We start from the raw sequence: 57,671 nt of genomic DNA on the forward strand, positions 1-57,671 counted from the left end.
GGCATGGCCCAGGCGCGGGGAGGGCGGGGTGAAGGTGTTGACGTGAGCGATGCTGAACGTGGCGAAGCTGCCGCCACCGGTCAGCGCCGGGCAGTTGAACAGCAGGCTGCAATAACCGCACTTTTCCCACAGGGCGTGGTGCGAGGATTGCGGTGGACAATGTTCGGCGCTGGGCTGCGCGTCATGACCGCCGTGATCCATGCCCGGCATGTCCATCGACATGTCCATGCGCATCGGCATGGAAGTCGAGGCGTGCTGATCCATCGGCATCGACTGAGAAATCAGTGGGCCGATGAAGATCATCAACATGGCGAACAGGGCGATCCAGCTACCGCGGGTCAGAGCCTGGCTCTGGCGATGCTTGCTGGACGCCCCGGCGCGTTGCGGGCGCACGGGCGTGGTCAGCCGGATCGATTACTGGGCGTGTTCGTGCGCCATGCTGTCTTGCGGTGGTTTCTTCTGCACCGCGACTTCGACGGTTACATCACCGGCCTTCTCGAAATGCAGGGTCAGCGGGAAGCGCTTGCCGTCGCTGAGCAGGCTGCGGTCTTTCGGGCTGAGCAGCATCACGTGATAAGCCATCGGCGCGAACGTTACCTTGCCGCCGGCCGGAATCAGCACGTTGGGCACCTGCTGCATTTTCATCAGATCGCCCTGCATCACATGCTCGTGCAGCTGCGCTTGATCAGTGATCGGCGAATCGACGCTGATCAGACGGTCGTCAGTCTTGCCGGGATTGCTGATCACGAAGTAAGCGGCGACGTTCGGTGCGTTGGGCGGCAGTTCCTGTGACCACGGGTGAGCGATTTCCAGCTCGCCGGCCTTGTATTCGTGGGCATGGGCAAAGCACGCCGGCAGCAACAGCGCAGCGATAACGATGAGTTTGTTCAACATGGCAGTTCTCCAGAACGATTTGATACGCAGGTCAATTGCGAGAACAAATCAAACCAGAGGCGAGGCGCGGGGATTGAGGCTCGGCCATTGCTGGCGCGGGGTCGGTGTTTGCAACGAGGGCGGTGCTACGCTGCGATTGCTTTCGTAGCGGGCGAAATACAGCTGCGGTGTATGACCCGGCAACGCCACCAGCGGCGCTGAACCCGAGCAGCACCAGCAATGCTGCATGTTGGAATGGCTGTCGTTGGACGGGGCTTTCTGCTCCGTGGTGCCGATGTTGATCGCCACCATCTTCGTCCCGCTGCCGGTGCAGAAACTGCTCCAGAGCAACTGTTCGGCCGGTGAACTGGCCGCCTGCGCCATCGCCCCGGTCATCGGCATGGCGAGCATGTTGAACAGCACTGCAAAGCAGGCGATCCAGGCAATGGCTAGCCGGTGTCGGTTCATGGGACAGATCCGTTGGGTGGGCGATCAGGCGCGGCTATTTAGCCTGATCAGGGCCGATAAGTAAAAAGGCGTCGTGCGGTTTGGTGTCGCAGCGCTTCATGCAAGAGTTTAAGAAGTCTGCGGCCCAGCTCGATTTCGCCGTTATAAATGAGTGTAGCGGCTTCGATTCGTATTGCCTGGGCGAAATTCGAGTCGCTTTCTATCCGCGCGCGAATGGTCTGCTTGACGTCTCGGAGGGCTACTCGGTTGAGCTGCCCATCGCCCGAGTCTTCGATCTCACAGCCCTTGATGTATTGGCCAAGATCGGCAGGTGTTTTGAGGTAATCCTTGACGTCGAAACGGGAGAATTTTTCTGACATTGGATGTGTACGCCCTCGGAATTAAAGCCGGTGAGCGTAAGTGGGGACTCTGGCTGCCGATAGTCAGTGATTCGTTAAGTTGTTGTGGGCAGTGTCCGGCGCGATTGTAGGATTCAAGTCATATGCCGGAAGACCCGACGTTTTCGCTGGCAAATTGAATCGTTGCTCCCATTTATCACTCACGTCAGATATTCAGTTGAACCCGGGACATTGTAGGAGTGAGCCTGCTCGCGATAGTGGTGTGTCAGGCAATGAGGTGCTGGCTTTGCTGACGTCATCGCGAGCAGGCTCACTCCTACAATGGTTTGTGTCGTCCAGGTGATCTGTGTACACCGGCGTGACGGTACGACTGATTTAAATACGATTGAAGGTTGCGAGGGCCATGAGGATTTCGTCGACCGAGGCAAACTCCCGATCAACCCCTGGCAACCCCGGCCGCTTCAACACAAGCACCGGTACCCCCAACTCCCGCGCCACTTCCAGCTTCGGCTCGGTTGCGGTGCTGCCGCTGTTCTTGCTGATCAGCACATCGATCTGCCGCCGTTCGAACAGCGCGCGCTCATCCTCCAGCAGAAACGGCCCGCGCGCGCCGATGACTGCGCAGCGTTCGTTGCCGGGGTAGACGTCGAGGGCGCGCAGGGTCCAGAACTGCTCGGCGGGGATTTCGTCGAGGTGCTGCAGCGGCTCACGGCCGAGGGTGAACAGCGGGCGGCGGAAGGATTTGAGGGCAGTGATCAGTTCGGCCCAGTCGCTGACTTCGCGCCAGTCGTCACCGGGTTGCGGCTGCCACGCCGGACGGCGCAAGGCCCAGCAGGGGATGCCGGTCAGGTGGGCGGCGCTGGCGGCGTTCTGGCTGATCTGTGCGGCATAGGGATGCGTGGCGTCGAGCAGCAGATCAATGCCTTCGTCGCGAATGAACTGCGCCAGACCTTCAGCGCCACCGTAACCACCGACGCGCACCTGACAGGTCAGATCCGTCGGCACCCGGCCAACACCGGCGAGGCTATAGATATGTTCTGGCCCGAGCGTACGGGCAATCGCCAGCGCTTCGGTCACGCCGCCAAGCAGCACTATCCGCTTCATGCAAAACCTCCGGCATGCCCGACGATCCCGCCCTGACGATCAATCGCAAATACCTCGACCTGCACCTGCGCCGGCACCACGCTGCGGGCGAAATTCAGCGCGTGGCGACAGACTTCATCGCCGAGGGCGATGCCCGCCGCACTGGCCATCGCCAAGGCCTGCTGACTGGTGTTCGCCTCGCGAATGCCTTGCTGCAAAACCTCATCAGCGCCAATCGCCGCGGCCCACTCGGCCAGTTGCGGCAAATCGATGCTCGAATGTCGCGAGTGCAGGTCCATGTGCCCGGCCGCCAGTTTGCTGATCTTGCCGAACCCGCCGCACAGGCTGAGTTTATCCACAGGCACTTTGCGCAAATGCTTGAGCACCGCGCCGACAAAGTCGCCCATCTCGATCAGGGCGATTTCTGGCAGGTCGTAGACCCGGCGCATGGTGTCTTCGCTGGCGTTGCCGGTGCACGCGGCGATGTGCAGGTAGCCGTTGGTCTTGGCGACGTCGATGCCCTGGTGGATCGAGGCGATGTACGCCGCACAGGAGAACGGCCGGACGATGCCGCTGGTGCCGAGAATCGACAGGCCGCCGAGAATGCCCAGACGCGGATTCATGGTTTTCAGCGCCAGCGCTTCGCCGCCCTCGACGTTGACCGTGACCTCGAAACCGCCGGCATAACCGCTCTCGGCGGCGAGCAGCGTCAGGTGATCGCTGATCATCTTGCGCGGCACCGGGTTGATCGCCGGCTCACCGACGCCGAGCACCAGCCCCGGCCGGGTCACGGTGCCAACCCCTGCGCCGGCGATGAAGCGAATTCCCGGCTCAGTCAGCAGCCGCACCTGCGAATAGAGCAGTGCACCGTGGGTCACGTCCGGGTCGTCCCCGGCGTCCTTGATAGTCCCGGCTTCCGCGCCGGCCTCGGTCAGTCGACAGAACTCCAGACGCATCTGCACCTGCTTGCCCTTGGGCAGGACGATCTGCACCGCATCCGCCGAGGTGCCGCTGAGCAGCAGGCGTGCGGCGGCGAGGCTGGTGGCCGTGGCGCAACTGCCGGTGGTCAGGCCGCTGCGCAGGGGCGCGGGTTGTTCGGCGGTTTCGTCACGCATCGAGAGGTTTGACCAGGTCGAGCAAGGTGATCGGCAGCGCCTGGCGCCAGGTGTCGAACTCGCCCAGCGGCTGTGCCTGGGCGACATGGATGCGGGTCAAGTCGCCGCCATGGCGTTCGCGCCAGTTCATCAGGGCCAGTTCACTTTGCAGGGTCACGGCGTTGGCGACCAGCCGGCCTCCGGGTTTGAGCTGTTCCCAGCAGGTTTCGAACACCCCTTCACGGGTCACGCCACCGCCGATGAAAATCGCGTCCGGACGCTCCAGCCCGGCAAGCGCCTGTGGTGCCCGGCCGCGAATCAGTTGCAGGCCGGGCACTCCCAGCGCATCGCGGTTGTGTTCGATCAACTGCTGGCGGCCTTCGTCGGCTTCGATTGCCAGCGCCCGGCAACCGGGATGCGCGCGCATCCACTCGATGCCGATCGAGCCACAACCACCGCCCACATCCCACAGCAGCTCACCGGGAATCGGCGCGAGGCGCGCCAGGGTGATGGCGCGCACATCACGCTTGGTCAGTTGGCCGTCGTGACGGAAGGCCGAGTCCGGCAGGCCGGCGAGGCGCGACAGGTGTGGGGTATCGGCGTCGGCAAGGCATTCGACGGCGATGATATTCAGGTCGGCCAGCGGCGGGTCGTTCCAGTCATTGGCGGTGCCATCGATGCGCCGTTCGGCGTCGCCGCCCAAGTGCTCCAGAACGCTGATACGGCTGCCGCCAAAACCACGCTCGCGCAATAATGCGGCGACCGCCGCCGGACTTTGTCCATCATTGCTCAGCAACAGCAGACGCACACCGCTGAACAACTGCGCATTCAGTGCCGCCAGCGGCCGGGCCACCAGCGACAGCGTCACGACCTCCTGCAACGGCCAGCCGAGGCGCGCGGCCGCCAGCGCGCAAGAGGACGGCGCGGGCAGGATCAGCATCTCGTCGCTGGGCACCTGCCGCGCCAGGCTCGCGCCGACGCCATAGAACATCGGATCACCACTGGCCAGCACGCAGACCGCCGCGCCACGCTGCTCCAGCACCGGGGCCAGGGAGAACGGGCTCGGCCACAACTGCCGTTCGCCGCGAATGCACGCCGGCAGCAGGTCCAGCTGACGTTGCCCGCCGACGATCCGCGAGGCGCCCAGCAGGGCGCGCCGGGCATTCTTGCCCAGGCCCTTGAAGCCGTCTTCACCGATACCCACAACCGTCAGCCAGGGTGACATCTATATTCCTCTAAACATGCTGATCCGACGGGCAGACTTTTCATGCCGCCGGACAAAGCAGGCATAATACCGCGCCTTCGCCCGCGAAGCGCCTTTGCCACACAGCCGGTCAGCCCCTTGAACGAACGCCTGATGTCCACCGCCTTACGCCCCTCGGCCTGTCCGGGGTTGCTGCGTATCGTCCAGGCACTGGACGGCGGGATCTGCCGGATCAAGCTCGATGGCGGTTCGATCAGCGCCGATCAGGCTGACGCGGTGGCCAACGCCGCCGAGCAGTTCGCCGGCGGCGCGATCGAGGCGACCAACCGCGCCAACCTGCAAATCCGTGGCATCGGTCAGCAATCCGCTGCACTGATCGACAATCTGCTCGCCGCGGGTCTCGGGCCACGAACGGCCGCCGGCGACGATGTGCGCAACCTGATGCTCAGCCCGGCCGCCGGGATTGACCGGCAGATGCGCGTCGACACCCGGGCGCTCGCCGAACAGATCCTCGACACCCTGCAAAGCCATCCACGCTTCCACGAGTTGAGCGCCAAGTTCGCCGTGCAACTGGATGGCGGCGAGGCGCTGGCGATGCTCGAACATCCACATGACGTGTGGCTTTCGGCATTCGAACGCGACGGCGAAACGCTGCTGGCATTCGGTCTGGCCGGTTGCCCGACGGATCGCGCAGTCGGTGCGGTGGCGCTGGAGAACGGCCATGCGCTGGTGGTCGCGGTGCTGGAGTTGTTCCTCGAACTGGCGCGGCCCGAACAGACGCGGATGCGCCATTTGCTCGATGAACTGCCGATGCTGGCTTTTCTTGAACAGCTCAGGGCGCGTCTGCCGATCAAGGCGATCAGCGCCTGGCAACGTGTCCGCGCGGCGGACGATCTGCACATCGGCGCTCACCCGCAACACACCGACAACCGGGTTTACATCGGCGCGGTGCCGCCACTCGGTCGCCTTGACCCGACGATGATGCGGGGTGCCGCGCAACTGGCCCGTCTATTCGGCGATGGCCACTTGCGTTTCACACCGTGGCAAAGCCTGCTGCTGCCCAACGTCAAAGCAACCGATGCCGTTCAGGTGATCGCAGGTCTCAAGCAATTGAACCTGCTGACAGAACTCACTGACCCGCTGTCGACCATCATCGCCTGCACCGGCTCCGCTGGCTGCGGCAAAGGCCTGGCCGACACCAAGCACGACGCTCGTATTCTGGCGACCCTGTTACACCAGGCGCAGCACGTTCATCTGTCCGGTTGCCCGCGCTCCTGCGCGGCGGCGCACCGCGCCCCAGCCACCTTGCTGGCCGTCAGCCCCGGCCGCTACGACCTCTATTTTCGCGATGCAACGCAGCCGGGTTTCGGCGCGCTGCACGCACGCAACCTTACTATTGAAGCGGCCGCGACCCTGCTCGACGCCCGCTCTCGGAGCCCCCTTGATGCTTGATTACATCCGCGACGGTCAGGAGATCTATCGCAACTCCTTCGCGATCATTCGCAGCGAGGCCAATCTGGCGCGCATCCCGGCCGACCTGGAAAAACTCGCGGTCCGGGTGATCCACGCCTGCGGCATGGTCGAGGCCGTCGATGGTCTGCAGTTCTCCGAGGGCGCGGGCAAGGCCGGGCGTGATGCGCTGGCGGCCGGAGCGCCGATCCTGTGCGATGCGCGGATGGTCTCCGAAGGCGTGACCCGTGCCCGCCTGCCGGCCAATAACGAAGTGATCTGCACCCTGCGCGACGACAGCGTGCCGGAGCTGGCCCGTGAGCTGGGCAATACCCGTTCCGCTGCCGCGCTGGAGTTGTGGCGTCCGCATCTTGAAGGCAGCGTGGTGGTGATCGGCAACGCACCGACCGCGCTGTTCTATCTGCTGGAAATGCTCGACGCCGGTGCGCCGAAACCAGCGCTGATCCTCGGCTTCCCGGTGGGCTTCGTCGGTGCCGCCGAGTCGAAAGCGGCACTGGCGGCTGACAGCCGCGGCGTACCGTTCGTGATCATGCAGGGCCGCCTCGGCGGCAGCGCCATGGCCGCCGCGGCGGTGAATGCCCTCGCCACGGAGGTCGAATGATGCAGGCTCAAGGACGTTTGATCGGTCTGGGCGTTGGCCCGGGTGATCCGGAGCTGATTACCGTCAAAGCCCTGCGCTTGCTCCGCGAATCGCCAGTGGTGGCGTACTTCGTCGCCAAGGGCAAGAAGGGCAACGCGTTCGGCATCATCGAGGCGCACCTGCAAGACGCACAGAATCTGCTGCCGCTGGTGTACCCGGTGACCACCGAAGCGTTGCCGGCTCCGCTGTCGTACGAACAAGTGATCAGCGATTTCTACGACGAAGCCGCCGAAACGGTGGCCGCGCATCTGGACGCCGGCCGCGACGTGGCGGTGATCTGCGAAGGCGATCCGTTCTTCTATGGCTCCTATATGTATCTGCATGACCGGCTGTCCACCCGCTACGAAGCCCAAGTGGTGCCGGGCGTGTGTTCGATGCTCGGTGGCGCTTCGGTGCTGGGGGCGCCACTGGTGTACCGCAACCAGAGCCTGTCGGTGTTGTCCGGCGTGTTGCCGCATGAGGATCTGAAGCGCCGTCTGGCCGATGCCGACGCGGCGGTGATCATGAAGCTGGGGCGCAACTTCCCGAAAGTCCGGCAGGTGCTTGAAGAACTCGGTCTGGCCGAGCGCGCGCTGTACGTCGAGCGCGCAACCATGGCCAACCAGAAGATCGTGCCGCTGGATCAGGTCGAGCCGATGTCCTCGCCGTACTTCTCGCTGATCATCGTCCCGGGCGAACGGTGGCAAGGCTGATGAATCCTTCCACGCCAGCCATTGTCATCCTCGGTCAGGGCAGCCTGGCCACTGCCCGGCGCATCCAGCAGGTCTATCCCGGCGCGCAAGTCCTGGGCCTGGCCGGGCGGGTCGAAGGCGCTGATCGCACCTATGCGGAATTCGGCGCAACCCTGCGTGAGTTGTATCAGCAGGACACGCCGATCATCGCCCTGTGCGCCGCCGGCATCGTCATCCGCACGCTGGCGCCGCTGTTGCTGGAAAAAGGCGCCGAACCGCCAGTGCTCGCCGTGGCCGAAGACGGCAGCGCGGTGGTGCCGCTGCTGGGCGGGCTGGGCGGCGTGAACGTCATGGCCCGGGACATTGCGGCCGGGTTGCAGGTGGCGGCAGCGATTACCACCAGCGGCGAATTGCGTTTCGGCACCTGCTTGCTGAACCCGCCGAGCGGTTATGCGCTGGGCGACCTGGAACTGGGCAAGCGTTTTGTTTCCGATCTGCTGGCCGGGCACAGCGTACGCATCGAAGGCGCGGCGCCGTGGCTGGATCAGGCGCAATTGCCGGAAGATCCGCATGCGCAGCGCTCGATTCATGTAAGCAGTGCCGAACGTGAATCGAGCGCCAACGAATTGCTGATCTACCCGCGCAGTGTCGCGGTGGCGGTGAGTGCCGACGTTGCTGACCTGGCAGACGCCGTTCGCGCGGCACTGCAGCAGACCAAAGTCGCGCTGCAAGCGTTGGCGTGTCTGGTGGCCGCCGACGATGAAATGGCCTCGGCGAGCTTGCGTGAGGCGGCGCTTGAACTCGGCGTGCCGCTGCGGTTCGTTGCCGCAAACGGTGACCTGCAAGCGTTGGCAGCAGTGGCAGTCCCGGCGGCGCAGGTCGTCAGCGCGAACAACCTTGCCATTGCGATTGCCGAGCAACCACTGGACGTGGCGACTATCGGACGTCCACGCGGGCGCCTGGCGGTGATCGGCCTTGGCCCCGGCGCTGCGGAACTGATGGTGCCCGCCGTCAAAGCCGAACTGGCCCGCGCCACCGACGTGCTCGGTTACGAAACCTACGTGCGTATGGCCGGCCCGTTCCGTGCCGATCAAGTGCAGCACTGCACCGACAACCGCGAAGAGATGCAGCGCGCCCGTCATGCTTTCAGGCTGGCGGCCCAGGGGCGCTCGGTGATCGTGGTGTCGTCCGGTGATCCCGGGGTGTTCGCCATGGCGGCAGCGGTGCTCGAAGCGTTGCACGAATCGGATGATCCGGCCTGGCACAGTGTCGATCTGGAAATCCTCCCGGGGGTTTCCGCATCACTCGCCACCGCGGCTCAAGCCGGTGCACCGTTGGGCCATGACTTCTGTGTGATGTCGCTGTCGGACAACCTCAAGCCGTGGTCGATCATCGAGAAGCGCCTCGATCTGGCGGCTGAGGCCGATCTGGCCCTGGCGTTCTACAACCCGATCTCCCGTGCCCGACCCTGGCAGTTGGGCCGCGCGCTGGAAATCGTCGCGCAGCACCGCACCGCGCAAACCCCCGTGGTACTGGGGCGCGATATCGGTCGCCCGGGCCAGACGCTGCGCACCACCACATTGGGCGCGCTGACGCCGGATCAGGTAGACATGCGCACCATGGTGCTGATCGGCTCGTCCACCACCTGCACTTTCCCGCGTGCCGCCGGTGGCGATTGGGTTTACACGCCGCGCTGGTACGGCGAAAAACCACTGTCCTGAGTGCTCGCAGCCCTTCGGGGCTGCGGTCTTTTTCGCGGGATTATTTCCGCGTTTGACGGTGTCGGAGGCTTCATCGGGCCTTGTCTGATTTGTACCCGTCCCGCGTAAGCGATTTCTTGTTACTTACTTCTTGTCTTGGTTTTTTATAACGTGCCGACGCCTTGGCGAAGTTGCCGTGCCCGGGTTATTTGCGTGGCTTGCGGGTTTTTAGATTTCAATGAAATGTTCGGTGACATGGCACTCAGTTACATACTTTATTAGTTCTTCTCTTATCCATGTTTTATGAAACTTGCTGAATTTTTTCCTGTTTGAGCAGGGCGTTGCCCGTCGGTAGTTTGTTGGCTTCGGAACCTTAAGTCATGGTTGGACAGTTCACGCTGTTGTCCTGAATTCCTGGACGTTCTGGCTGGATTATCACGAACTCTCAAAGAGGCAGTTGAATTCAATGCAATCAACCGAGCAAGGCAGCAAACACTTCGTAAAATTCGTCGATCTTTTCAAGTTAAAAGATCTTGAAAACGCTTTGAGCTCACACAAAGGCAGCGATGTTTACGAGGCGGTACTGCGTTATTACTTTGCCTGTGTGGGGAAGTTGAGTTCGCCACAGCTGATCGAGCCCGTGGCCCTGCTCGAGCAGACACTTGAATTATTGCTGGGGGATATCCGGGTACGGCGTGCGAGCGATCAGCAATCGCGAGGGGCAGAAACAAATAGCTGATTTGACGCCGCTGCTGCCCGACGGTGTCGATACGTTGATCCTGCGTCTGGGGCAGGGCGCGGTGACGTTTCATCTGTCCAGGACACTGTGGTTCAGGCTCGCTTCGGTCATCGTCGATTGCCGGCATGCGGCGAGTGAAGCCGTCACGATCCCCGGCAAGCTGAACTGGTCGCTGGACGCGCCGAACAAGCTGCAACTGGAAATGGTCGGCGAGCATCTGGTGGTGGTTGACCCGGACAGCGAACACAGTCTGATTTTCCGCGATGCCGGCAGTGCAGATCCGCTGCTGCGCGGTGAAGTGTTCCTCGGCTTTGACCGGCAGTTTTCGGTCGCGGTGTCGCGTCTGGTGCGAACGTTGCGCGAGCGGCAAGCCAAGAATCCGCTCTCAACCCTCGGGGAGTTGTTGAGCGTCACTGTCGAGTAACGGCCGCGCTGATGTAACGCCGAATTGGCCGATTTCAATCGCGGATAAAAAGCCACGGGGCAGTTGCTCGTGGCTTTTTATATGTGCGCTGTCACAGTTTTTTATTGTGCCTAATAATTTATATCGATCGTGTTTGATGGGTGTTATTGGTGTTTTGTTGGTTTCAGTCTCAAGTCTTATCGGGTTCTATTTTTTGGTAGTTGTTTGTGGGTGTTGCCGAAACTTGTTGAAAGTCTTTGCGTTTGAAGAAATTAACGGCTGTTGCTAGTTTCTCGGAATTGCTTGTTTTTATAAGTCGCGGTGAATAAGTCATTGGGGCGATTGTGCCTGTATGAAATAAACGGAGACGAGTGCTATGGCATTAAGCGATTTTGAAGTTTCGGTGTTAAGTTCCGGTTTTTCGAATGCTTTTGATCGAGACGAATTGAAGTCGATGGCTTCAACCCGTAACGGCGGGTCGTACGAGGCGCAATCGTTGAATTATTACGATGCGGCTGTCTCGGCGAAAAGTTTTAATGAACAACTGACAGCGGTCAGATTGCTGAGGGAAAGTTTCGAGTCGGACTTTGCCGATGCTTCGAATGCTCAGTGGAAAGACTATCGCCAGCAACTGGTCGATTATCACCAGCGCTTGTCGTCTACGGTGGAGGTGATGGCCCCCGGTAAACCGGTGCCGCGCATCATGCATTTCGTCTGGGTGGGCGGCAGTGAGGTCGGGCCGAACCAGCGTGATTACATGAACATCTGGCGCAAGGTGTTGGCGCCCCAGGGCTACACCTTCAATCTCTGGTATGACAGTGATGCGCTGCTGGCTTTCGAAATGAACCGGGTGATCCTCGACAGTGCCAGAGCCCACGCGATGGAGTCGGGTGGCGCGCAAGAGCAGAACTACCTGAACCTCTCGCGCATGATTGAAGATCGCGCTCGTGTGCTCAAACAACAGATGTTTGACCACCTCAGTCGGCAAGAGTGGAGCGGACGAGCGGATCTGGCCCGTATCGATCTGATGGTCCGGGCCTACGGCAAGGATCGCGCAACGCTGGAAGCCTTTCGCCAGAAATGCCTGGATTCGCATCAGGCGATGGTCGGGGCAGATTTGCATCTGCGGGACGTCCGCACGGAGTTTGCCGATCACTATCTCAATGATGTCTACCAGCGTGAAATTGCCATGCGTGGCAATTTTGCCGCAGCCAGTGATGTGGTGCGGTTGCAGGCCGTGCATCTGGAGGGTGGCCGTTACAGCGATATGGATTACTTGCCGCCACTGCTCGACAAGCTGGGCGGGGTGGATGTCAGTGGTTTGGAATCCAACGCGAAACCGGGTGTCTTGCAGCTGTTGCTCAATGAGAACGACGCTCTATTGCCGGGCCGGGATCGGCAACGTTACGCCGACCGAACCGGGGACATCCCCGTTGAGCATCTGGAAGCACTGCGCGCATTCGCGGCAGGGCATCCCGATGTGCTGGATATTTTCAGGCCACCGTACGACGGGGCGGCACCACAGGATGCCATTCGATTGGGTACGGTCTTCGGGTTGCAGACGACGGGTGAAATGAATGCCCATTTTCTGGCGCATCCAGACAGCGGCATGACGGAATCGATCATGCAGGTGATACGTTCGAATTATGACGGCCTGCATGAAGTGGAGCGCCGAATGCGTGAGACCGGTTTGGATTGGTCGAACAGGGAGCAACTGCGTGCCACGGTGTCTGGTGTTGTTGCCAATATGGTCGTCGACGGACGCTTGCCGGGAGAAAAAAAAGCTTCTCTAGAGGACGCTTTGTCCGACTATTACTCGGACGGGATTCGCCCAGGGGCTCGCGGCACGATTGCTTTGACGGGGCCCAGCGCCGCGTCACGCGCATTGGTCCATTACAGCAAAACGCATCTTCAACCCGGTCTGTCAGAAACCATCCGTGCCCGGCTGAAACTGGTGGAGGGCTACAACGTCTTCACCGAAGAGGAAATGATCAGTGGTTGGACCGTAGGAGGTACGTCTGCAGAATGGCTCGCCAAGGAAAAGGAAAAGTGGACCTCCGGCAAACTCAAGACCCGTTACACCGGTAATCTGTCCGACCTGCTCAAGGACCAGACCCTGACGTTCAAGCGTGGCTGGCCGGTCGTTGAGGGCAAGCCGGTGATGCTGACGTCGGTGCTGCAACAGTTGCTCGATGATCTGGGTGAACCGTTCAGGCGAGCCATGAATGACCGCTTGAGTGGTGAGATCACCTTCCGCAAAGCGTTTTACCTGACCTTCGATCAGCGCCAGCAAATCCTCGCGCAGCCAGTTGCCGAGCTGCCGGAATCGGTCGGCGCTGAAGCCCTGGGCAATCTGAACGAGGCGTTCACCCGGGTCGCGAGTGGCCGGCTGCCGCTTGCGCAATTGAGCCCTTTGCACCGGGTGGTTTTCGGTGGCCTGTTCGGCGCGCAGCACCTGGACGACGAGGGATTTGCCGAGGCCTGGGCGACAACACGCTCGTTTGTCAGCAATACCGAGGATCGCGGCATCGCCGCGCGTTATGACCAGATCGAGCAGACGTTGCGCGAGCGCAGTCCGTCTGCGTTCGAGGCCGGACTCAAGGCGCCACTGCCGGCTGCAGAACGGGCGCGCAATGCGTATTTGCTAAAAGCGCAGGCTCTGGTCGAGCCCCTGAGTGTCCGCCAATGGGGCGAGCACGTTGCCCGTGTCGAGTCGCTGGCGAAAAAAGAATATCGGGCGTCGATCCTGCAGCGTGGCGGCCCGGTTCGGGCCCGCCTGTTTCAGGTGGGCGCCGTCTCCGCCAAGCAGTTGCCGCAGGATTTGCTGATGCAGGGTGACGGCGATCCGGGACGGCGCTGCTACCCGCTGGCCTTGTTGATGGCCGCCGCAGTAGAAAAGGGCCGAACCGCCCAGCGCACCTTGATCGGCAGACTGGCCACGACCAACCTTGCCCCCCAGGACGCTGAATCCCATGCCCTGCTGCGGGTTCTGGACGAAATGCGCGGTGTGCCCATGGCGCAGTTCGGGGAAAAGCTGGGGGCGGCAGACCTGGCGACGGTCATCCGCACCCTGGAGGCGAACACTTCGACTTCCAGCATCATGTTCAACACACAGAATCACTCACTGCTGGCATGCAAAGTGGTCGAGGCGAACAGCGCGTCTTATCTGTTCTACGATCCGAACTTCGCCGTGTACGAGTTCACCCAGGCCGAGCACTTGCAGCGCGGCATTGAAGCGGCCCTCGCGGACGAAAAACTGGCCGGACTTTACGGCATACAGAATCCGTCCACCGAGCGGTTCGAGTTGATTGCTCTCGATGGATCGAACATTGCCAACAAGGCCTTGCCGTCTGAGGTGACGGCCGGGGATTTGTTGCGCAGCGGGCCGGTCGCCGGTGAGCGCACAGTCGCCCCGTGGCAGCATCACGCAGCCTTGCGTACCCGTGCATTATCGGAAAACGCTCGGTTGGGACGCGGGTTGGCCGAACTGGAGGGAACTCGCATGGCACAGACTATCGAGTCGGCCAACCGCCAGCTGTTTGCGAACCACACCCTCGATCCGCGCAGTGTCGTGCTGTACGAAACCGTGAAGAATGCGGGGCCCGGGAAATGGACGCTGTCGCTGATCAACAGCAAAGAGCCTTCGAAAGTAACGAACCTTACCGTCGATGATCCGCGTTTTCTGGAGATCAAACTCTGGTTGAGCGACCGCTTCGAGGCACTGAAACAAATCCCTTCGCCAGCCAGCCCCGAGGGTCCCAAAGCGGTTCATACGTTGAACGCAGGCTTCGCAATCATGGCCGCGTTGGAGAAGCTGAATAAACGTGGAGACGCCAAGACCTCAAACGCAACACTGGCGGTGCGTCTGCACAGTTTCGTGATTTACGGACAGCTCCTGCACGGGGTGGTCTCCGATGTCGTTGCATTGGTCAAGCTGGTTGAGCTGGCATTGCTCGATGAACGTCTCATCGCGCAGGCCTCGGCCAGTGCCCTGGCCCCTTCACTGGGGGCGCGAGTGCTCGGTGAGGGGTTGGGAACTCTGCTGGCCCTGGCCAACGTTGGCTTCGACATCATCGAGCTGGCGACCGCGGATAACACCACGGCCCGAACAGCGGCAGCGGTGCAGTTGAGTTTCGACGCGACGGCGCTGGCGTTGAGTGGCGGTGCGATAACCGTCGGCGGAACGTTCGCAGCGGTTGCCGGGCCCCTGGCGGTCATTGTCGGTGGACTGGGCTTTGGTATCGGGGCGCTGGCACGCAATTACAGTCTGATCCTGGAGCGAGCCCAGCAGGTCGGCCAGTACGTGTATGCCTTGAAATCGGCGTACAGCAACGGTGGTTGCCAAGTCGTTCAAGGAACACTCGAGCCATTGCCGGATGCGCTAATCACGCGCATCGATCTGCGCACCCGACACGTGAAAATGGGCAGTCAGTTGCTGTTGAGTGCAGAGCGTCAAGGATGGCCACTGCCACGCCTCCTCGGCGAGGACACGCAGCCACCGATCAACATCCGCGAGCGCTGGAATCTGCCCGAACTGAGCTCGGTGCCTTGGGACATTCACACGCTGATCTTGCCCTGCACGCCGGCCTGTACCTTTGGTATTGACTACCAACTGATGCCCGGTGTTACCCATCGCCATGACAAGGGCTTTGACGAATTTCGCGAACTGGAAAAGGACAGCCAAGGCCGTCAGACATTCTGGTTTGATGCTTCGACACCCTTGGAATACTGCGTTTACAAGCTTTTTCCGAACTACCATGGAACCCTGGTCAAGGTGGTGCTGGATGAGCAATGCCGGTCGCTTCAAGTGCCGCAAGTACCCGTCGAATGGCATGGGAAAATGTCCTATGACATCGAAGCCGTCACGGGGCAGTACTCGTTGTCGCTCGTCAAGGGCGTCGCCAACGTTCAGTTATCCACGGCTGAGGACCCGGCTGCCCTGCGCTGGGTGATTGCTGCAACCTGGGTGGATGACGTACAGGCCCATGTCGATGGCCTGCGTTTGAGACTGGGCACGACCGAGGTGCATTGCGTCGCGGGCAGTGAGGTTTGTGTCGAACTTGCCCAAGGGCAGATCTACCGGGTGGATTGGCCGGAGCAGCGGCTGACTCTGTTGGAAGACAATCTCCCGGAGCAGAATGATGCCGTTGCCATCGCCCGACATCTTACCGGTCTCAATCACACACATCGCCTTGCCAGCCCGTGGTTGCCGTTGCACAACTTCAAGGTGCCGTTAGCCGATCCGCAGTGGCCGGTTCATACCAATGCCTGGTTCGAAAGCGCGACGGATCGCATCCTGTACGGGCGAGATCTGCCGGCTCGCCTCAACGCCGAAATCCGCCTGGCGGCAGTGTTTGGCGATCAGGTGTTTCTCTATCACCCCGACCAGCCGACGCTGTGGCGGGTCGATGCGCTGACCGGCAGGGTCAACCGTCGTTATCGATTGATTGACCCGTTCCAGCCCTCGCAAGTGCTCTCGTGCCAGGATGTGGGCGATGCGATTCGCGTGATTCAGCAGGTCACCGATTTGCAAGAGGTGGTGTATCAGTTCGAATACCTCGTGGATCAAGAGAAAGTCGAACTGGTCGCTGTTTCCTCCACGCTGAAAGAATGTTTGCCGTTCGACTCGAAACATTTCCAGTGGCAGGGTTGGAATAGCTTCATCAACGGCTTCAATGCCTATGAGAAAGACGGGGATGGGTCCGTCTCGATGGTCGAAGATATCCGCTCCGCAACTGCGGCGACATTCCTGTCTTTGCAGGTCCATCACGGGGCAGGAACCTTCAATGCCTGGATTCGCCGTCGTGATGACTGGTTTGTGACCGATAACGATCTGGGTCTCGAACATCCGTTGCTGATCGCCTCGCCAATTGATGCGGACGGTCGCGGCATGGTCTTCCATGACAGCGCGCAGAAAGGCTTGTACATCTGGCAGCGCAACGCGGATGCTTCGGGCGGTTCATTGCAGTTGATGCTGAGCGATGTCGACAGCGTGGTGGCAACGGCTGATGGGCATTTGGCGCAGACCACACAGGGTCTGGTGTTTGATTTGCGCAATGGCAACCTGAAGCTGCGTGCGCTGAGTGAGCAATGGCTGCGTGCGCAGGGCGACTGGATCAAGACCCTGACAAGTGTTGCCGAGCAGCAACGGGCCGATGGCTTCGACATTCTCGGGCTGTCTGATCACGCCGGTGCGCCATTATCTGCCCGGTATCTGCAGGGGAAAATATTGCTGGTCGGTGCCGGGCAAGGACGCAATCTGCACCTCGTTACGCAGACTCCGGACAAAACGGGGGCGTGGCTGTTCGCTTCCGGTACTGGGCATGTTTTCCGTCAGATGCTGCAGACGCCGGAGCAGATACGCGCGCTGTTCGGCAACGCGACCAGGCTGTCACGGCATGATGCACTGGCGGCACCGCAGCGGGTCTGGGCAGAGTGGACGTATGCTGCAGTCAGTCCGCTGGAAAGCGGTCTGGAGGGACGCACCCGCAATGGGGTGATCCTTGAGCTGAGCGAGGGACAGCCAGCACGGATCAGTGCGGTCACCCATGAATTCGTCATGGCGCCCTCGAATGGCAGAACGCTGCAGCAAAGGCTCGAGAGCCTGATTGAAGGTCGACCTCATGTACCGTATCTGCGCGCCGGCTCACAAGAGAACCGGTTCAGCTGGTATGACGCCATCGCCCGACGTCTGCATTGCGCCGAGGCGAGATCCGACGGACAGTGGGTGACCTATCTGGGAGCGCTGCAAGACAGCCGTTTTCTGATGTACGACGGCATCGAGCCGACCCTGTTCAGCAATGACCGGGAGATCTTCACTCGCCAGATCAGCGCGCGCCGCAACGGGGCGGTGCTGGCGGTCGATAGTGCAGATCATCGCACTCGATTGCAGGATCTGCTGGTAGAAGGGGTGGAGACGTTGGTGCTCGGGTACGACCATCGCGGGATGAGTTGTACGGTCGCGAGCGCCGACTGGAGTCGGCTGGACTGCCTGATCGTCGATCTGCCGAATCTGGAGGATGCAGTGCACGTCAACGGCAGCGAGCTGTTGTTGGAAATGCCTGAGCTTGATCGTTGGCAAGTCGTGATGGCAGGCGAGCACCTGGTGCTGACGGACCCCGATTCCGGGCGTAGCCTGATTCTACGCAATGCCCGGTCGCTGGGGAACTCATCCGGACATCTGCTGGACCTGCAACTGCACCTGTGGGGCGACTACCGGTTTTTCAAAGTGTTGGAACTGATCAACGGCTGGCAAATGGCGAGCATCGACGGTGCTCCTTGTGATCTGGCCGTGGCAATGGATACCTCGAACGAAGTCTGACACCCGAGGGTTCAATCCTGAGCCATGAAAAAAGCCGCGAGTGATTCCACTCGCGGCTTTTTGCATTGTCTCTCAAGGAACCAGATAGCCCTTCACCCCGGTGAAGATGATTTGCGCTGCCAGCGCACAGACAAACAACCCCATCAAGCGGCTGACGATCTGCAAGCCCTGATCACCGAGAATGCGCTCGATGCGGTTGGACAGATACAGCACGACGCCCACCGTGAAGCTGGCCAGGGCGATGCTCATGATGGCCGTGAGCTTGTCGTCCCAATGCGGCTGGCTGACCCCCATCACCAGCAGCGCACCGATGGTGCCGGGGCCGACGGTCAGCGGAATGGTCAGCGGTACGATGGTCACGTCCTGCTGCACGTTGTCGGCCTGCACCGCCGGTTTGCCCTGCGCCATGCCCAGCGCGGAGATGAACAGCACGCTGCCGGCACCGATGCGGAACGCATCGACGGTAATCCCGAACACATCGAAGATCACCCGGCCGAACAGGTACAGCAACACGCTGGAGATCAGCGTGGCCAGCGCGACTTTCCAGGCCAGGCGCCGTTGCTCCTTGCGCGAATAACCACGGGTCAGGCTGATAAAGCAGGACAACACGAAGAACGGGCTGTAGAGCACCAGCATCTTCAGGTAAACGCTGAACAACACGTGGAGCATGGTGCTGGCTCACTGGCGAGGAAGTCGTGACGGAGTCTATCAGGCGCTACGGCGTCTGTCGGCTCAGGACGGTTGCGTGGTGGCGCGATTCTGTTGATCGCGTTGCGCAACCCAGTGTTCGATCAGCTCACGCAACTGCGACAGCTCCACCGGCTTGGCCATGTGGCCGTCCATCCCGGCCTGGCGCGCACGTTCCTTGTGTTCGGCGAGGATGTGCGCGGTCAGCGCCACGATTGGCGTGCGGATGCGCTGGTTGCTGACTTCCCACGCACGCAGTTGCTGGGTCGCCGAGAAGCCATCGAGGATCGGCATTTCGCAGTCCATCAGCACCAGGTCGTAACGCTGGGCTTTCATCGCCTGCAGGGCTTCTTCGCCATTGCTGGCGGTGTCCGGTTGCAGGTTGAGCTTGCCGAGCATGCCGCGAATCACTTTGGTGGAAATGGTGTTGTCTTCGGCGACGAGGATGCGGAAATCACTCGGCACTTTGGCCGCCGTGGCGGCGCTGATCACCTGCGGCTGGAACACCACCTGACCCTTGTTGCGCTGGTTCAGTTCGTCCGCCAGCGTGGTCTTGAGCGTATAGCCGGCCACCGGTTTGGCGAGGATGCGCTTGATCCCGGAGTTGCGCGCGATGATCTTGCTCGGCGCGTTGCTGATGCCGGTGAGCATGATCAGCAGAATGTCGTGGTTCAGGCTCGGATCTTCCTTGATCTTGGCGGCCAGTTGCATGCCGGTCATGCCGGGCATGTTCTGGTCCAGCAGCACCACATCGAAGTAGTCGCGCAGGTGCGCCTTGGTGCGCAGCAGCGCCAACGCTTCCTTGCCCGATGGCACGGCGCTGACGTTCAGGCCCCAGGCACTGCATTGCTGCACCAGCACCTTGCGGCACGTGTCGTTGTCATCCACCACCAGCACCCGCGCACCCTGCAACGGGCCATCGAGGTCGGAGGTTGGGTGTTCGAGACGGTCAGGGTCCAGCGGCAGGGTCAGCCACAACGTGCTGCCCTGGTTGGCGCCACTCTTGATCCCGAACTCGCCGTGCATCAGGCGGATCAGTTGCCGGGCGATCACCAGCCCGAGGTTGCCGCCCAGACGGTTGGCCGAGAGGAAGTGCTTGCTGTGCAATTCGGCGTGCATCAGCGCATCGCGCTCTTCCGCATCCATCGGCTGCCCGCTGTCCTGCACGGCGATGCGCAGGCGCGGTTTGACACTGCGCTCGTCGAGGGCGACGACGATCAGCACCTCGCCTTCGTCGGTTTTCTTCAGGGCGTTTTCCAGCAGGCTCAGCAATGTCTGGCGCAGGCGGGTCGGGTCACCGCTGATGACGCGTGGCACTTGCGGCTGAATGAAGCTGATCAACTCGACGTTCTGCTGTTCAGCCTTGGCCCGGTAGATGCTCAGGCAGTCGTCGATCAAGGCATTGAGGTCGAACTGCACGTCGTCCAGTTCGATCTGTCCGGACTCGAGCTTGGAGATGTCGAGAATCTCGTTGATCAACGTCAGCAGCTCGTTGCCGGCGCTGTGGATGGTCTGCACGTAGTCGCGTTGCTTGACCGACAGCGGTGTGCCCAGCAACAGCTCGGTCATGCCCAGCACGCCGTTCATCGGAGTGCGGATCTCGTGGCTGATCTTGGCGAGGAACTCGGCCTTGGCGTTGATCTCGGCGTTGCTGGCGGCGAGGTCGCGGCTGATGCTGAAACGGCTTTCGGTAATGCTGCGCTGGCGCTCACCCAGCGCGATGCTCATCAGCAGGCCGCTGACGCAGATGAAGGCCATCAGGGTCATGATCAGGCCTTGCGGTGCAACCAGGGTCAACCCCAGCAAGGCCGGCAGGATGATCAGCGTGCCGATGTTGAACACCACCATCGCGGCAACGAACAGCCGTGCCGGACGGTAACCCTTTTGCCAGTGATAGAAACCTACCAGCAACATGCTCAGGCCGGCCAGGGCCACCAGCGCATAGGTGATGATGTTCAGCGGCAGGGTGTTGACGAACAACAGCAGCAGGCTGCAGATCACGATGAACAGAATGTCGCCCAGCAACAGTTTGTTCAGCGGGTGCGGGCCGAGCGGGGCGAAGAAGCGCAGGGCGAACATCAGCCCGGCCGGGGCGGTCAGCAGCAGCGCCAGATAAGCGCCCGGGGTCTGGATCGCGTGCCAGTTCGGCAACCAGGGACCGGCGAGGTTGAGCAACAGCAGCAGGCTCAGACCCAGCAGGCCTTCGCAGATGGCCAGCCACAGGCTGCTGCGCGAGCGCGAGTAGGCGTAGCGCACGACGTTGTGCAGCAGCAACATGCCGAGGCAACCGAACAGCAGGCCGAAGATCAGCGTCTGGTTCTGGTTGGCAGCGCTCATCACTGCCGATTGCAGGGTGATGTGCGGACGCAGCTGATGGTCGGAAACCATCCGCAGGTAGATATCGAGGGGTTTGTCGCTTTGCGGCAGCGGCAGCAGGAAGTCGCTGCTGGGCAGTGGTCGTTCGACCTGCGGCTGGCGGGTGCCGGAGTTGCGTTGCTCGATCAGCTTGTCGCCGTCCAGCACGTAGAGGCTGACGCTGGACAGGTCGGGGGCGAAGATCCGCAGCACTTGTTCGTGCTTGCCCGGCGTCAGTTTGAAACGCAGCCAGAGTGCACCATCGGGCTCGGCGGCCGTGAGGCGGTCCAGTTCGATGGGGCTGAATTGATTGGTGTAGCGGGCCGAGCGGATGTCGCTCAGTTGCAGATTGCCCTGATCGTCAAGCAATACCGACCAGCCACTGCCTTGCGCGGCCTGGGCCGAAAGCATGCAGAGCAAGGTCAGCAACGTGACGGTGAAACTTATGGCAATCCTGAGCCAGCGCACGGCGAAATCCCTTCGTAGGTTGATGCCAGAATATAACGATGCGCCGCGGCGGAACAGCCCGGCGAGGGACTGCATCCCGCGCCGGACGTGAAGGACAGCTTATTCCTGGGTTTCGCCACGTTCACGGGCAATGGCGCGGTAGCCAATGTCCTTGCGGTAGAAGCAGCCTTCCCAGTCGATGGCGGCGGCCAGCTTGTAGGCTTGCTGCTGGGCTTCGCTCACGCTGGCGCCCATGGCAGTGGCGCAAAGTACGCGACCACCGGCAGTTACTACGTTGCCATCCTTGAGCGCGGTACCGGCGTGGAAGACTTTGCCTTCCAGGCTAGCGGCCGCGTCCAGACCGTTGATCGCTGCGCCTTTGGCGTAGTCGCCCGGGTAGCCGCCGGCGGCCAATACGATGCCGACGCTCGGACGTGGATCCCACTGTGCTTCAACCTTGTCCAGCGCTTGCGCGAGGGCAGCTTCGACCAGCAGCACCAGGCTCGACTGCAAACGCAGCATCACCGGTTGGGTCTCCGGGTCACCGAAGCGGCAGTTGAACTCGATGACTTTCGGGTTACCGGCCTTGTCGATCATCAGACCGGCATACAGGAAACCGGTGTAGACGTTGCCTTCGTCAGCCATGCCGCGCACGGTCGGCCAGATCACCTGGTCCATCACGCGCTGGTGCACGTCGGCGGTGACCACCGGGGCAGGGGAGTAGGCACCCATGCCGCCCGTGTTCGGGCCGCTGTCGCCGTCGCCGACGCGTTTGTGGTCCTGGCTGGTGGCCATCGGCAAGACGTTCTTGCCGTCGACCATGACGATGAACGAGGCTTCTTCGCCGTCGAGGAACTCTTCGATGACTACGCGCGAACCGGCATCGCCGAACGCATTGCCGGCGAGCATGTCACGCACGGCGTCTTCGGCTTCGGCCAGGGTCATGGCGACGATCACGCCTTTACCGGCGGCCAGGCCATCGGCCTTGATCACGATCGGTGCGCCTTTTTCACGCAGATAAGCCAGGGCCGGCTCGATCTCGGTGAAGTTCTGGTAGTCGGCGGTCGGGATCTTGTGGCGAGCCAGGAAGTCCTTGGTGAAGGCTTTCGAACCTTCCAGCTGCGCAGCACCGGCGGTCGGACCGAAGCAGTCCAGGCCACGGGAGCGGAACAGATCGACCACGCCAGCCACCAGCGGCACTTCCGGACCGACGATGGTCAGGGAAACGTTTTTCTCGGCGAAGTCGGCCAGTTGCTCAAGGGCCAGCACGTCGATGGCGACGTTTTCGCACTTGGCTTCAATCGCGGTACCGGCGTTGCCCGGCGCGACGAAAACCTTCTGTACACGCGGATCCTGAGCCACTTTCCAGGCCAGGGCGTGTTCACGGCCACCGCTGCCAATGATCAAAACATTCATTTCAAAAACCTCGGATGACGCTAATTCTGTTTTTAGAGCCTAAAGCGCTTCACGCTGTAGGAGGTCGCAATGAAGGCGGTAGATGCAAGGCGGAGTCGACCTCGATGAGCGGAGTTGCCTTTTGGCAATGAGCATCATCGAGGTCGGCTCCAACGCAGCAGCTGCCGGCTTCAGTGCGGCCGTCGACTGGTTAGTGACGGAAGTGGCGCATGCCGGTGAAAACCATGGCGATACCGGCTTCATCAGCAGCAGCAATCACTTCAGCATCACGCATCGAGCCGCCTGGCTGGATCACCGCAGTGATACCCACCTTGGCCGCGTTGTCCAGACCGTCGCGGAACGGGAAGAACGCGTCCGATGCCATCACCGAACCGGCGACTTGCAGACCGGCGTGTTCCGCCTTGATCGCGGCGATACGTGCCGAGTTGACGCGGCTCATCTGGCCAGCGCCGACACCGATGGTCTGACGGTTCTTGGCGTAGACGATGGCGTTGGACTTGACGTACTTGGCGACTTTCCAGGCGAAGATCAGGTCGTGGATTTCCTGTTCGGTCGGTGCACGCTTGGTCACCACTTTCAGGTTATCGGCGCCGATCATGCCGATATCGCGGCTCTGCACCAGCAGGCCACCGTTGACGCGCTTGTAGTCCCACGCCGGAGCGCGATCCGCCGACCACTCGCCACAGGCCAGCAGGCGCACGTTGGCTTTGGCGGCGACGATGGCGCGGGCTTCTTCGCTGACGCTTGGGGCGATGATCACTTCCACGAACTGACGCTCGACGATGGCCTTGGCAGTCTCGGCATCCAGTTCACGGTTGAAGGCGATGATGCCGCCGAAGGCTGACTCGGTGTCGGTGGCGTAGGCCAGTTCGTAGGCTTGGCGGATGCCGCCTTCGGCGTCCGGGCTCACGGCCACGCCGCACGGGTTGGCGTGCTTGACGATCACGCAGGCTGGCTTGACGAAGCTCTTCACACATTCCAGCGCGGCGTCGGTGTCGGCCACGTTGTTGTACGACAGCTCTTTGCCTTGCAGCTGGGTCGCGGTGGCGATGCCGACTTCGGCCGGCTTGGCCTCCACGTAGAACGCCGCGCTCTGGTGCGGGTTCTCTCCGTAGCGCATTTCCTGAGCTTTGATGAACTGGCTGTTGAAGGTGCGCGGGAATTCGCTGCGGCCGGAGGTCGAGAGGGTCTCGGCAGCCTGGTTCACGGTGCCCATGTAGTTGGCGATCATGCCGTCGTAGGCGGCGGTGTGTTCAAAGGCCTTGAGCATCAGGTCGAAACGCTGAGCGTAGGTCAGGCCGCCGGCCTTGAGGTTTTCCAGAACGTTGGCGTAATCGCTGGCGTTGACCACAATCGCCACGTCTTTATGGTTTTTCGCTGCCGAACGGACCATGGTCGGGCCGCCGATGTCGATGTTCTCGATCGCGGTCGGCAGGTCGCAGTCTGGCTTGTTGATGGTGGCTTCGAACGGGTAGAGGTTAACGGCAACCAGGTCGATCGGCTTGATGCCGTGCTCGTTCATGATCGCGTCGTCGATACCGCGACGACCGAGGATTCCGCCGTGGATTTTCGGGTGCAGGGTTTTCACCCGACCGTCCATCATTTCTGCGAAACCGGTGTAATCCGCGACTTCCACTGCGGCTACGCCATTGTCCTGCAGCAGCTTGAACGTTCCGCCGGTGGAGAGGATCTCGACGCCCAGAGCTTCGAGCTCCTTGGCGAATTCGAGGATCCCGGTCTTGTCGGAAACGCTGATCAAGGCGCGGCGGATCGGCAGGCGGGTAGTCTGGTCGGTCATCTCAATTTCCATCAAAAGCAAGGGAAGTCAGCAAAAAAGGCGACCGGTTTTACGCGGGCGCCTTTCTGGTTGGATTGAATGCTTACAGCAGATCGTACTGCTTGAGTTTCTTGCGCAGCGTGCCGCGGTTGAGTCCGAGCAGCTCGCTGGCCTTGGTCTGGTTGCCCTTGACGTAGTTCATCACGCTTTCGAGCAGGGGAGCCTCGACTTCGGAGAGCACCAGGTTGTACACGTCCGTGACGGACGCGCCCTCAAGGTGGGCGAAATAATTGTGCAGCGCCTTCTCGACACTCCCGCGAAGGGTCTGACCTTCTTCGCTCGGGGTATTGAGGTGCTGTTTCAAATTCACGTTGTCGCTCACGGGTGCTGTTCCACTCACTAAAGTCTCGGTCATCATCGTCATGCGGCCACCCCTTCTTCGTCCCCTGTCAGGCTCTTGTAACGCTCGGCGAAGAACTCCCGAACGTTGGCGCATTGTGTTTCCGTACCATCCAAACGATTGAAGTGGGCGCGGAACTCCCTGGCGCCCGGCAAGGTTGCGAGATACCAGCCCACATGCTTGCGGGCAATACGTACGCCCATCACGTCCCCATAGAAGGCGTGAAGTGCGGCCAGATGCTCCAGCAGGATGCGTTCCACTTCGCTCAACTCCAGCGCCGGCAATTTCTCGCCGGTACGCAGGAAGTGCTCGATCTCACGAAAAATCCATGGCCGCCCCTGGGCAGCCCGGCCTATCAGCAGGCCATCGGCACCGGTCGCGTCGAGCACGTAACGGGCCTTTTCCGGCGAATCGATATCGCCATTGGCAAACACCGGCATCGACACCGCCTGCTTGATCGCGGCAATCGTGTCGTATTCGGCTTCACCGGTGTACAGATCGGCGCGCGTGCGGCCATGCACGGCCAGCGCGGCGATCCCGGCCTGTTCGGCGATCTTCGCCACGGTCAGGCCGTTCTTGTTGTCGCGATCCCATCCGGTGCGGATCTTCAAGGTCACCGGCACATCCACTGCAGCGACGACGGCCTGCAGGATCTCGGTGACCAGTGGTTCGTCTTTCAACAATGCGGAGCCGGCGGCCTTGTTGCAGACCTTCTTTGCCGGGCAACCCATGTTGATATCAATAATCTGTGCGCCCAGTTCGACGTTGGCCCGGGCGGCATCCGCCAGCATCTGCGCGTCGCCACCGGCAATCTGTACCGAGCGTGGCTCGGGATCGCCTTCGTGGATCATGCGCATGCGCGACTTGCGGGTGTTCCACAGGCTCATGTCACTGGTGACCATTTCCGAGACTACAAGCCCTGCGCCCAAACGCTTGCAAAGCTGACGAAAGGGCTGGTCGGTGACCCCCGCCATCGGGGCGAGAATCAAACCGTTCTGTAATGTATATGGGCCGATGCGTACCGCCGACATAGGACTTCCCTGAAGTGGGGCCGGATCATGAGAGTTCGAAAAAGGGTTGGCATGATACCCGCTCTCGATGACTGGATAAAGGCTGAATTGAACAAAATCTGAACAGTTATTCTGTTATTGCCAGCGGTTTGGTTGGGCTGCGCCCAGTCAGAAAACCGCCGTCAAACCTGAAGCGCTGCAGCGATTCACTCGGGGGAGTGGAAGCTCAGGCTGTAATTCACCGCTTTGGGGCCTGGATCGAGGATATCCAGCGCGATGTGGATCGGCGTCTGCGGTGGCATTTCCGCCAGGCCTTCGAGATCACCGTTGAGGTATTCGCCGGGTTTGAAACGACGACTGGCGATCAGATGGCCGTTGAGGTCGGCGAAGCGCAGCTCCAGCAGCGGGAACGGCTGGGAGAACGTCGCGCGGTTATAGATGATCGCGTCGACAACCAGCGCACCGCTGAATTCCGGGTGGCTGCGCACCACCAGATTGCTGCTTTTGATTTTGGCGATGTCGACCTTGGACGGCACCGTACAGCCGATCTGCGGACAGAACTGTTGGAACCACGGACGATACTGATCCTGGCGTGCCAATTCGTCGAAGTGATAGGCGATGTACTGTCCGCCAAGACCGGCGGCGGCCAGCAAGACCAGTAAGGTCCAGACAAGACGCCGGCCCCACGGCGAGCGGCGTTTCTGCCAGTCCAGTTGCAGCGGGTCGTCAGTCAGATCCTGCAAGACTTCGGCGCGCACGCCGGGTTCTGCGCGGTCACGCTTTTTGCGCAGCGGTTCCACCGGCGGCAGATCGTCGTCATCAGGCTCGGCGCTGGCGGACAGGCGTTCGCGGCGGGCATTCGGATCGATCGGATCGTGCAGGCGTAGTTGCGGAATCGGCGGCTCGTCGTCCAGGTCCACCGGCTCCAGCGACAAAGACGGCTCGGTGCGCGCGGTTTTTACCGGCTCCGGTTCGAGGAGCTCGGGCTCGACTTCATCGTCGGGCTCGGGCAGACGCTCATCGTCGCGGGCGCTGAACAGGCTGTCGCGCCACACCGTTTCATCGGCTTCAGGGCTGTCACGCCGGGCGCTCAGGGACTCTTCGCGCTGCCGACCGAATTCGGTGGTCGGCTGGATTTCCCGTTGCTCAAGGCGGGCCAGTTCTTCGTCCAGGTCCAGGCTGTCCAGATCCAGGTCGCTGGCGCTCCATTGCTTTTGGCTGATGGCGCGCGGCGCGGGCGGTTCGTCGATAGCCGGGGGCTGGATGGATTCAGGCGGTTGCGCTGTCTGCTCGGCGAGCGGTGCTGCGACCGGCGTCACCGCTTCCTTGCCCGCATGTTGTTCCAGCAGCTGTTTGGCGGCGTTGAACACTTGCAGGCAGGAGCCACAGCGAACCACCCCGCGGGCCACGCTCAATTGAGCATGGCTGACGCGGAAGCTGGTTTGGCAATGCGGGCACTGGGTGACGAAGCTGTCGGTCATGCGGCGATCCGGTTTATGCAGGCGGCCATTCTAGCGCCGACGGCCGGTGATACGCACCCAGCCATCGCGATTGGCGATCGGGTCCAGATCGAAGTCCTGGGCATAGGCGGCAGCCACTTCTTCGCCTTGTTCGGCGAGGATGCCGGACAGCGCCAGACGACCGCCGGACTTGACCAGGCCGGACAGTTGCGGCGCGAGAGCGACCAACGGGCCGGCGAGAATGTTGGCTACCAATACGTCGGCCTGGACCTGCGGCAGGTCTTCCGGCAGGTACAGCGGGAACAGTTCTTCGGCAATGTTGTTGCGCCCGGCGTTGTCGCGCGAAGCTTCCAGCGCCTGCACGTCGATGTCGGTACCGACGGCTTCTTTCGCGCCGAGCAGCAGGGCGGCGATCGCCAGAATCCCCGAGCCGCAGCCGAAGTCCAGCACGTTGCAGTCTTTCAGGTCCTGACCGTCGAGCCATTCCAGGCACAGTGCGGTGGTCGGGTGCGTGCCGGTACCGAACGCCAGGCCCGGGTCGAGCAGCAGGTTGACCGCGTCAGGCTCCGGTGTGGCGTGCCAGCTCGGCACGATCCACAGGCGCTGGCCGAAACGCATTGGCTGGAAACCGTCCATCCAGCTGCGTTCCCAGTCCTGATCTTCGATGACTTCGCTGTGATGCTCGGGCAGCGGGCCGCCGGTCAGAAGTTCCAGGTGCGCCAGCACCGGCGCAGGCTCGGTGCCGCCCTCGAACAGGGCCAGCAGGTGGGTGTGCGCCCACAGTGGGGTGGTGTTGAGTTCCGGTTCGAAGATCGGTTGATCTTCGGCGTCCATGAAGGTCACCGAAACGGCGCCGACTTCAAGGAAAGCGTCTTCGTAGGTTTCGGCTTGTTCCGGGCTGATGGCGAGGCGTACTTGCAGCCAAGGCATGGCGGGCACCTTTGAAAAAATATGATTGCAGCCTAGCGGCCGGCGAGAAGCGCGCAAGTTTACGCGAGCGCGCGGCAGAACACGACCATGGCCGAAGATCAAAAGATCGCAGCCTGCGGCAGCTCCTACAGGGGAATGCATCCTGAATGTAGGAGCTGCCGCAGGCTGCGATCTTTTGACTTTGCTGCAGATACAACAAAGCCGCCCGAAGGCGGCTTTGTTGGGGGCAGGTTCGAAGCTTAGTGCTTCTCGCCAGCCAGCTTGTGCTCGAGGTAGTGAATGTTCACGCCCCCTTTGCAGAAGCCTTCGTCACGGGTCAGATCACGGTGCAGCGGGATGTTGGTCTTGATCCCGTCCACCACGATTTCGTCCAGGGCATTGCGCATGCGGGCCATGGCTTCGTCGCGGGTGGCGCCGTAAGTGATCAGCTTGCCGATCAGCGAGTCGTAGTTCGGCGGAACCGCATAACCGCTGTACAGGTGCGAATCGACGCGAACGCCGTTGCCGCCCGGGGCGTGGAAATGCTTGACCGTACCCGGGCTCGGCATGAAGGTTTTCGGGTCTTCAGCGTTGATCCGGCACTCCAGCGAGTGACCGCGGATTACCACGTCATCCTGAGTGAACGACAGCTTGTTGCCAGCGGCGATGCTGAGCATCTCCTTGACGATGTCGATACCGGTGACCATTTCCGAAACCGGGTGCTCCACCTGAACACGGGTGTTCATTTCGATGAAGTAGAAACGACCGTTCTCGTACAGGAACTCGAACGTGCCGGCGCCACGGTAGCCGATGTCGATGCACGCCTTGACGCAGCGAGCCAGAACTTCCTGGCGGGCCTGCTCGTCGATGCCCGGTGCCGGCGCTTCTTCGAGAACCTTCTGGTGACGACGTTGCAGCGAGCAGTCGCGGTCACCCAGATGGATGGCGTGGCCCTGGCCGTCGGACAGTACCTGAACTTCGACGTGACGCGGGTTGGTCAGGAATTTTTCCAGATAGACCATCGGGTTGCCGAACGCCGCGCCAGCTTCGGAGCGGGTCAGTTTCGCCGAGGCGATCAGGTCTTCTTCCTTGTGCACCACACGCATGCCGCGACCACCGCCGCCGCCAGCGGCCTTGATGATCACCGGGTAGCCGACTTCACGACCGATGCGCAGTGCCGTTTCCTCGTCTTCCGGCAGCGGGCCGTCAGAACCTGGAACGGTAGGCACGCCCGCTTCGATCATCGCGTGCTTGGCCGATACCTTGTCGCCCATCAGGCGAATGGTGTCGGCTTTCGGGCCGATGAAGGCGAAACCGGAGTTCTCGACCTGCTCGGCGAAGTCGGCGTTTTCCGCGAGGAAACCGTAGCCTGGGTGAATGGCGGTGGCGCCAGTCACTTCAGCAGCAGCGATGATGGCCGGAATGTGCAGGTAGGACTGAGCGGCAGACGCCGGGCCGATGCAGACGGATTCGTCTGCCAGACCCAGGTGCATCAGCTCTTTGTCGGCCTTGGAGTAAACGGCGACGGTCTTGATGCCCATCTCTTTGCAGGCACGCAGAATCCGCAGGGCGATCTCACCGCGGTTAGCGATCAGAACTTTTTCCAACTTCGCAGTCATCAAAGGCTCTCCGCAGTTCAAACGATGGTGAACAGCGGTTGGTCGTACTCAACCGGCTGGCCGTCTTCGACGAGGATGGATTCGATCACACCGCTGGTTTCAGCTTCGATGTGGTTCATCATCTTCATGGCTTCGACGATGCACAGGGTGTCGCCTTTCTTCACGGTCTGGCCGACTTCAACGAAGGCTGGCGAGGTTGGCGAAGACTTGCGGTAGAAGGTGCCTACCATTGGCGAGCGGGCCACGGTGCCGTTCAGCGCAGGTGCAGCAGCGGCAGCCGGGGCGGCGGCAACTGGAGCGGCAGCGGCGGCAGGAGCAGCAGCCGGTGCTTGCATCGGCGCAGGTGCGTAGTACTGCTGAGCCGGGGTCTTGCTGTGGCGGCTGATGCGAACGGACTCTTCGCCTTCCTTGATCTCGAGCTCGTCGATGCCGGACTCTTCCAGCAATTCGATCAGTTTCTTAACTTTACGGATATCCATGAATCATCAACTCCCAAGGGTCGGTCAGGGGCGTATAGCTTGTTGTTCAAGCTGCTCTAGTGCGGCCTCCAAGGCCAGTCGGTAACCGCTGGCGCCAAGGCCGCAGATCACTCCCACCGCTACGTCGGAGAAGTAAGAGTGATGGCGGAAAGGTTCGCGTTTGTGCACGTTGGACAAATGCACTTCGATGAATGGGATGCTCACTCCCAGCAGCGCGTCACGTAATGCGACACTTGTGTGCGTAAAAGCTGCTGGATTGATCAGGATGAAATCCACACCTTCGCCGCGTGCGGCGTGGATGCGGTCGATCAATTCATACTCGGCATTGCTCTGCAGATGCAGCAGATGGTGGCCGGCTTCACGGGCGCGCCGCTCCAGGTCCTGATTGATCTGCGCCAGGGTCGTAGACCCATAGGTGCCCGGTTCGCGGGTGCCGAGCAGGTTCAGGTTGGGGCCGTGCAGCACCAGTAGCGTTGCCATCTGCATGTTCCTTGTTATGAATGAGCAGTCGTCAGAACCCGGCGACTATGCCGCAAAGACTTTGTGACTGTCCAGTTCTCTGCAATAGCCAGCACGATGACCGATGTTTGCGCGAAATTTGTGACTGAGTGATTTGATCCGGTCACTCATCTCGTCCTGTTGGAGCTGCCGAAGGCTGCGATCTTTTTGTTTTTAGAAGCAAGATCAAAGGATCGCAGCCTTCGGCAGCTCCTACAGCGGTTGGTGTCAGACGCGGAAGGCCTGCACCGCTGTATGCAGTTGCCCACCCAATACCAGCAGATTCTCCCCTTGTTCGCGACCTTCGCCGATGCGCAGCAGGTTATCCCCGCCCAACTGATGGATCCGCTCACTGTGATCGCGAATCTCGCTGACCGCGCCGCTTTGCTGGGCGGTGATGTCGGCGATGCGGATCGCCGTGTCGGAAATGGTCTGGATCGCGCCGACGATTTTATCCAGCGCGCCGTCCGCCGCTTGCGCCTGGTTGGCGGTGGCTTCGGCGTGTTCGACCTGGGCGCGCATGCCTTCGACCGATTGGCGGGCGGCGCTTTGCAGGCCGGCGATCAGGGTCTGGATTTGCGCCGTGGCGCCCGCCGTGCGTTGCGCCAGTGAGCGCACTTCCTCGGCCACTACCGCAAAACCCCGACCCATTTCCCCGGCCCGCGCCGCTTCAATGGCGGCGTTGAGTGCCAGCAGGTTGGTCTGATCGGCGATCGAGCGGATTACCGTCAGCACGCCGCCAATGGTCGCCGACTCTTCGGCCAGGTGCTCGATCATCTGCGCGTTGCCTTGCACTTCGCCGACCAATGCGTGCAGTCCGGTCAGGCTCTGGCCGATCACGGTTTGTCCGTGCTCCACGGCCAGGCCGGCGTGGCGACTGGCATCCGCGGCCTGACGCGCATCGCCCGCCACTTGCTGAATCGTGGCCTCCAGTTCGCCCAGAGAATCGCGAATCAGCGCGGTATCCCCAGCCTGATGCTCGGCACCGGTGTGCAGGTCGTTGCTCAGTTCGGCCAAGGTGCGGCTGCTGCCAGCGACCTGTTCGGCGTTGCCGCGAATCGTCCCGACCAGATCCACCAGGTACGCACGCAGACGATTGAGCGACGCTTCGATGTCATGCAGTTCGCGGTTGGTCTTGCCCAGATGAATGTCGCGACTGAAATCACCTTCAGCCCAGGTCGACAGCGCCGGGGCAAGGTTGGTCAGGGTGCGCGCCAGGCGCCGCTGCAAGGTGTCCATCAGCAGCGCGATCAACAGGATCAGGCCGATCATCACGCCTTGCATCAGCCGCACTTCGCCCTGGATCTGCCCGTGCTGGGCGCGCACCACCGGCTCGAGACCGGCGATGGCCTGCTGCACGGCGGCGATCTTCAGGTGCGTGGCGGTGCTCAGGTCCGTGCGTTTCTGGATCAGCTCGCGGGTGCGTTCCAGCTCCGCCGGGTAGCGAACCAGCAGGCTGTTGAGTTCGCGTTTGAGGCCGACGCCGGCGTCTTCGGTAGCGGCTTTTTCAGTGCTTTCGATGCCCATCATCGCGGCAAAATCATCGCTGCCGGACTCATTCCTGGCGACCACGCCGAGCAGGGGCAGGGCGTCGATGGCCTGGGCCTGCGTGCGGATGCTGGCGACTTCGCGCTCAACGTCGGCGGCCAGCTCACTGCGGCCGCTGCTGACCAGTTTGTCGCGGGCCAGCGACAGTTTGCCCAAGTGCTGCGAAGCTACGAGCAGCGGCGTCAGGTAAGTCGCGTTGCCGTTGGCGTAGGTGTTCAACTGATCGAGGCTGGCGCTCAGTTCACGCTCAGCCTGCAACAGCAGCGCTTGCGGATCGCCGGCCAGTTTGCCGGCGGCGAGCAGGTCGGTCTTGCTGAATTCTTCGAGGCTCGACAGGCTCGGGCGCAGGGTTTCGGCCAGCGCCGGCGGCAGTTCGCCGAGTTCTTGCTGCAAACCGTCGATGGCCTGGCTGGCGCTGCTCAGGCGCAGGGCGTCGCCGCTGCCGAGGTAATCCTCGACGTTGCGCGCCACGTCATTCTGAAATTGCTGCGACAGACCCAGGTAGCGCTCCATCAACAGGTATGGCCGCTCCAGGGCTTTTTGCGACCACCACAGCGTCGCACCGAGGGCCACGCAGACGGCGACCAGCAACAGAGTGTTGAGATTGGTGAGCAACTTCAGGCGCATGACGGCTACCAACGGCAGAAATGGTAAGCGCCTGAATTTATTGCGGTTCTGTTACAGGGTTATGACCGAATCAGTGGAATCCGATGAAAAAGTGGCACTTTGCTTTGAGTCGCGCGCGGTCTGCACCCGATTGCGTCCGGCGCCCTTGGCGCGGTACAGCGCTTCGTCGGCCTGGCTGGCCATCATCAGGCTGTCGGAGTCCTCGCGCATTTCCACCACGCCCGCACTGAAGGTGCACCACAAATCCTGCGGCTGGGCCGGGTAGTGAATTTCGGCGAAGCGCTGGCGGATCTCGTCGAGCACTTTGTGCGCGGCTTCTATATCGGTGTCGGGCATGACGATGGCGAATTCTTCGCCGCCGTAACGGCCGATGAAATCGGTCTTGCGCAGGCGTTGCTTGAGGAACAGCGCGAGGCTTTTGATCACGCGGTCGCCCATGGGGTGACCGTGGCTGTCGTTGACCCGTTTGAAGTGGTCGATGTCGAGCATGGCAAAGCTCAGCGGCTTGTTCTCGCGGCGGGCGCGGAACGAGCAGTCTTCGAGCAATTGCAGGATGTGCGTGTGGTTGTACAGGCCGGTGAGGCTGTCGCGGACCATCCGTGCCTTCAGATTGCGCGCACGGGCGGCACGGTTGCGCACGGTGGTGATCAGGTGCCGTGGCTTGATTGGCTTGGTCAGGAAGTCATCGCCGCCTTCGCTCATGGCGTCGAGCTGCTTGTCCAGATCATCTTCGGCCGACAGGTAAATGATCGGCACGCTGACGTAACGGTCGTTGTGGCGAATGACCTTGGCCAGCTCGGTGCCGGTGCAGGCCGGCATGTACATGTCGAGGATGATCAGGTCCGGCTGGAAATCCGCCAGTTCGGCCATCGCCTGGATCGGTTCGATCAGGGTGCGGGTGACGATCCCGGCGCTGTTGAGCAGGCGCTCGGTGTGCAAGGCCTGGGCGCGGGAGTCGTCAATGATCAGCACTTTATAAGGTTCGTACTGGGCGACGCAGGTCAGGACTTCGATTTTCTCCAGCAGGCTCGACGCTTCGAGGGTGCCGGTGAGGAATTCCTGGCCCCCGGCGCGCACCGCAGCGAGGCGGGTCGGGGTGTCGGTTTCGTGCAGGCTGAAGAACAGCAGCGGCAGCGGTTCTTCCAGACCTACTTGCGCTTCGGCGGCGAGTTGCAGGCCGACGCCGGGCCCGCTGAAATCCACGTCCATGACGATCGCGGCCGGCAAACGCTCGACCATCGAGGAGCGAAACGCCGACACACTGTCCAGCGCCTGGGCGGTCAGGCCGAAGAATTCCAGTTGTTTGGCCAGCCGCTCGGCGCGGTCGTGATCCTGCAGCAACACATAGATCGGTTTGCGCAATGGCGGCAGGAATGTCTGGTCGAGCTGGTCACCATGACGCAGGCCGGTGCGCGACAGGCGTTGCATCAAGCGATTGAGATCGGTGATCAGGCCACTGCTCAGACGGCCGCGATTGGCATCGACGGCGTCCAGCGACTGGCTGATGTGGTGGGCCAGTTGCGTGTGCTCAGGCTGTTCGAAGCGCTCGGCAAAACGCAGCAGGCGCAGGTTGGCCTCGCTCAGTTCGGCGAGGTCGGCAGTGGACCACTCACTGCGTTGCAGGCGTTGCCATATCTCAAGAATCTGACGTGCCTGATGAATTACCCGCTGGGCAAAGTGGTGCTTGAGGCGCTCACGGCTGGGGTCTTCTGGCTCGGTCATATCCTGACTACTAGTTAGGCTGCATGCTGAGATCGACTGGTGGCTCTATGCTAGCACCTCTTTTCCCTTATATGAGTGTCGTGCGTCAATAATCTGCGGTGCGACACAATTCAGTTCATGACCGGGTGGTTTTATTTTTGACCTCGTCGTCGGTCAAGTCGCCGTATGCCGGGCTCTTAAGGACGTTTCCTGTCGTTTCTGACGACTTTTCTCATGCCGGGCCAGGCGCTGTCCTTCAGCCGCTTCTGATTTTTCTTCAGCCTCTTTCACAGGCGTTCCGGACAGGTAGGGTTAAGGGATTCCCCTAGAGGCTGCCCTGCCGACATGAGCCAGTGTTTCAACGAGCACATCACTGACGAACAACGCCTGAACCACAACACCAGACCCGTGGCCGACTGCGAGTGCCGCGAAGAATGGCTGTATGGCGACAGGCTGCAGGTTACTGAGGTGCCAGTGTTGACGTGCCAGTGTCTATGGCGCGCCTACCAACAAGCGGCCGAGAAAATCGTCGCCCCTGAGGGCGTTTTGGTTGCCGATCCCGCTGCCCGCAACCGGGCGATCAACGCGGCCTATGCCCGCCTGTGGCAACACGATCCGCGGTTCCAGTGGGCGGGTCTGGCGGCGTTCGCCTCCAAGCAGGTGGGCTGTGGGTTGCTGCATGCGGCAGACAGCATCGACCGAATTCGTGCCGAACATGAGGCGCGGCAGCGGGTGCGGGTTGGCCGTCGCGAGCACGGATTGCTGACTCCGGAAAAAATGCCTGAACAGGCCGTTGCGTTGCGCGAGTACGACGAAGCCCGGGCACGCAATCCCGTGCCGTCCGTGGATTTTCGCGCCCCCGGCGAAGCATTGTCTCTGGTGCAGCAACAGTTCCGGCATGTGTACGACATGATGGCGCTGGGTAATACCTCGCTGTTTCTGGATGTTTATCCGTTGCACCAGTTTTATGCGGTGCGTGGATTGGAGGAGTTGAAGAAGTGCCTTGAAGACCGGCGAAACATATATGGGCACGCCAAATTTCCGGTGCTTTGGCCAGTGGGAAAGCAAACACTAGAATTTGGAAAGAGCTTTCCAGAAATTCTGGATGCCTTTGAGGCGATCGAGGCAGGGAATATTGCCAAAAGCGTAGAGCATCTGGCGCGGCACGAGCAACGAAACATCCTTCAGCCAACCATCTACGAAAACCGTCATCTGGTGGCGTTGTTACGTAGCAATCATTTTGCCTACGTGACGGGCTTTCCTTCAGGTGTCGCTCAGGCCATCGAGTTGACCCTTACCAGCCAATGCCGGCGTGTCGAAGATGGTCGCACCATCGGATTCGGCAGTAACCCGTTGGCGGATTTGTCCGATATCGATCAGCGAATGGCGTTCGTGCTTCGGGCAGCGGCTCGGTTTGATCAGATGCTCAATGACGGAAACCGAGCGGCACTCGCGCAATCCATAGGTGAAATCGCTGCCATGGAAGGTGCTTGATGACCTTGCGTATTGCTCTGCCCGACTGGCGAGGCTGGATGTGGCTAGCGCTTTGTATGGTGTTCGCACTTGCGGCCGCCCGTCAGTTGACCCAGCCATTGTGGGACGACCCCGTGATCATTCTCGAAATCGGCGGAACCTATGAAAGCATGATGGAGCATTCCACCGCGCCATTCAGTCCGTTGATTCGTGGTCACGTCTGGGGCGGCATTCCCAAGACTGATGCGCGCTTGCGCGTTGTCGACCCGCAGTATGGATTCGAGACGCCTTTGGCGCGTTTTTTGTCGGTGGGCTTCGACGATAACGTGGTCGACACCATCCGCATGTCGCCGCAAATCGAGCCATTGCTCATCGACGATGCGATGCAGGTGGTTGTCGATCTGCAGGCACAGTGGTGTGCAAAGGGCTGGAAACCGATGGGGACGAGGCGCAATCCGACCATGGCGGATACCCCTGAGTGGCGTGCATACGTCAGGCAAGGTGTGCTCTCCGGCGTGTCTTATTGGCAGGCTGGCGACAAGTATCAGGCAATGCTGTCACTGGCACGATTCAGAGACTCCAGGCATCTCGACCAGGAGCGCTACCTCATTACTCTCGCCTTGGCCAAACCCTGGACGCCTTTCGAAAAAATCGAAAATCTGCCCGAAGAACCCCATCACTTTCCCCCGCCCCAACCTCAACAAGGAGCCAGCCCATGCCCATCCCAGCCTTCATGACTCTCCACGGCAGCCGCCAGGGCCTGATCAGCGCCGGTGCCTTTAGCGAGGATTCGGTGGGCAACAGCTATCAGACCGGACGCGAGGACAAGATCATGGTTCAGGCCCTGAACCACGGCATTTTCGTGCCCAAAGGGCAGGGCGCGGGACGGCGGATGCACAAGCCGCTGATCATCACCAAAACCCTCGACAAGGCCTCGCCGCTGATTCAAGTCGCGATGTGTTCCGGTGAACTGCTCAGCCAGTGCCGGGTGGAGTGGTATCGCACCTCGGCCCAGGGTGTGCAGGAGCACTTCTACACGATCGAACTTGAGGATGCGTTGATCGTCGGCGCCGAGGTGCTGATGCCGCATTGTCGCGACTCCGGCATGGCGCACTACACGCAACTGGAGAAAGTCCATTTCACCTACCAACGCATCTACTGGCGGCACGAAGTCAGCCGGACGATGGGGTCCGACGAATGGCAAGGCGAGGGGCGGGGATGAGGCTGGTTCATCATTGGCACCTGAGCGAAACCGAACGCCAGCATGTTTATCCGGTGGACCAGGCATTGGAACGGGTTTGTCAGGTGCTGCTAGAGCGGCAGCCCCTTGAGGGGCTGGGTGAACTGCGGGCGGGGTTGCTGATTGATCTGGACAGCGAGGTGCTGGATCAGGTCGAGCGTGGTGAATGGCTGTTATTGAAGCCGCAGGCCGATTTCGGTCATTGGCCGGTCGCGGCCGCGGTCTTCGATCAGGCGGTGCTGGCGCTGATGAACAATCCGCCTGCGCAACCGCGCAGAACACCGCGGATCTTTCGTCTGGTCGCCAGCATGACCGGGGAACCGTTGGCGCAGCAGGCCTGCATCGCCACGGTTGATGGCGTCGCCAGCCAGCGAAAAACCGACGCCGAGGGCATCGCCCATCTATTTGCACCGGACGCCGTATCGCAGATATCAATGAAAATTTTCAACGTCTGAACGGCGCGTCTATCCTTTCGATCACCGACAGCGAGCGGTTTTTTCTTCGATGACCCGATCACGGGTGCCGGCCTTGGCACGTTGTTGTATGGTTGTGGTCGAACCGTTGAACCCAAGTGATTGAAAGGATATCGCCATGCTGGACTGGAAGAACCGCGCGGGCAGCGCGCCTGAACGTGCCGCTGAGCCGAAGTCGGCCACCCGCAGCTATGTAGGCGGGCTGCTGTTCAGCCGCGCGCTGGCCACGTTGATCGGCATTTATCTGCTGGTGACGATTGGCCTCGGCTGGTACTGGAGCCAGGAGCCGGCGCTGTTCCCGGTGGCGCAAAACGCTCAGGTTGCGGCCGAGAAAGAAGGCAAGCAGATGGTCGTCGGCTACACCACCGTCGAAACCCTCAAGACCGTGGCCGGCACCTTGCTGGACAAACCGGGCGGCTATATTTCCAACGACCGTTTCCCGCCGGGCCTGTGGATGGACAACATGCCGAGCTGGGAATACGGCGTGCTGGTGCAGGTGCGCGACCTGACCCGCGCGCTGCGCAAAGACTTCGCCCGTTCGCAGTCGCAATCGGCCGAAGACGCCGATCTGGCCAAGGCCGAACCGCGTTTCAACTTCGACAACAAGAGCTGGATCCTGCCGTCGAGCGAGTCGGAATATCAGGAAGGCATCAACTCCCTGAGCCGTTATCAGGCACGTCTGTCTGACCCTAGTCAGAAAAACGCCCTGTTCTACGCGCGCGCCGACAACCTGAACAACTGGCTGGGCGATGTCGGCACCCGTCTGGGTTCGCTGTCGCAGCGTCTGTCGGCCAGTGTTGGCCGGGTCAAGCTCAACACCGCGCTGAAAACCGAAGTCCCGGCCGTAGGCGAAGTGCCGCAGGTTGACGAGGAAGTCGTCGAGACTCCGTGGATGCAGATCGACAACGTGTTCTACGAAGCCCGCGGTCAGGCCTGGGCGCTGTCGCACCTGCTGCGTGCCATCGAAGTGGACTTCGCCGATGTGCTGGCGAAGAAGAACGCCACGGTCAGCGTGCGCCAGATCATCCGTGAGCTGGAAGCGTCGCAAGAGCCGGTCTGGAGCCCGATGATCCTCAACGGCAGCGGCTTCGGTGTGTTGGCCAACCACTCGCTGGTCATGGCCAACTACATTTCCCGGGCCAATGCCGCAGTGATCGATCTGCGCCAACTGCTCAATCAGGGCTGAGTCATGGTCGATAGCGCCAAAGAGGCGGCCCACCGCGCCGCCTCCGATGCCGAACAGATCGCCTGGGTCGACGAGCAGGACAACCTGCTCGGCGCTCTGGTGCGGGCCGATTTGCGTGAGCGTGGCCTTATCGGGCGCGGCACCTACATCATGCTGTTCAACTCCGCCGGCGAACTCTGTGTACACCGGCGCACCTTGAGCAAGGCCATTTACCCCGGTTACTGGGACGTGGCGGCGGGCGGCATGGTGCAGGCGGACGAGAGTTACGCCGAGTCGGCGGCCCGTGAGCTGGAGGAAGAGTTGGGCGTGAGCGGCGTAGAACTCACCGCCCATGACCATTTCTTCTTCGAAGACACCGGCAATCGCCTGTGGTGTTCGGCGTTTTCCGCGGTGTGGGACGGCCCGTTGAAACTGCAGCCGGAAGAAGTCCTCGAAGCGCGCTTCATTCCGGTCGAACAAGTGCTGCTGGAAATCGAGCAAAAGCCTTACTGCCCGGACTCGCTGGCAGCGTTGAAGCGCTATCTCAAGGCTCAACAAAGCGACGTCGCAAAGAACTCATAAATTGGCGCCGATTGGCTCTTAGCAATTGCGCTTTTTGCCGTTACACTGCGCGACCTTTTCAAGCTGTACCGGCCTGCTTTTGCAGGAGCATCCGGTGCAGTAGCGCTGCCCCTGCCTGAGTGGGGCTTCGCGGTCGATAACCTTGCCCAAGGTTGCGATCAGTCTTTGTCCTCCCAAGAGGATTGCCGGTGGCCAAAAAAGCCGCATCCTTCGCCGCCCTTGGTGGCCTCGTATTTTCCACCGACGCAGGTCGTCATTGCCCGGAATGCAGTAAGCCGGTGGACGCCTGTATCTGCAAACAAACCGTGATCCCGGCCGGGGACGGCATTGCCCGCGTACGTCGCGAGAGCAAGGGCCGTGGCGGCAAGACGGTGACCACCATCACCGGCGTGCCACTGGCCGAAGAGGCCCTCAAGGAGCTGGCGACAACGTTGAAGAAACGTTGCGGCACCGGTGGGGCGTTGAAGGACGGGGTCATCGAAATCCAGGGCGATCATGTCGAGCTACTCTTGGCAGAGCTGATCAAGCACGGTTTCAAAGCGAAGAAGTCCGGCGGCTAGCAGCCTCTGTGAAAACCACCCGCGGCTTGATCCGGTTCTGCAATGTTCAGCGCCGGCGTCGTCTCCATGGTTTTCACAGAGCCTGTTCATACCGGTTTCTAAACTACACGCGGTCAGCGCGGTCTACCGCCGCGCTGACGAACCGTCATTTTCATTCTTTAGACTGCGCCGGCCTGAGATCAGGCGACGCACTATGACTTCTTTATAGGGGACTTCGATGTCCGTACGACGCACACGTAAAGACGATGGCAGCCAATGGACAGTTGCGGACAGCCGCAGTGTTTACGGGATTCGCCATTGGGGGGCCGGGTATTTCGCGATCAATGACGCCGGTCGCGTCGAAGTTCGTCCGAACGGCCCGAGCAGTTCGCCTATCGACCTGTTCGAACAGGTCGACCAACTGCGCAAGAGCGGCTTGTCCTTGCCGTTGCTGGTGCGTTTCCCCGACATCCTGCAAGACCGCGTCCGTCAGCTGACCGGTGCTTTCGACTCGAACATCGAGCGCCTGGAATACCAGAGCAAGTACACCGCGCTGTACCCGATCAAGGTTAACCAGCAAGAAGCGGTGATCGAGAACATCATCGCCACTCAGAACGTGTCCATCGGTCTGGAAGCCGGTTCCAAGCCTGAATTGCTGGCCGTGCTGGCGCTGGCGCCGAAGGGCGGCACCATCGTCTGCAACGGTTACAAGGACCGCGAGTTCATCCGTCTGGCACTGATGGGCCAGAAGCTCGGCCACAACGTGTTCATCGTGATCGAGAAAGAATCCGAAGTCGGCCTGGTGATCGAAGAAGCGGCCTCGCTCAAGGTCAAGCCACAGGTCGGCCTGCGCGTGCGCCTGTCGTCGCTGGCCTCGTCGAAATGGGCAGACACCGGTGGCGAGAAATCCAAATTCGGTCTGTCGGCGGCGCAACTGCTGTCGGTGGTCGAGCGCTTCCGCGCCGCCGGCCTGGATCAGGGCATTCGCCTGCTGCACTTCCACATGGGCTCGCAGATCGCCAACCTCGCTGACTACCAGCACGGTTTCAAGGAAGCGATCCGTTACTACGGCGAGCTGCGCAACCTCGGCCTGCCGGTCGATCACATCGACGTCGGTGGCGGTCTGGGCGTCGACTACGACGGTACCCACTCGCGTAACGCCAGTTCGATCAACTACGACATGGACGACTACGCCGGTGTCGTGGTCGGGATGCTCAAGGAATTCTGCGATGCGCAGAGCCTGCCGCACCCGCACATCTTCTCCGAAAGCGGCCGCTCGCTGACCGCGCACCACGCGATGCTGGTGGTGCAGGTGACCGACGTCGAGAAGCACAACGACGAAATTCCGCTGATCGAAAACAAGGAAGCGCTGCCGGAAACCGTGCAGTGGCTGGTGGACCTGCTCGGTCCGACCGACATCGAAATGGTCACCGAAACCTACTGGCGCGCCACTCACTACATGAGCGACGTGGCCTCGCAGTACGCCGACGGCAAGCTGACCCTGGCGGAAAAAGCCCTGGCCGAGCAGTGCTATTTCGCCGTGTGCCGCCGCCTGCACAACTCGCTGAAGGCGCGCCAGCGTTCGCATCGCCAGGTGCTCGACGAACTCAACGACAAGCTGGCCGACAAGTACATCTGCAACTTCTCGGTGTTCCAGAGCCTGCCGGACACCTGGGCGATCGATCAGGTACTGCCGATCATCCCGCTGCATCGTCTCGACGAAGAGCCGCTGCGTCGTGCGGTGCTGCAAGACCTGACCTGCGACTCCGACGGCAAGATCAATCAGTACGTCGACGAGCAGAGCATCGAGACCAGCCTGCCAGTGCACGGTCTGAACGAGGGCGAAGACTACCTGCTGGGCGTGTTCCTGGTCGGCGCCTATCAGGAAATCCTCGGCGACATGCACAACCTGTTCGGTGACACCGACTCGGTGAACATCTACCAGAACGCCGATGGCAGCGTGTACCACGCCGGTATCGAAACCCACGACACCATCGAAGACATGCTGCGCTACGTGCACTTGTCGCCGGAAGAACTGATGACCCACTACCGCGACAAGTGCGCCAGTGCCCGCATCAGTGCCAGCGAACGCACGCAGTTCCTCGATGCCTTGCGTCTGGGCCTGACCCGCTCCTCCTACCTGTCTTCCTGAGATCGGTTGCGCTCCCGTCGGGTTGTCTGAAGTTTTTCCTCAAGCTGCGGAAAATTCGGATGACCCGGTGGGACATATCCCCAAAACCTCGCGAAATGTTGGGCCAACTGCACCAGCAAAGTCATTCGGTCTGCTTTTCGCGTAGGTCATTTCCTAAGTTGTACTTCTGCTCTCTACTCGGCCATGGCTCTCGGCGAGAATCCCCGGCCGCCCCTCCTGTAGAGATCCGCCCATGTTCGATTCAGTCAACGAGCCGTCGTTTCGTCTCGATGTAGCGGGGCTGCCCGAGCCCTTCGAGGTGTTGGCCTTTACCGGGAGTGAGGGCATCAGCGAGCCTTTTGCCTTTGACATCGACGTCATGATTGAAGACCCGAACCTGGACCTTGCCGGCCTGCTGCATCGCTGCGCTTTTCTGCAGTTCGGGCCTTTGGCCAATGGTCTGAACGGCCAGTTGCAGAGTGTCGTCCAGCATGAACACGGCGAGGGTTTGCGCTTATGTCGAGTGACGCTGGGGCCGAAGCTGAGTTGTCTGGCGCTGCGCTTCAGTCAGCGGATTTTCAGCGGCCGTTCGGTGCCGCAGATCCTGATGCAGGTGCTCAAGGAGCATGGAATTGTCGGATCACAGTGCCGCTTTGACCTGCGCGTCGAGTATCCGGCGCGCATTTTTTGCACCCAGTACCGCGAGTCTGACCTGCAATTTTTCCAGCGTCTGTGCGCGCAGGCGCGAATCCACTATTACTTCGAGCACGGGCGTGACGGGCATTGTCTGGTGTTCGGCGATGAGCCCGAACAATTGCCCAAGGCTGACGCGGCGTCATTCGATGAGCTCGGCGAATCGCCGGCGGTGCGTCGCTGGCAACTGCAGGTGGGGACCCGGCCCGGCGGCAAGGCCAGCCTTGCGATGCTCACGGCTGAAGGGCAATCGGATCTGCCGACCTTGCGCAGCGGCCAGTGCCTGTCGCTGCACGGTCATCCGTTTGCCGAGTGCAACCGTCACTGGTTGCTGAGGCGGATCGAACACCGCGCCGATACCGCCGCCGAGCCGCCCTACAGCAATCGTATCCTCGGCGTCGCGCAAATGTTGGTGCCGGCTCCGGTCAGTGTTCAGGCCCGGCCGCGCATGCACAGTCTGCAACGGGCCTGGGTGGTGACGGTCGACGAGCCGCGTCCCGATCATTCGCGGCCGGTGGCGGTGCAGTTCGACTGGCTCTACCAAGGCGAAGGTGCCGCCGCGAGCCATTGCTGGCTGCCACTCGCGCCGGCGCTGACGGCGACCGCACTGGCGAGCCTGCATGAAGGGGTCGAGGTGGTGGTGAGTTTTCTTGAGGGCGATCCCGATCAGCCCGTGATCAGTGGCGTGCTGCAAGAGCCGGCGCGGGTCGATGACCGGGAAGATGAGCTGACGCTTCCCGATGAACTGCCCGGTGCAGGCTTCGCACAATGGCTGAAATCGGCGGAGCCGATGTTGCTGCTGTGCCTGATTCCCGGGGGCGGGAGTTACCAGCATTGTCCGGCGGCGGTGTGCAGTTGTCGGCTGCTCGCGGCGCTGGACCGGAGCGACGCACCATGAGCGGCGCGGCGCTTGAGCAACCTGCGCAGTGGTTGCTGCTCGATGGACCTGAATCCCCCCGGGCCCTGGCGCTCTTGCGCCAGAGCTTCGTTACGGTGCGGTGCTGGCCATTATTCGATGGCACCGAGTTTCAACCGGTCAGCGATGCCGGCCCGGTATTGGTCGATTTGCAGGCGGAAGCCGGATTGGCCGCATTGTGTCACCACGACCCGCACACCTGGCGCGGCCTGCTGCTGGTGTGTGATGCCTCGGAACAGCGGCTGTTGAGTCATCTGCGGCGGATGCTGACGGTGTCCTTCGGCCTCAATCACCGGGCCTTGCTCGGCTATTACAACCGCCAGACCGCCAGTTATTTCTTCGATGCCTGCGATGCGGCCGAGTTGAGTCGCTGGCTGGGGCCGATCCGCCAGTTGCGCTGGTTCGGCGGCACCTGGGCGGACCGGGCAATCGGCAGTCTGGGCTGGCAACAATTGCGCAATCCGCAGTGGCCGGTTGAACCCCTGGGGATCGAACAAAGCCTCACCCCGCGTCAGCGCGAGCGGTTGCAGACGTGCCTGCTCGAGCAGCACATCTGGCGCTGGAGCCAATCGATGGGAACCGATTACTTGCAGATGGCCTCCCATGTCCAGCAGGGTCTGGCCCTGGGTTTCAGCGAACGGCCGGTGCTGGATGACTGGTTGTGGCTACGCTTGCACTATCCCCGGGCGAAACTGCCAGAGATTCAGGGCGCGCTGACTTCGCAGGCGCGGCTCGAGCAGGTGCGGCGGCATTGGCAGAACGATCAATCTTGAGGTGCAGTGCTCATGGCAAATCCTTTGCGGCGGCGGTTCGGCAGCATGCTTGGCGGGTTTCTGCTGCTGGCGCTGACGGGCTGCTCGCCGGTCAAACTGCTGAATGCGCTGACGCCCGCCGACACGTTCCACGGCACCACCGGCATAGCCTATGGTACTGACCCACGGCAGAAACTCGATGTGTACGTGCCGCGCCAGCCGCTGGAGGGCGCGCCGGTGGTGGTGTTTTTCTACGGTGGCAGCTGGAACAGCGGCGATCGCGGCGATTACACCTTTGTCGGTGAGGCACTGGCGTCGCGGGGAATCGTTGCGGTGCTGGCAGACTATCGGCTGTACCCGCAAGTGCGTTATCCGCTGTTCCTCGAGGATTCCGCGCAGGCGGTGGCCTGGACCCGGGCACACATCCGCGAGTTCTCCGGCAACCCGCAGCGTCTGTACCTGATGGGCCACAGCTCCGGCGCCTACAACGCGGCGATGCTGGCACTCGACCCTGGCCTGCTCGGTGCGGTGGGCATGTCGCCCAGGGACCTCAGCGGCTGGATCGGCCTGGCCGGGCCTTATGATTTTCTGCCGATCAAGAACGCCGACGTGCGTCCGGTGTTTTTCTGGCCGGACTCACCGCCGCAATCGCAGCCGATCAACCATGTCAGGCAGGGCGAACCCCCGGCGCTGCTGATCGCCGCGACCCGGGACAGTCTGGTCAACCCGACCCGCAACACCGAGGGCTTGGCGCGCAAGCTGCGCGAGGCCGGCGTGCCGGTTCAAGACCGGTACTACTCGCGCCCCAATCATGTGACGCTGGTGGCGGCTTTGTCGCGACCCCTTCGGCGTCTGGCGCCGGTGCTCGATCAGGTGGTTTCATTCGTCAAGCACACGCCGGCTCAGTGAACCCGGCCGCTGAACCAGCCATCGTTACGCCGCAGCCACAGGGCGATGCCGCCCAGCGTCAGGCTGCGCAGGACCATGAACAACAGGAAAGATATCCACAGCCCGTGATTGCCCAGCCCCTGCAACGCCCAGGCGAACGGCAACAGCAGGGCGACGGTCAGCAGCATGCCGTTGCGCATTTCCCGGGCACGGGTGGCGCCAATGAACAGGCCATCGAGCAAATAACTCCAGACCGCAATCAACGGCAACACGGCCAGATACGGCAGATAGATGAACGCGGTGTCGCGCACGCTCTGGATGTCGGTCTGCATTTCGATGAACAGATGCCCGGCCAGCAGAAACAGCGCGGCGAAACCGAGGCTTGCCAGCAGCGACCAGCCCCCGGCCACCACCATTGAGCGCCGCAAGGCGAGCCGGTCACGGGCGCCGATGGCGTGCCCGCACAAGGCTTCGACCGCATGCGCCAGACCGTCCAGGGCGTGTGCGGTCAGCAGCAGGCCGTTGAGCAGCAGGGCGTTGGCCGCCACCGTGGCATCGCCGAGCCGCGCGCCCTGCACGGTGATCAGGAAAAACACCGATTGCAGCGCCAGGCTGCGGATGAAGATGTCGCGGTTGACCGCCAGCAGCGGGCGCCAGCTCTGCCACAGCTTCAAGGCCGCCCAGGCGATGTGCCCGGGATAGGCGCGCAATGCGCCACGGGTCAGCCACAGGCCGAGCAGGGCGCCGCTCCATTCGGCGATCACCGAGGCCCGCGCCGAACCGACCACACCCCATTCCAGGCCCATGACGAACCACAGGTTGAGGGCGATGTTGATCAGGTTGGTGCTCAGCAGAATCGCCAGCGGTGCCCGGGCGTTCTGGGTGCCGAGAAACCAGCCGACCAGGGCGTAACTGGCCAGCGCTGCCGGCAGCCCGAATAACCGGGTGTGGAAAAAGTCGCGAGTCAGTTGATCGAGTTCCGCCGACGGCTGCATGAAATGCAGGGCGATGCCGCTCAACGGCACGCCCACGGCGCCGAGCACGATCGCCAGCCCCAGCGCCAAGAGCAAGCCCTGCAACAGAATCTGCCGCAACGCCGCACCATCGCTGCGCCCGGCTGCCTGCGCGGCAAACCCGGTGGTGCCCATGCGCAGAAAACCCATGGCCCAGGCGAGAAAGGTGTAGAGGCTGGCGCCGACGGCCACGGCGCCCAACTGATGGGCGTGGGGCAGGTGGCCGATGACGGTGCTGTCGACCAGCGCCACCAGCGGCACGGAAATATTGGAAAGGATCATCGGCGCGGCGAGCGCCCAGACCTTGCGGTGAGTCGGGCGGTCGCGCCAGTCGGCAATCAGGTTGGACATGCGGGCTCCTTGGGGGAGCAGGGATTGTAGCGATTCATGCGATCCAATGTGGGAGCGAGCCTGCTCGCGAAGGCGATGTGTCCGTCGGCGTAGATCTCGGGGGGGCCGGCCATTCGCGAGCAGGCTCGCTCCCACAGGGGGCGGTGGTGTTAATGAATAATCCAGCTCAGCAACCACAACCCCAGCAGCAGCCAGATGATGCCGGCAATGATCGACGCATTCATGAACGCGCGGATCGCCGACCACAACAGCATCAAGCCAACGATCAGCGCGAGGATGCTGATAATCGAGGTGTCCATGCCCAGCGTCTTGGCCAGGCCATCGACAAAGTTGCCGCCGGCGTTGCTCAGAATGTTGAACAGGCCGCTGAGCCCATCGACGATGAAACGGATGATCGAACCAAGTGCCTGGCCGAGCCATTCGAAAAAGCTTTCTACCTGCATGTGTGCATCCTGATGAAAGAGCTGAGCCTTGGGCCACAGCGAAGGTGGCCGAGTTCCCTGCAAGCATAGAGGTTTTGCGCCGGTTAGGCCTTGCCTTCAGCCTGTATCCCCCCGAAGCTATACGCCTTCAGGAGAGCCCGATGAACCTTGTTGAACTGACCGAACGCCTGCACGCCATTCGCGACCGCAATGACTGGCGGCAATTTCACAGCCCGAAAAACCTGGCCATGGCGGCCAGCGTCGAGATGTCCGAACTGGTGGAGATTTTCCAGTGGCTGACCGAAGACCAGTCGCGCCAGTTGCCGGCGGACAAACTGGCACATGCCGGGCAGGAAGTCGGCGACATCGTGTTGTACCTGTTGCTGCTGTGCAGCGAGCTGGGGCTGGACATGAATGAAGTGGTGCGCAGCAAGCTCGCCGACAGCGAACGGCGGTTCAGCTGATGAGCGACCGGCATTTCGATCAGTTGGCGACCCGCTTCGCCGAAAAAATCTATGGTGGCGCCAAAGGCGCGATTCGCCTTGCGGTGTTGCAGGCTGACCTCGCCGAAGCGCTGCCGGATCGTCCGTTGCGCGTACTGGACATCGGTGGCGGCCTCGGCCACATGTCGCTGTGGCTGGCCGAACGTGGCCATGAGATAACCTTTACCGAGCCGGCCGAGCCAATGCTCGAAGGTGCCCGTCAGCGCTTCGCCGAAGCCGGGCAGAGCGCGACGTTCATTCAGGCACCGTGGCAGGACCTGCTCGGCCAGCTCACTGAACCCTACGATCTGGTGATCTGCCACGCGGTGCTGGAATGGCTGGCCGAACCCCATGCGATTCTGCCGGTGCTGCATCAACTGACCAGGCCCGGTGGTTGGCTGTCGCTGGCCTTCTACAACCGCGATGCGCTGATCTACCGCAACCTGCTCAAGGGCCATTTCAAGAAAATGCGCAAGAACGTCATGGCCGGCGAAAAGCAGAGCCTGACGCCGCAGCAGCCGCTCGATCCGCGGGAACTGGCGACGCAACTCGACGGCTTGTGGCAGGTCGAAAGCCAGAGCGGGGTACGGGTTTTCCACGACTATATGCCGGTGGAATTTCAGGCCCGCGTCGAGCTGGCGGATTTGCTGGAGATGGAGCTCGCTCACCGTCGCCACCCAAGCTTCGCCGGGCTTGGGCGTTACTTGCACTGGATCTGCCGGCCGATCTGATCGGAGCATGAGATGAAAGCACAATCGGGGTTATTGCTGATCTGTCTGGGGTTGGCCGCCTGTCAGGGCAGCAATCCGTATGTGGCGCAATCGCGGCCCTTGCCACCGGCACCGCCGCAAGCGGCGAAGACCTTTGATCGCAGTGCCTATCCGGCGCCACCGCGCGATTACGGGCGCTACCGCAGTTGGGCCTGGCTCAACGGGCAACTGCCGCCGGGCACCGCCTGGGCGGATTCGGCGCAAGTGGCCGAAGCGGTCAGCAATGCCCTCGATCAGCGGGGCTTGCGCCCGTTGCACGACAATCGCCCGGCCGACCTGTTAGTCAGTGCCAATCTGCGTCTGGAAACCCGCTTGCGTCAGGTGCAGGACGATTACGGCTACGGCGGATACAGCGGCTATGACCGATACGGTCGCGGTTACGGCATGTACAACAGCGTGCCGATCGTGCGCACCTATCAGGAGCAGGTTGTGGTGGTGCAGGTCAATCTGTTCGACGCTGGCACCGGTCAACCGGTGTGGAGCGCCAGCGCCGAAACGGCCAACCAGGGTAGCCAACTCGTGCGCACCGACGCTATTCGCCAGGCTCTGGAAAAAGCCATGTCGGCCTATCCTCCGAGCTAATCTGTATGTGAGAGCGCACCGCAGGCTCAGGCTTTCAACCGGAGAACCACCATGTTCTGTCGTCTCGCTTTACTGGCCATGGCCGCGCTGCTCAGCGCCTGTGCCGGCAACCAGGTCAACCATGACTTCGATGCCAGCCGCGACTTTGCCGCCTATCGCAGCTGGAGCTGGAAGGAGCCCGCCCTGCAATACCGCCCGGATGATCCCCGGATCAAAAGCGACCTGACCGAACAGCGCATCCGCCAGGCCGTCACCGATCAACTGGATCAGCGTGGCTTGCGTCCGGCCGCTGCCGGCACCAAGGCTGACTTGAGTGTGCAGACGTATCTGATCGTCGAGGATCGTCAGCAGCAAGTCACCACCAACTATGGCGGCGGTTGGGGCGGCCCGTGGAACGGTTACTGGGGCGCGCCGATGTACAACGAAACCCGCAACATCACCTACAAAGTGGCGACCATTCAGATCGACTTGCTCGACGGCAAGGACGGCAAACTGGTGTGGCGCGGCAGCGATGAGCAAATGCTCAGCAGCACCCCCAATCCCCAGGATCGCAGCAACGCGATTCGCGAAACGGTCGGCCGGATTCTGGCCAACTATCCACCGCGCTAAACCGGTGTACAAAACGGGAGCCCAAACGGCTAATGCTGTTCACTTAAGCCCGACACTGCGACTGTGGCGAGGGAGCTTGCTCCCGCTGGGCTGCGTAGCAGTCCCTCTTTTGGGGCCGCTTCGCGACCCAGCGGGACGGTGCGGCGATCCGACAAGCTCCCTCGCCACGGGTTTCAATTGAACGCAAAATTTCTTAAGTGAGCAGCATTAGCCCAAGCGGCTCCCGTTTTTTCGCCCCACCACAAATCCCACAGGGTTTTGTGCAGCATCAAATGGCGCGTTGCCACTAGCGCCGTCTACACTCAAATCCACCATCGGAGGTAGCGCTCGGCAACGCGCCGGCAAAGGAGTGCGCCATGTCGCCTCGTTCGCAATTCAACGGCCCGGCCCGGCAACACGGGGCGATCGGGTTGATGGCGGCTGCCACTCTCAGTCTGGCGCTGGTGTTGATGCTGCTGGTGGTCGACACCGGTCGGTTGTACATGGAGCAGCGCAAGTTGCAGCGGGTGGTGGACAGTGCGGCGCTGGAAGCCGTCAGCCGCGGCGGCAACTGTCTGTCAGGCCTCAGCGCCGCCACTTATGCCGGGCAAAGCGCGGTGCGCAATGGCTACATCGTCGATGGCAACAATACGTTGACCACCACGTGCGGCAGCGTGCAGACCGCGGCCAGCGGACTGCGCGCGTTCACTGCCGATGCGACCCAGTCGACGGCGGTCAAGGTCACGGCCAGTCGTACGGTGACCACCAGTTTTGCCGGTGGCGTACAAGCCTTGTTCAGCGGTTCAGCGATCAGCCTCAATACCACGCTCAATGCCTCGGCCGTCGCCGCGCAACCGACCCCGACGGTTGCGCAACTGAACATCCGCAGCACCCTGGCGAGCATCAATACTGCGCAGTCGAACATTCTCAATCCGCTGTTTTCCGGGCTGCTCGGTGGCAACGTCAACCTCACCGCCCTGGGCTGGGATGGCTTGCTCAATACCGACATCAACCTGCTCAGCTACCTCAACCAACTGGCAATCAACCTCAACGTCGCCGCCGGCAACTACACGCAACTGCTCAACACTCAGGCCACGGTCACCCAACTGATTCAGGCGGCCGCCACGGTGGTGCAGCTCAATGGCGCGACGGCCACGGTGATCACCGCGCTGGGGCAACTGCAGGTGGCGGCGATCAACGCCGCACCGGTCAAGCTCGGCGACATCCTGCAGTTGCAAACCGGCACCACGGCGGCCGGGCTGGATGCCAATCTGCAACTGCTGCAATTGATTCAGGGCGTGGTGCAACTGGCCAACAGCAAAAGCGCGGTGGCCGCGACCCTGCCGATCAGTGTGCTGGGGCTGGCGAACGTCACGGTGCGGGTCAAGGTGATCGAGCCACCGCAATTCTCGGCGATTGGCGACCCGGCGCGAGCCAAGGCCAATCCATTGGGACCGGACCGGATTTATGTGCGCACGGCGCAGATTCGCACGATGCTCTCGGTGAACCTGCCGGTGCTGACCGGGGTGACCGGGCTGGCCAATGCGGTGCTGGGGCTGGTCGGTACATTGACCCCGACCCTCAATGCGCTGCTGAGCCTGAATCTGGTCGATACGCTCAACTCAGTGCTTTGTCTGCTCGGCGCCGGTTGCCAGCAACTTGATCCGAAACTGCTGCCGAGCCCGCAAATCGATATCGCGCTGGATGCCGGCGGCGCGAAAAGTTATGTCACTGACTACAGCTGCCCGACCGGCAATACCGGCACCAAAAGTCTGACGGCTCACACCATCACGTCGATTGCGGATCTCAAACTTGGCAAGATTGATCCGACCAACGCTTTTTCATCGGCGGCCGAGCCTACGGTCGCGCCCTTGCCGCTGGTGGATCTGGGCATCGTGACCTGCCACAAGATCCTCGGCCTCGGCAGCTGCGATGCCGCGACCCATGTTCAATACGGCGCGGGCGGCATCGCGATCAAACTCGATACTTCCGTCGCGCAGAATTCGCAGGATCTGGTGTTCTCCAGTGGCACGCCGTTCGCAACTCCACCCAACCTCAAACTGCCCTCCAGCGTGCAATCGGCGATCCCCACCAACAATATCGTCGCCAGCCTGAGTAACACCTTGGCGGGTATCAACCTGATCGTCTACCAACCGCTCGGCAGCAACCCGCTCGGCGCCATCGTCACCGGAGTCGCTTCTTTGATCAGCGATGTCACCAACAAATTACTGCCGGTGGTGACTAACTTGTTGGCACCTCTGCTCGACCCCTTGCTCAACAACCTGCTCAAAAGCCTGGGCATCAACCTGATGGACGTCGATGTCGGCGCCAACATGACCTGCGGCCAGACCGGCAAGGCCTATCTGGTGATCTAGACGTCCGGCGCCACGGGCAGCTCGATGCAGAAGCGTGCGCCTTCCCCCGAGTTGCGCACGCTCAAATGCCCGCCCATGTTTTCGATGATGCCGTAGCTCACCGACAGCCCCAGGCCCGTGCCGACCCCCACCGGTTTGGTGGTGAAGAAGGGTTCGAAAATCCGCTCCAGCAAACGCGGGTCGATGCCGCCGCCATTGTCCTCGACCCACAGCCGCACCTTGTGTTCATCGCGCTCGGCATAGATCGAGATCCAGGGCTTGAACGTCGAGTCCTTCTCGCGTTTGCCGAGCAGCGCATCGCGGGCGTTGACCATCAGGTTGATCAGCACCTGTTCCAGTTGATCGACATAACCGCGCACCTGCACGCTAAAACCGGTTTCGCTGATGCGCAGGTCGACGCCCTTGCCGCGCATGCCTTCGGCCAGCAATGACAGCGTGCCTTCGATGGCCGAGGCCGGGTTGAACAGTTGTTGCTCGATCTCCGAACGACGCCCGAACACCCGCATGTGATCGACCACTTTTGCGGCGCGCTGCACCTGGGCGTCGATGCGGTTGAGTTTGTCGGTCAGGTAGTCGATCTGCACGTCGCCGTTGCCCAGACGCTTGAGCACGTTGACGATAGCCATGCGCATCACGTTCAGCGGCTGGTTGATTTCGTGAGCGAGACCTGTGGCCATTTCGCCGAGGGTGGCCATTTTCGCACTTTGCGTGAGTTGCTGCTGCGAGCGCCGCACCTCAGTGTTGTCGCGGCCCACGGCCTGCACTTCAAGCAGGCGCCCGTGTTCATCGAACACCCCGCGATCGGACCACACCCACCACGCGTGCTCGCGCCCGGGCAGTTGCAGACTGATTTCGGCAGTGCTCACCGGCAGTTCCGGGGTCAGCAGCGCCAGGCGCTGCACGAACGCTGCGCGCTGTTCGTCGGACATCCAGCTGCCCAGATCGACCCCCGGCAATTGTTCCGGCGTGCATTCCAGATAGGTCGCCAGCGGCCGGTTGCCGAAGGTCAGGGTCAGGTCCGGGCGATAGCGGCAGATCATTGCCGGCGAGTCTTCCACCAGAATCCGATAGCGTTCTTCGCTGTGCCTGACCTGCTCGGCGGCGAGTGTCGCCTCGGTGACGTCCAGCCACAGGCCCACGGCTTCGACCGGCAGGCCAAGGTCATTGCGCAGCAGCCTGGCTTCGTCGAGCAGCCAATGGTAGTCGCCGCCACGATCGAGCACGCGATAACGCGCGCGCACCGAGCCTTCGCGTAACAACTGGCGGGTGCGGGTGAAATACAGTTCGCGGTCTTCGGGATGAATCCGCTGCACCCAATCGGCGGCGCTGCAATCGTCCAGTGTCCAGCCCAGCAGGGGGCCCAGGCTGGCACTGAAAAAAACCGGAATCAGCGCGCCTTCGACATAGCGCTGGACATAGATCACCGCTGGCGAACTGGCGATCAGGTTGTCCAGTCGCGCATGGGCGGCTTCGGCCCGTTGCTGCTGGTTCTGGATATCGCTGATGTCGAGCATGAACCCCACCAGCCGCCGCTGTTCGCCGGTGCCGGCGACTTGCCCCTGCACCCGATACCACAGCGGTGTTTGCTCTGGGCCGTTGCGGTGCAGGCGAACGCTCAGGGACAGGGCCTCGCCGTGCAGTTGCAGGGCGTGCAGACGGCTGCGCAGTTCTTCGCGGTCGGCCGGATGAATCAGCGCCAGCCAGTCCTGCTGCGAGATTCGGGCGCTGTCCGCAGGGAGCACATCAAGCAGCGACGGCGCCAGCAGCACGTCGTCACCGAGTATTTCCCACCAGCCGGTGCCGAGCAGGGTTTGCAGCGATTCGAGGCGCTCGGTGTATTGATGATGCTGCTGGTCGCGCAGGCGACTGAGCAGCGGGCCGGCGAGGGCGCTGGTCAGTGACATCCAGTCGCGGTCGCTGAGGTGCGGCGCAGCAACGTCGACGGTGTAGAAGCCGCAGAGCAGCCATGCCACCACCCCGCGATCATCGCTGTAGGGGACGGCGAAGCCATCGGCGTTGCCGAACGTGGCTTCCAGTCGCGAATGTTCGTACAGCCCATGATGAGCGCCGAGGCGCTGCGGGGCGCTGCCGTTGAGGCTGTCGAGCGGTGTGCCCAGACGCTGGCCGTCCTGCCACAGCATCGGCGCATCGTGGGCGCGATACTGTTCGAAGATCTGCCAGCCCTGTTTCTGTTCGTCGAGCAGGGCGATGGCCAGGCACGGGATCCGCCAACGCTGGGCGATGGCCTGCAATTGTTCGCTGACCACCGCCGGCAGGCGCATCAGGCTGCAGGTGCGCAAATGTTCGCTGATCTGCCCGGCGAGGGCCTGACAGGATTCACGGTGGCGTGATTGCTGGCGCTCCAGCAGCAGGTCGCCGATGTCCATCAATTGCAGCGTCCAGCCCTCGGCCGAAGGCTGCACCCAGCCGCGCAGGTGCAAGGTCTGATCGCTGAGGCCGGGGAAATCCAGGTCGAGCATTTGCCCTTGCCAGTCTTGCGGGCGACCTTCAATCGCCAGCGTGCTGTGCGCCAGTAAATATGCCGACAGCGGTAACGGTGACTCATGGGGCGGCTGTTGCGCCAATTGGTGACGCAACGGCCCGGCTAGCTGCAACACGCGGCCATCGTGGTCCAGATGCAGGTGCAGGCCCAGCGTCGGTGAGCCGAGAGCGTCGGGCAGTTCGTTGGCAGGCGCAGGCGCGCGTCTGAGCAGGCGCCCGAACAGCGTATCGCCGGTGGTCAAAATTTCAGGCTCGAGGCGGCGCTAAGGGTGGCGGGCAGGCTCGGCACTGCACCCACGCCCGGCAACACCAGAAACGGGATGACCTGATTGAGCTTGCTGGTGGGGTAGTCGACCCTGACCGTCAGTGTGCCCTGACTGGCGTCATACACCGCCGACGTATCGACGCCGACCACCAGGTTCAGTGTCGATGGCACCCACTGCAATTGCTGGGTCAACGCGGCGTTGGCGGTGCTCACCACCACGCTGGCGTAACCGGGTGTATTGGGGTCGACCGCGACGCTGCGGCGCACCGCTTCGGACGTTGCCTCGTTGAAAGTCTGCATCAACACAAACGGCAAGCTGTAACTGACCAGTGCGTAGAACACAGCAAAAAAAATCACGAATACCAAGGCGAATTCGATCGCCACTGCGCCTGCCTGTGATTTTGCGAAGCCGGTTTTCATGACTGCGTCTACCCTGACGTTCACTGCGTAGTATCAGCATAGAATCATTCAGCAAAATCGGACGGGATTTAACCGGATGCAGAGTTTCGTTCTCCTGATCTGGCTGGCGGTGTGCGCCGCCCAGGATGCCCGGCAACGGCGTATCTCCAATGTACTGACGTTCGGTGCCGCAGCGTTGGCGCTGATCTATCTGTGGGCGACCGGCACCACCTGGCTCGGCGCTGATGCGCAGCAGGGACTGTGGGCGGGCGTGATTGCTTTGGCGCTGACTCTACCGGGGTATTTCATGGGGCGCATGGGCGCAGCTGATGTGAAATTAATGACAGCCATGGGCCTTGCGACGAACGGCACCTTCATTCTTTGCGCATTTATCGGCGCGGGTGTCGCCAGCTTGCTCTGGCTGCTGATTGCGCCAAGAGTCTGGCTTCATATACGTCAAGGGCTTAGAGAACATTTTCGGTATATGGAGCCTGTGGCGTCAAAAAAGCTGCCATTTGCACCGTTCGTGCTGGCAGGGGTTTTGGCATCGATTCATTGGATCCATTAGTCGCCAGGTGCCACTAGTCCTATGTACATAGTCGGAAAGTGCGTCTACTTTCAAATGAGGTCGTTACATCGCCAAAGTGCAGAAAAAGTCAGCTTTGGCCCGAGCAATGGAGTGGTTCGTGAATAAGCTTACGTCGGCGGTAAAAGTGCTCGTGGTTGATGATCAACCCTTGATCGTCGAAGAGTTGTGCGAGTTTCTCGAAAGCAGCGGCTACCGCTGTGTGCCGTGTGAATCCAGTCAGGAGGCCATCGAGCGTTTCAGTGAAGACGGGGAAATCGGCCTGGTGCTGAGCGACTTGCATATGCCGGACATGGACGGCATCCAGTTGGTGCAGGAGCTGCAACGTATCAGCGGCAAAAAACGCGTGTTCGAAGCGATCATGCTCACCGGCCGCGCCGATAAACAGGACGTGATCAAGGCATTGCGTGCGGGGATCGCCGACTACTATCAGAAGCCGATCGAGCTGAATGAACTGCTCGAAGGGGTCAAACGCCAGGAAGCGGCGCTGCAAGAGCGGCACAAGAATGTGCAGTTGGGCCACCTGAACCAGAAGCTGCAATTTCTTTCCGAGTCCATCGACGATCTTTACCAGGACCTGGACAAAGTCCGGCGTAATCCGACAGCGGTGGTGAGCGACATGCTCGGCGGCGATGGCGCCGAGGCGGAGCAGGAGATGCCGGCGATCTTCAATCAGTTGTCACCACGGCAACTGGATGTGGCGCGTCTGGTGGGCAAAGGGCAGACCAACTACCAGATCGCCTGCGAATTGGGCATCACTGAAAACACCGTGAAGTTGTACGTCTCGCAGGTGTTGCGCCTGACCCACATGCACAACCGCACCCAGTTGGCCTTGGCGCTGTCCCCCAGTGCTTCGGCCGCCCGTCAGCGTGTGACCGCACACTGATCGCGATTGCCTGCCCCTCGTGGGCAGGCAGTCAATTCTGCCAAAAACACCTCACCTGAATCACCCGGCCTGCACTTACGGTTTGGGAAACAGATTGTCCAGGGTTTCCAGCAGGCGCACGTGGTAGATCGGCTTGCGAAACAGGTCCAGTACCTGCAGGCGCAGCATGTCGCTGACGTCCTCCATGTCGGCATGTCCGGACGTGACGATCACCGGCAGATGCTGGCGTGAAGTGTGCTCGCGCAGGCGTTTGATCAGCGACATGCCGGACTCCTCCGGCATGCGCAGATCGGTGATCACCAGGGCGATATCCGGAGAGCGGGTGAGGTGGTGCAGGGCGAGTTTCACTGACGTCGCCGTGTGGCAGACAAAGCCCTCGCCCTCCAGTAACTCGGCCAGCTCAAGCAACGCGTCCTCTTCATCGTCAACCAGAAGCAACTGTTGGCGGGGTAATGAGGAAGCAGTCATGGGCAGTCCCTGAAAAGCTGAAAGTGAGATCGAGTGTAGCGCGACATTCGCCGGGCGCGACTCACATCAGGGCGTCTGCACCGGAGCTGTTTGCGCAGTGCCGCCCAGGGACACCAGGATGCTGTTGAAAATGGCCAGCACCTTCGCGCCTACCGGGGTCACGAACACCACAACCACCACCGCCACCATGGCA

General features: G+C 61.6%; 51 protein-coding genes (1 of these 51 running past the window's edge). 25 read left to right on the plus strand and 26 right to left on the minus strand.

Going from position 1 to position 57,671, the window contains the following annotated elements:
- The 7 genes from J5M57_RS25450 to cbiE all read right to left on the minus strand — a co-directional run.
- Window positions 1-393, minus strand: a 393-nt coding sequence (locus J5M57_RS25450) for a DUF2946 domain-containing protein (protein WP_207872020.1), incomplete at its 3' end; no start/stop codon positions are given.
- 21 nt (window positions 394-414) lie between these two features.
- Window positions 415-894, minus strand: coding sequence for a copper chaperone PCu(A)C (locus J5M57_RS25455; RefSeq protein ID WP_207849943.1), 480 nt, complete (start codon window positions 892-894; stop codon window positions 415-417).
- 48 nt (window positions 895-942) lie between these two features.
- On the minus strand, window positions 943-1,341 hold the full coding sequence (locus J5M57_RS25460; RefSeq protein WP_064585766.1) for a DUF2946 domain-containing protein: 399 nt from the start codon (window positions 1,339-1,341) through the stop codon (window positions 943-945).
- A 47-nt stretch (window positions 1,342-1,388) separates the two neighbouring features.
- Window positions 1,389-1,700 (minus strand): hypothetical protein, encoded by a 312-nt coding sequence (locus J5M57_RS25465; RefSeq protein ID WP_207849944.1) that lies wholly within the window; start codon window positions 1,698-1,700, stop codon window positions 1,389-1,391.
- Window positions 1,701-2,054: 354 nt separating this feature from the next.
- Window positions 2,055-2,783: a cobalt-precorrin-6A reductase gene (locus J5M57_RS25470; RefSeq protein ID WP_207849945.1), complete on the minus strand. Its 729-nt coding sequence runs from the start codon at window positions 2,781-2,783 to the stop codon at window positions 2,055-2,057.
- Entirely contained in the window at window positions 2,780-3,877 is a 1,098-nt protein-coding gene (locus J5M57_RS25475; protein WP_207849946.1) for a cobalt-precorrin-5B (C(1))-methyltransferase, read from the minus strand. The genes J5M57_RS25470 and J5M57_RS25475 overlap by 4 nt, the downstream gene beginning before the upstream one ends.
- A complete protein-coding gene (cbiE, locus tag J5M57_RS25480) occupies window positions 3,870-5,081 on the minus strand; it encodes a precorrin-6y C5,15-methyltransferase (decarboxylating) subunit CbiE (protein WP_169842498.1) in 1,212 nt (403 codons plus the stop codon). The genes J5M57_RS25475 and cbiE overlap by 8 nt, the downstream gene beginning before the upstream one ends.
- A 132-nt stretch (window positions 5,082-5,213) precedes the next feature.
- Between cbiE and cobG the strand changes: the two genes are divergently transcribed.
- The 7 genes from cobG to J5M57_RS25515 all read left to right on the plus strand — a co-directional run bounded on the left by cobG (window position 5,214) and on the right by J5M57_RS25515 (window position 18,004).
- Window positions 5,214-6,512, plus strand: coding sequence for a precorrin-3B synthase (gene cobG, locus J5M57_RS25485; RefSeq protein WP_279381944.1), 1,299 nt, complete (start codon window positions 5,214-5,216; stop codon window positions 6,510-6,512).
- Window positions 6,505-7,131, plus strand: coding sequence for a precorrin-8X methylmutase (locus J5M57_RS25490; RefSeq protein ID WP_064585772.1), 627 nt, complete (start codon window positions 6,505-6,507; stop codon window positions 7,129-7,131). Before cobG ends, J5M57_RS25490 begins: the two co-directional genes overlap by 8 nt.
- Window positions 7,131-7,862, plus strand: a complete 732-nt coding sequence (locus J5M57_RS25495) for a precorrin-2 C(20)-methyltransferase (RefSeq protein ID WP_064589946.1) — start codon at window positions 7,131-7,133, stop codon at window positions 7,860-7,862. Before J5M57_RS25490 ends, J5M57_RS25495 begins: the two co-directional genes overlap by 1 nt.
- The gene (cobJ, locus tag J5M57_RS25500) at window positions 7,862-9,562 is read left to right on the plus strand and encodes a precorrin-3B C(17)-methyltransferase (protein WP_207849948.1); all 1,701 of its coding nucleotides are present in this window, start codon (window positions 7,862-7,864) and stop codon (window positions 9,560-9,562) included. The genes J5M57_RS25495 and cobJ overlap by 1 nt, the downstream gene beginning before the upstream one ends.
- Before the next feature lie 445 nt (window positions 9,563-10,007).
- Window positions 10,008-10,280, plus strand: a complete 273-nt coding sequence (locus J5M57_RS25505) for a hypothetical protein (protein WP_207849949.1) — start codon at window positions 10,008-10,010, stop codon at window positions 10,278-10,280.
- Between the two features lies 1 nt (window position 10,281).
- Window positions 10,282-10,704 carry a hypothetical protein gene (locus J5M57_RS25510; RefSeq protein WP_207849950.1) on the plus strand — a complete coding sequence of 141 codons (423 nt, stop codon included), beginning with the start codon at window positions 10,282-10,284 and terminating at the stop codon, window positions 10,702-10,704.
- Between the two features lie 355 nt (window positions 10,705-11,059).
- Window positions 11,060-18,004 carry a TcdA/TcdB pore-forming domain-containing protein gene (locus tag J5M57_RS25515; RefSeq protein WP_207849951.1) on the plus strand — a complete coding sequence of 2,315 codons (6,945 nt, stop codon included), beginning with the start codon at window positions 11,060-11,062 and terminating at the stop codon, window positions 18,002-18,004.
- Window positions 18,005-18,076: 72 nt separating this feature from the next.
- On the opposite strand, the gene J5M57_RS25520 is transcribed toward J5M57_RS25515, so the two are convergent.
- From J5M57_RS25520 to gcbA, 13 genes are all read right to left on the minus strand, one after another.
- A complete protein-coding gene (locus J5M57_RS25520) occupies window positions 18,077-18,673 on the minus strand; it encodes a MarC family protein (protein ID WP_016771870.1) in 597 nt (198 codons plus the stop codon).
- A gap of 63 nt (window positions 18,674-18,736) precedes the next feature.
- A complete protein-coding gene (locus J5M57_RS25525) occupies window positions 18,737-21,514 on the minus strand; it encodes a hybrid sensor histidine kinase/response regulator (protein ID WP_207849952.1) in 2,778 nt (925 codons plus the stop codon).
- Between the two features lie 99 nt (window positions 21,515-21,613).
- Entirely contained in the window at window positions 21,614-22,909 is a 1,296-nt protein-coding gene (purD, locus tag J5M57_RS25530; protein WP_064585777.1) for a phosphoribosylamine--glycine ligase, read from the minus strand.
- A 190-nt stretch (window positions 22,910-23,099) separates the two neighbouring features.
- Window positions 23,100-24,707 (minus strand): bifunctional phosphoribosylaminoimidazolecarboxamide formyltransferase/IMP cyclohydrolase, encoded by a 1,608-nt coding sequence (gene purH / locus J5M57_RS25535; protein WP_207849953.1) that lies wholly within the window; start codon window positions 24,705-24,707, stop codon window positions 23,100-23,102.
- Between the two features lie 82 nt (window positions 24,708-24,789).
- Window positions 24,790-25,110: a DNA-binding transcriptional regulator Fis gene (gene fis / locus J5M57_RS25540; RefSeq protein ID WP_003221275.1), complete on the minus strand. Its 321-nt coding sequence runs from the start codon at window positions 25,108-25,110 to the stop codon at window positions 24,790-24,792.
- Window positions 25,107-26,117, minus strand: coding sequence for a tRNA dihydrouridine synthase DusB (gene dusB / locus J5M57_RS25545; protein ID WP_207849954.1), 1,011 nt, complete (start codon window positions 26,115-26,117; stop codon window positions 25,107-25,109). Before dusB ends, fis begins: the two co-directional genes overlap by 4 nt.
- 185 nt (window positions 26,118-26,302) lie before the next feature.
- Complete coding sequence (locus tag J5M57_RS25550) at window positions 26,303-27,577, minus strand: DUF3426 domain-containing protein (RefSeq protein WP_207849955.1); 1,275 nt, start codon at window positions 27,575-27,577, stop codon at window positions 26,303-26,305.
- Between the two features lie 30 nt (window positions 27,578-27,607).
- Complete coding sequence (gene prmA, locus J5M57_RS25555; protein WP_207849956.1) at window positions 27,608-28,486, minus strand: 50S ribosomal protein L11 methyltransferase; 879 nt, start codon at window positions 28,484-28,486, stop codon at window positions 27,608-27,610.
- Window positions 28,487-28,725: 239 nt separating this feature from the next.
- On the minus strand, window positions 28,726-30,084 hold the full coding sequence (gene accC, locus J5M57_RS25560) for an acetyl-CoA carboxylase biotin carboxylase subunit (protein ID WP_045122275.1): 1,359 nt from the start codon (window positions 30,082-30,084) through the stop codon (window positions 28,726-28,728).
- 17 nt (window positions 30,085-30,101) lie between these two features.
- Entirely contained in the window at window positions 30,102-30,563 is a 462-nt protein-coding gene (accB, locus tag J5M57_RS25565; protein WP_064585782.1) for an acetyl-CoA carboxylase biotin carboxyl carrier protein, read from the minus strand.
- A 24-nt stretch (window positions 30,564-30,587) separates the two neighbouring features.
- A complete protein-coding gene (gene aroQ, locus J5M57_RS25570) occupies window positions 30,588-31,043 on the minus strand; it encodes a type II 3-dehydroquinate dehydratase (protein WP_064585783.1) in 456 nt (151 codons plus the stop codon).
- A gap of 246 nt (window positions 31,044-31,289) precedes the next feature.
- Window positions 31,290-33,236, minus strand: a complete 1,947-nt coding sequence (locus tag J5M57_RS25575) for a methyl-accepting chemotaxis protein (RefSeq protein ID WP_207849957.1) — start codon at window positions 33,234-33,236, stop codon at window positions 31,290-31,292.
- Window positions 33,237-33,287: 51 nt separating this feature from the next.
- Complete coding sequence (gene gcbA / locus J5M57_RS25580) at window positions 33,288-34,958, minus strand: diguanylate cyclase GcbA (RefSeq protein WP_064585785.1); 1,671 nt, start codon at window positions 34,956-34,958, stop codon at window positions 33,288-33,290.
- Between the two features lie 324 nt (window positions 34,959-35,282).
- Between gcbA and J5M57_RS25585 the strand changes: the two genes are divergently transcribed.
- The 11 genes from J5M57_RS25585 (at window position 35,283) to J5M57_RS25635 (ending at window position 45,810) form a co-directional block, all read left to right on the plus strand.
- Window positions 35,283-36,431 carry a hypothetical protein gene (locus J5M57_RS25585; protein ID WP_207849958.1) on the plus strand — a complete coding sequence of 383 codons (1,149 nt, stop codon included), beginning with the start codon at window positions 35,283-35,285 and terminating at the stop codon, window positions 36,429-36,431.
- Window positions 36,431-37,147, plus strand: a complete 717-nt coding sequence (locus tag J5M57_RS25590; protein WP_207849959.1) for a hypothetical protein — start codon at window positions 36,431-36,433, stop codon at window positions 37,145-37,147. The genes J5M57_RS25585 and J5M57_RS25590 overlap by 1 nt, the downstream gene beginning before the upstream one ends.
- Window positions 37,126-37,632 carry an Hcp family type VI secretion system effector gene (locus tag J5M57_RS25595; RefSeq protein ID WP_207849960.1) on the plus strand — a complete coding sequence of 169 codons (507 nt, stop codon included), beginning with the start codon at window positions 37,126-37,128 and terminating at the stop codon, window positions 37,630-37,632. The genes J5M57_RS25590 and J5M57_RS25595 overlap by 22 nt, the downstream gene beginning before the upstream one ends.
- Complete coding sequence (locus J5M57_RS25600) at window positions 37,629-38,105, plus strand: hypothetical protein (protein WP_207849961.1); 477 nt, start codon at window positions 37,629-37,631, stop codon at window positions 38,103-38,105. The genes J5M57_RS25595 and J5M57_RS25600 overlap by 4 nt, the downstream gene beginning before the upstream one ends.
- 136 nt (window positions 38,106-38,241) lie before the next feature.
- The gene (locus J5M57_RS25605) at window positions 38,242-39,309 is read left to right on the plus strand and encodes a DUF2333 family protein (RefSeq protein WP_064585790.1); all 1,068 of its coding nucleotides are present in this window, start codon (window positions 38,242-38,244) and stop codon (window positions 39,307-39,309) included.
- A gap of 3 nt (window positions 39,310-39,312) precedes the next feature.
- Entirely contained in the window at window positions 39,313-39,870 is a 558-nt protein-coding gene (locus J5M57_RS25610; RefSeq protein ID WP_169842482.1) for an NUDIX hydrolase, read from the plus strand.
- 188 nt (window positions 39,871-40,058) lie between these two features.
- On the plus strand, window positions 40,059-40,430 hold the full coding sequence (locus J5M57_RS25615) for a translation initiation factor Sui1 (protein ID WP_064585792.1): 372 nt from the start codon (window positions 40,059-40,061) through the stop codon (window positions 40,428-40,430).
- 217 nt (window positions 40,431-40,647) lie between these two features.
- On the plus strand, window positions 40,648-42,561 hold the full coding sequence (gene speA / locus J5M57_RS25620) for an arginine decarboxylase (RefSeq protein ID WP_064585793.1): 1,914 nt from the start codon (window positions 40,648-40,650) through the stop codon (window positions 42,559-42,561).
- Between the two features lie 232 nt (window positions 42,562-42,793).
- Window positions 42,794-44,131, plus strand: a complete 1,338-nt coding sequence (locus J5M57_RS25625; protein WP_207849962.1) for a contractile injection system protein, VgrG/Pvc8 family — start codon at window positions 42,794-42,796, stop codon at window positions 44,129-44,131.
- Complete coding sequence (locus tag J5M57_RS25630; protein WP_207849963.1) at window positions 44,128-44,922, plus strand: DUF4123 domain-containing protein; 795 nt, start codon at window positions 44,128-44,130, stop codon at window positions 44,920-44,922. The genes J5M57_RS25625 and J5M57_RS25630 overlap by 4 nt, the downstream gene beginning before the upstream one ends.
- 12 nt (window positions 44,923-44,934) lie before the next feature.
- Window positions 44,935-45,810 carry an alpha/beta hydrolase gene (locus J5M57_RS25635; protein WP_207849964.1) on the plus strand — a complete coding sequence of 292 codons (876 nt, stop codon included), beginning with the start codon at window positions 44,935-44,937 and terminating at the stop codon, window positions 45,808-45,810.
- On the opposite strand, the gene J5M57_RS25640 is transcribed toward J5M57_RS25635, so the two are convergent.
- Window positions 45,804-47,153, minus strand: coding sequence for an MATE family efflux transporter (locus tag J5M57_RS25640; RefSeq protein ID WP_207849965.1), 1,350 nt, complete (start codon window positions 47,151-47,153; stop codon window positions 45,804-45,806). The two genes, J5M57_RS25635 and J5M57_RS25640, sit on opposite strands and share 7 nt — an antisense overlap.
- 149 nt (window positions 47,154-47,302) lie before the next feature.
- A complete protein-coding gene (locus tag J5M57_RS25645; protein ID WP_007963021.1) occupies window positions 47,303-47,596 on the minus strand; it encodes a hypothetical protein in 294 nt (97 codons plus the stop codon).
- Window positions 47,597-47,736: 140 nt separating this feature from the next.
- On the opposite strand from J5M57_RS25645, the gene J5M57_RS25650 reads away from it, so the two are divergent.
- The 5 genes from J5M57_RS25650 (at window position 47,737) to J5M57_RS25670 (ending at window position 52,372) form a co-directional block, all read left to right on the plus strand.
- A complete protein-coding gene (locus J5M57_RS25650; RefSeq protein ID WP_007951009.1) occupies window positions 47,737-48,039 on the plus strand; it encodes a MazG-like family protein in 303 nt (100 codons plus the stop codon).
- The gene (locus J5M57_RS25655; RefSeq protein WP_064585798.1) at window positions 48,039-48,788 is read left to right on the plus strand and encodes a methyltransferase; all 750 of its coding nucleotides are present in this window, start codon (window positions 48,039-48,041) and stop codon (window positions 48,786-48,788) included. The genes J5M57_RS25650 and J5M57_RS25655 overlap by 1 nt, the downstream gene beginning before the upstream one ends.
- 12 nt (window positions 48,789-48,800) lie before the next feature.
- Entirely contained in the window at window positions 48,801-49,409 is a 609-nt protein-coding gene (locus J5M57_RS25660; RefSeq protein WP_207849966.1) for a DUF4136 domain-containing protein, read from the plus strand.
- Window positions 49,410-49,460: 51 nt separating this feature from the next.
- Entirely contained in the window at window positions 49,461-50,018 is a 558-nt protein-coding gene (locus J5M57_RS25665; protein ID WP_207849967.1) for a DUF4136 domain-containing protein, read from the plus strand.
- A gap of 356 nt (window positions 50,019-50,374) precedes the next feature.
- Window positions 50,375-52,372, plus strand: a complete 1,998-nt coding sequence (locus J5M57_RS25670; RefSeq protein ID WP_207849968.1) for a pilus assembly protein TadG-related protein — start codon at window positions 50,375-50,377, stop codon at window positions 52,370-52,372.
- On the opposite strand, the gene J5M57_RS25675 is transcribed toward J5M57_RS25670, so the two are convergent.
- Together J5M57_RS25675 and J5M57_RS25680 are read right to left on the minus strand one after the other, a co-directional pair.
- A complete protein-coding gene (locus J5M57_RS25675) occupies window positions 52,369-55,116 on the minus strand; it encodes an ATP-binding protein (protein ID WP_207849969.1) in 2,748 nt (915 codons plus the stop codon). The two genes, J5M57_RS25670 and J5M57_RS25675, sit on opposite strands and share 4 nt — an antisense overlap.
- Window positions 55,113-55,559: a TadE/TadG family type IV pilus assembly protein gene (locus tag J5M57_RS25680; protein WP_064585803.1), complete on the minus strand. Its 447-nt coding sequence runs from the start codon at window positions 55,557-55,559 to the stop codon at window positions 55,113-55,115. Before J5M57_RS25680 ends, J5M57_RS25675 begins: the two co-directional genes overlap by 4 nt.
- A gap of 76 nt (window positions 55,560-55,635) precedes the next feature.
- On the opposite strand from J5M57_RS25680, the gene J5M57_RS25685 reads away from it, so the two are divergent.
- Both J5M57_RS25685 and J5M57_RS25690 read left to right on the plus strand, forming a co-directional pair.
- The gene (locus J5M57_RS25685; RefSeq protein WP_207849970.1) at window positions 55,636-56,106 is read left to right on the plus strand and encodes a prepilin peptidase; all 471 of its coding nucleotides are present in this window, start codon (window positions 55,636-55,638) and stop codon (window positions 56,104-56,106) included.
- A gap of 118 nt (window positions 56,107-56,224) precedes the next feature.
- Entirely contained in the window at window positions 56,225-57,010 is a 786-nt protein-coding gene (locus tag J5M57_RS25690) for a response regulator transcription factor (RefSeq protein ID WP_347709577.1), read from the plus strand.
- A gap of 75 nt (window positions 57,011-57,085) precedes the next feature.
- On the opposite strand, the gene J5M57_RS25695 is transcribed toward J5M57_RS25690, so the two are convergent.
- Both J5M57_RS25695 and J5M57_RS25700 read right to left on the minus strand, forming a co-directional pair.
- Window positions 57,086-57,478 (minus strand): response regulator, encoded by a 393-nt coding sequence (locus J5M57_RS25695; RefSeq protein ID WP_207849972.1) that lies wholly within the window; start codon window positions 57,476-57,478, stop codon window positions 57,086-57,088.
- 66 nt (window positions 57,479-57,544) lie between these two features.
- Window positions 57,545-57,671: the 3' portion of a Flp family type IVb pilin gene (locus J5M57_RS25700; RefSeq protein WP_207849973.1), read on the minus strand. Its footprint extends 86 nt past the window's final position; only the last 127 of its 213 coding nucleotides appear in the window; its start codon lies off the right edge, out of view — the gene reads right to left on this strand; the stop codon is at window positions 57,545-57,547.

This window comes from Pseudomonas sp. 86_A (genome assembly GCF_017491705.1).
In the GTDB taxonomy this organism is placed as follows: Bacteria; Pseudomonadota; Gammaproteobacteria; order Pseudomonadales; family Pseudomonadaceae; genus Aquipseudomonas; species Aquipseudomonas koreensis.

Coding starts and splice junctions, on each gene's coding strand:
- J5M57_RS25655 (WP_064585798.1), top strand. CDS start 48,039: ATGAGCGACCGGCATTTCGATCAGTTGGCGACCCGCTTCGCCGAAAAA.
- J5M57_RS25605 (WP_064585790.1), top strand. CDS start 38,242: ATGCTGGACTGGAAGAACCGCGCGGGCAGCGCGCCTGAACGTGCCGCT.
- J5M57_RS25600 (WP_207849961.1), top strand. CDS start 37,629: ATGAGGCTGGTTCATCATTGGCACCTGAGCGAAACCGAACGCCAGCAT.
- accB (WP_064585782.1), bottom strand. CDS start 30,563: ATGGATATCCGTAAAGTTAAGAAACTGATCGAATTGCTGGAAGAGTCC.
- prmA (WP_207849956.1), bottom strand. CDS start 28,486: ATGCCTTGGCTGCAAGTACGCCTCGCCATCAGCCCGGAACAAGCCGAA.
- purD (WP_064585777.1), bottom strand. CDS start 22,909: ATGAATGTTTTGATCATTGGCAGCGGTGGCCGTGAACACGCCCTGGCC.
- J5M57_RS25515 (WP_207849951.1), top strand. CDS start 11,060: ATGGCATTAAGCGATTTTGAAGTTTCGGTGTTAAGTTCCGGTTTTTCG.
- J5M57_RS25520 (WP_016771870.1), bottom strand. CDS start 18,673: ATGCTCCACGTGTTGTTCAGCGTTTACCTGAAGATGCTGGTGCTCTAC.
- J5M57_RS25695 (WP_207849972.1), bottom strand. CDS start 57,478: ATGACTGCTTCCTCATTACCCCGCCAACAGTTGCTTCTGGTTGACGAT.
- J5M57_RS25595 (WP_207849960.1), top strand. CDS start 37,126: ATGCCCATCCCAGCCTTCATGACTCTCCACGGCAGCCGCCAGGGCCTG.
- aroQ (WP_064585783.1), bottom strand. CDS start 31,043: ATGGCAACGCTACTGGTGCTGCACGGCCCCAACCTGAACCTGCTCGGC.
- J5M57_RS25590 (WP_207849959.1), top strand. CDS start 36,431: ATGACCTTGCGTATTGCTCTGCCCGACTGGCGAGGCTGGATGTGGCTA.
- J5M57_RS25635 (WP_207849964.1), top strand. CDS start 44,935: ATGGCAAATCCTTTGCGGCGGCGGTTCGGCAGCATGCTTGGCGGGTTT.
- cobJ (WP_207849948.1), top strand. CDS start 7,862: ATGAATCCTTCCACGCCAGCCATTGTCATCCTCGGTCAGGGCAGCCTG.
- J5M57_RS25645 (WP_007963021.1), bottom strand. CDS start 47,596: ATGCAGGTAGAAAGCTTTTTCGAATGGCTCGGCCAGGCACTTGGTTCG.
- J5M57_RS25625 (WP_207849962.1), top strand. CDS start 42,794: ATGTTCGATTCAGTCAACGAGCCGTCGTTTCGTCTCGATGTAGCGGGG.
- J5M57_RS25495 (WP_064589946.1), top strand. CDS start 7,131: ATGCAGGCTCAAGGACGTTTGATCGGTCTGGGCGTTGGCCCGGGTGAT.
- J5M57_RS25685 (WP_207849970.1), top strand. CDS start 55,636: ATGCAGAGTTTCGTTCTCCTGATCTGGCTGGCGGTGTGCGCCGCCCAG.
- purH (WP_207849953.1), bottom strand. CDS start 24,707: ATGACCGACCAGACTACCCGCCTGCCGATCCGCCGCGCCTTGATCAGC.
- J5M57_RS25465 (WP_207849944.1), bottom strand. CDS start 1,700: ATGTCAGAAAAATTCTCCCGTTTCGACGTCAAGGATTACCTCAAAACA.
- J5M57_RS25460 (WP_064585766.1), bottom strand. CDS start 1,341: ATGAACCGACACCGGCTAGCCATTGCCTGGATCGCCTGCTTTGCAGTG.
- gcbA (WP_064585785.1), bottom strand. CDS start 34,958: ATGACCGAGCCAGAAGACCCCAGCCGTGAGCGCCTCAAGCACCACTTT.
- speA (WP_064585793.1), top strand. CDS start 40,648: ATGTCCGTACGACGCACACGTAAAGACGATGGCAGCCAATGGACAGTT.
- J5M57_RS25665 (WP_207849967.1), top strand. CDS start 49,461: ATGTTCTGTCGTCTCGCTTTACTGGCCATGGCCGCGCTGCTCAGCGCC.
- J5M57_RS25630 (WP_207849963.1), top strand. CDS start 44,128: ATGAGCGGCGCGGCGCTTGAGCAACCTGCGCAGTGGTTGCTGCTCGAT.
- J5M57_RS25680 (WP_064585803.1), bottom strand. CDS start 55,559: ATGAAAACCGGCTTCGCAAAATCACAGGCAGGCGCAGTGGCGATCGAA.
- J5M57_RS25490 (WP_064585772.1), top strand. CDS start 6,505: ATGCTTGATTACATCCGCGACGGTCAGGAGATCTATCGCAACTCCTTC.
- accC (WP_045122275.1), bottom strand. CDS start 30,084: ATGACTGCGAAGTTGGAAAAAGTTCTGATCGCTAACCGCGGTGAGATC.
- J5M57_RS25670 (WP_207849968.1), top strand. CDS start 50,375: ATGTCGCCTCGTTCGCAATTCAACGGCCCGGCCCGGCAACACGGGGCG.
- J5M57_RS25475 (WP_207849946.1), bottom strand. CDS start 3,877: ATGCGTGACGAAACCGCCGAACAACCCGCGCCCCTGCGCAGCGGCCTG.
- J5M57_RS25575 (WP_207849957.1), bottom strand. CDS start 33,236: ATGCGCCTGAAGTTGCTCACCAATCTCAACACTCTGTTGCTGGTCGCC.
- J5M57_RS25455 (WP_207849943.1), bottom strand. CDS start 894: ATGTTGAACAAACTCATCGTTATCGCTGCGCTGTTGCTGCCGGCGTGC.
- J5M57_RS25505 (WP_207849949.1), top strand. CDS start 10,008: ATGCAATCAACCGAGCAAGGCAGCAAACACTTCGTAAAATTCGTCGAT.
- cobG (WP_279381944.1), top strand. CDS start 5,214: ATGTCCACCGCCTTACGCCCCTCGGCCTGTCCGGGGTTGCTGCGTATC.
- J5M57_RS25585 (WP_207849958.1), top strand. CDS start 35,283: ATGAGCCAGTGTTTCAACGAGCACATCACTGACGAACAACGCCTGAAC.
- J5M57_RS25650 (WP_007951009.1), top strand. CDS start 47,737: ATGAACCTTGTTGAACTGACCGAACGCCTGCACGCCATTCGCGACCGC.
- dusB (WP_207849954.1), bottom strand. CDS start 26,117: ATGTCGGCGGTACGCATCGGCCCATATACATTACAGAACGGTTTGATT.
- J5M57_RS25550 (WP_207849955.1), bottom strand. CDS start 27,577: ATGACCGACAGCTTCGTCACCCAGTGCCCGCATTGCCAAACCAGCTTC.
- J5M57_RS25610 (WP_169842482.1), top strand. CDS start 39,313: ATGGTCGATAGCGCCAAAGAGGCGGCCCACCGCGCCGCCTCCGATGCC.
- J5M57_RS25660 (WP_207849966.1), top strand. CDS start 48,801: ATGAAAGCACAATCGGGGTTATTGCTGATCTGTCTGGGGTTGGCCGCC.
- fis (WP_003221275.1), bottom strand. CDS start 25,110: ATGACGATGATGACCGAGACTTTAGTGAGTGGAACAGCACCCGTGAGC.
- J5M57_RS25470 (WP_207849945.1), bottom strand. CDS start 2,783: ATGAAGCGGATAGTGCTGCTTGGCGGCGTGACCGAAGCGCTGGCGATT.
- J5M57_RS25640 (WP_207849965.1), bottom strand. CDS start 47,153: ATGTCCAACCTGATTGCCGACTGGCGCGACCGCCCGACTCACCGCAAG.
- cbiE (WP_169842498.1), bottom strand. CDS start 5,081: ATGTCACCCTGGCTGACGGTTGTGGGTATCGGTGAAGACGGCTTCAAG.